General features: G+C 57.3%; 49 protein-coding genes, 1 tRNA gene and 1 pseudogene (2 of these 51 only partly in view). 44 read left to right on the plus strand and 7 right to left on the minus strand.

The window, feature by feature from the left end; genetic code table 11:
- From AXE86_RS10400 to AXE86_RS10460, 14 genes are all read left to right on the plus strand, one after another.
- Positions 1–6,467: the 3' portion of a hypothetical protein gene (locus AXE86_RS10400; protein ID WP_157064445.1), read on the plus strand. The gene continues 817 nt to the left of window position 1, outside the view; 6,467 of the gene's 7,284 nt are visible here — the last part of the coding sequence; the start codon falls outside the window, past its left edge; the stop codon is at positions 6,465–6,467.
- 178 nt (positions 6,468–6,645) lie between these two features.
- Entirely contained in the window at positions 6,646–7,092 is a 447-nt protein-coding gene (locus AXE86_RS10405; protein ID WP_061946704.1) for an Hsp20/alpha crystallin family protein, read from the plus strand.
- A 43-nt stretch (positions 7,093–7,135) separates the two neighbouring features.
- Positions 7,136–7,927, plus strand: a complete 792-nt coding sequence (locus AXE86_RS10410) for a CheR family methyltransferase (protein WP_061946705.1) — start codon at positions 7,136–7,138, stop codon at positions 7,925–7,927.
- On the plus strand, positions 7,924–8,847 hold the full coding sequence (locus tag AXE86_RS10415) for a hypothetical protein (protein WP_061946706.1): 924 nt from the start codon (positions 7,924–7,926) through the stop codon (positions 8,845–8,847). Before AXE86_RS10410 ends, AXE86_RS10415 begins: the two co-directional genes overlap by 4 nt.
- A gap of 4 nt (positions 8,848–8,851) precedes the next feature.
- Positions 8,852–9,565, plus strand: a complete 714-nt coding sequence (gene pyrF, locus AXE86_RS10420) for an orotidine-5'-phosphate decarboxylase (protein WP_061947007.1) — start codon at positions 8,852–8,854, stop codon at positions 9,563–9,565.
- The gene (gene pyrE / locus AXE86_RS10425; protein ID WP_039980835.1) at positions 9,565–10,140 is read left to right on the plus strand and encodes an orotate phosphoribosyltransferase; all 576 of its coding nucleotides are present in this window, start codon (positions 9,565–9,567) and stop codon (positions 10,138–10,140) included. The genes pyrF and pyrE overlap by 1 nt, the downstream gene beginning before the upstream one ends.
- A gap of 12 nt (positions 10,141–10,152) precedes the next feature.
- Positions 10,153–10,854, plus strand: coding sequence for a hypothetical protein (locus tag AXE86_RS10430; RefSeq protein WP_061946707.1), 702 nt, complete (start codon positions 10,153–10,155; stop codon positions 10,852–10,854).
- An 18-nt stretch (positions 10,855–10,872) separates the two neighbouring features.
- The gene (locus tag AXE86_RS10435) at positions 10,873–12,111 is read left to right on the plus strand and encodes a methionine gamma-lyase family protein (RefSeq protein WP_061946708.1); all 1,239 of its coding nucleotides are present in this window, start codon (positions 10,873–10,875) and stop codon (positions 12,109–12,111) included.
- Between the two features lie 15 nt (positions 12,112–12,126).
- The gene (locus AXE86_RS12370; protein ID WP_232294874.1) at positions 12,127–12,402 is read left to right on the plus strand and encodes a hypothetical protein; all 276 of its coding nucleotides are present in this window, start codon (positions 12,127–12,129) and stop codon (positions 12,400–12,402) included.
- Between the two features lie 171 nt (positions 12,403–12,573).
- Entirely contained in the window at positions 12,574–13,692 is a 1,119-nt protein-coding gene (locus AXE86_RS10440) for an ABC transporter ATP-binding protein (RefSeq protein ID WP_061946709.1), read from the plus strand.
- On the plus strand, positions 13,685–15,340 hold the full coding sequence (locus AXE86_RS10445; RefSeq protein WP_061946710.1) for an ABC transporter permease: 1,656 nt from the start codon (positions 13,685–13,687) through the stop codon (positions 15,338–15,340). The genes AXE86_RS10440 and AXE86_RS10445 overlap by 8 nt, the downstream gene beginning before the upstream one ends.
- A gap of 68 nt (positions 15,341–15,408) precedes the next feature.
- Positions 15,409–16,449, plus strand: a complete 1,041-nt coding sequence (locus AXE86_RS10450; RefSeq protein WP_061946711.1) for an ABC transporter substrate-binding protein — start codon at positions 15,409–15,411, stop codon at positions 16,447–16,449.
- Between the two features lie 118 nt (positions 16,450–16,567).
- Positions 16,568–18,298, plus strand: coding sequence for a sensor histidine kinase (locus AXE86_RS10455; protein WP_061946712.1), 1,731 nt, complete (start codon positions 16,568–16,570; stop codon positions 18,296–18,298).
- Positions 18,270–19,034: a response regulator transcription factor gene (locus tag AXE86_RS10460; protein WP_009442300.1), complete on the plus strand. Its 765-nt coding sequence runs from the start codon at positions 18,270–18,272 to the stop codon at positions 19,032–19,034. Before AXE86_RS10455 ends, AXE86_RS10460 begins: the two co-directional genes overlap by 29 nt.
- A 46-nt stretch (positions 19,035–19,080) precedes the next feature.
- Here AXE86_RS10460 and AXE86_RS10465 read toward each other — a convergent pair whose 3' ends face one another.
- On the minus strand, positions 19,081–19,425 hold the full coding sequence (locus AXE86_RS10465) for a cupin domain-containing protein (RefSeq protein WP_039980832.1): 345 nt from the start codon (positions 19,423–19,425) through the stop codon (positions 19,081–19,083).
- Positions 19,426–19,630: 205 nt separating this feature from the next.
- Here AXE86_RS10465 and AXE86_RS10470 point away from each other — a divergent pair, with 205 nt between their 5' ends.
- The 18 genes from AXE86_RS10470 to AXE86_RS10555 all read left to right on the plus strand — a co-directional run bounded on the left by AXE86_RS10470 (position 19,631) and on the right by AXE86_RS10555 (position 37,125).
- On the plus strand, positions 19,631–19,984 hold the full coding sequence (locus AXE86_RS10470; RefSeq protein WP_061946713.1) for a hypothetical protein: 354 nt from the start codon (positions 19,631–19,633) through the stop codon (positions 19,982–19,984).
- A gap of 78 nt (positions 19,985–20,062) precedes the next feature.
- On the plus strand, positions 20,063–22,477 hold the full coding sequence (priA, locus tag AXE86_RS10475) for a replication restart helicase PriA (protein WP_061946714.1): 2,415 nt from the start codon (positions 20,063–20,065) through the stop codon (positions 22,475–22,477).
- 105 nt (positions 22,478–22,582) lie between these two features.
- Entirely contained in the window at positions 22,583–23,458 is an 876-nt protein-coding gene (gene ispE, locus AXE86_RS10480) for a 4-(cytidine 5'-diphospho)-2-C-methyl-D-erythritol kinase (protein ID WP_061946715.1), read from the plus strand.
- A gap of 2 nt (positions 23,459–23,460) precedes the next feature.
- Complete coding sequence (locus AXE86_RS10485; protein ID WP_009442294.1) at positions 23,461–24,198, plus strand: GntR family transcriptional regulator; 738 nt, start codon at positions 23,461–23,463, stop codon at positions 24,196–24,198.
- Positions 24,199–24,225: 27 nt separating this feature from the next.
- The gene (gene glmU, locus AXE86_RS10490; RefSeq protein WP_061946716.1) at positions 24,226–25,590 is read left to right on the plus strand and encodes a bifunctional UDP-N-acetylglucosamine diphosphorylase/glucosamine-1-phosphate N-acetyltransferase GlmU; all 1,365 of its coding nucleotides are present in this window, start codon (positions 24,226–24,228) and stop codon (positions 25,588–25,590) included.
- Positions 25,591–25,709: 119 nt separating this feature from the next.
- Positions 25,710–26,663, plus strand: a complete 954-nt coding sequence (locus AXE86_RS10495) for a ribose-phosphate diphosphokinase (protein ID WP_061946717.1) — start codon at positions 25,710–25,712, stop codon at positions 26,661–26,663.
- Positions 26,664–26,799: 136 nt separating this feature from the next.
- Positions 26,800–27,654 carry an NAD(P)/FAD-dependent oxidoreductase gene (locus AXE86_RS10500; RefSeq protein ID WP_061946718.1) on the plus strand — a complete coding sequence of 285 codons (855 nt, stop codon included), beginning with the start codon at positions 26,800–26,802 and terminating at the stop codon, positions 27,652–27,654.
- 38 nt (positions 27,655–27,692) lie between these two features.
- Complete coding sequence (locus tag AXE86_RS10505) at positions 27,693–28,409, plus strand: Crp/Fnr family transcriptional regulator (RefSeq protein WP_039980826.1); 717 nt, start codon at positions 27,693–27,695, stop codon at positions 28,407–28,409.
- Positions 28,403–29,104 carry a hypothetical protein gene (locus tag AXE86_RS10510; protein ID WP_009442289.1) on the plus strand — a complete coding sequence of 234 codons (702 nt, stop codon included), beginning with the start codon at positions 28,403–28,405 and terminating at the stop codon, positions 29,102–29,104. Before AXE86_RS10505 ends, AXE86_RS10510 begins: the two co-directional genes overlap by 7 nt.
- 32 nt (positions 29,105–29,136) lie before the next feature.
- Positions 29,137–29,211 (plus strand) — tRNA-Arg (locus AXE86_RS10515).
- 123 nt (positions 29,212–29,334) lie between these two features.
- Positions 29,335–31,992 carry a hypothetical protein gene (locus AXE86_RS10520; RefSeq protein WP_061946719.1) on the plus strand — a complete coding sequence of 886 codons (2,658 nt, stop codon included), beginning with the start codon at positions 29,335–29,337 and terminating at the stop codon, positions 31,990–31,992.
- Between the two features lie 25 nt (positions 31,993–32,017).
- Positions 32,018–32,311, plus strand: a complete 294-nt coding sequence (locus AXE86_RS10525) for a late competence development ComFB family protein (RefSeq protein ID WP_061946720.1) — start codon at positions 32,018–32,020, stop codon at positions 32,309–32,311.
- Between the two features lie 162 nt (positions 32,312–32,473).
- Positions 32,474–33,196 (plus strand): serine O-acetyltransferase, encoded by a 723-nt coding sequence (gene cysE / locus AXE86_RS10530; RefSeq protein ID WP_061946721.1) that lies wholly within the window; start codon positions 32,474–32,476, stop codon positions 33,194–33,196.
- 9 nt (positions 33,197–33,205) lie between these two features.
- Positions 33,206–34,636 carry a cysteine--tRNA ligase gene (cysS, locus tag AXE86_RS10535; protein WP_061946722.1) on the plus strand — a complete coding sequence of 477 codons (1,431 nt, stop codon included), beginning with the start codon at positions 33,206–33,208 and terminating at the stop codon, positions 34,634–34,636.
- 7 nt (positions 34,637–34,643) lie between these two features.
- Positions 34,644–35,174: a Mini-ribonuclease 3 gene (locus tag AXE86_RS10540; RefSeq protein WP_061947009.1), complete on the plus strand. Its 531-nt coding sequence runs from the start codon at positions 34,644–34,646 to the stop codon at positions 35,172–35,174.
- Positions 35,134–35,772 (plus strand): FAD-dependent thymidylate synthase, encoded by a 639-nt coding sequence (gene thyX / locus AXE86_RS10545; RefSeq protein WP_061946723.1) that lies wholly within the window; start codon positions 35,134–35,136, stop codon positions 35,770–35,772. Before AXE86_RS10540 ends, thyX begins: the two co-directional genes overlap by 41 nt.
- A 20-nt stretch (positions 35,773–35,792) precedes the next feature.
- A complete protein-coding gene (gene rlmB, locus AXE86_RS10550) occupies positions 35,793–36,590 on the plus strand; it encodes a 23S rRNA (guanosine(2251)-2'-O)-methyltransferase RlmB (RefSeq protein ID WP_061947011.1) in 798 nt (265 codons plus the stop codon).
- Between the two features lies 1 nt (position 36,591).
- Entirely contained in the window at positions 36,592–37,125 is a 534-nt protein-coding gene (locus AXE86_RS10555; RefSeq protein ID WP_061946724.1) for an NYN domain-containing protein, read from the plus strand.
- A 39-nt stretch (positions 37,126–37,164) separates the two neighbouring features.
- Here the strand turns inward: AXE86_RS10555 and AXE86_RS10560 are convergent, their stop codons facing one another.
- The 3 genes from AXE86_RS10560 to trkA are packed head-to-tail and all read right to left on the minus strand — an operon-like array spanning position 37,165 to position 41,408.
- Complete coding sequence (locus AXE86_RS10560; RefSeq protein ID WP_061946725.1) at positions 37,165–38,613, minus strand: TrkH family potassium uptake protein; 1,449 nt, start codon at positions 38,611–38,613, stop codon at positions 37,165–37,167.
- 6 nt (positions 38,614–38,619) lie between these two features.
- Positions 38,620–40,059: a potassium transporter TrkG gene (locus AXE86_RS10565; protein WP_061946726.1), complete on the minus strand. Its 1,440-nt coding sequence runs from the start codon at positions 40,057–40,059 to the stop codon at positions 38,620–38,622.
- Positions 40,059–41,408, minus strand: coding sequence for a Trk system potassium transporter TrkA (gene trkA / locus AXE86_RS10570; protein ID WP_061946727.1), 1,350 nt, complete (start codon positions 41,406–41,408; stop codon positions 40,059–40,061). The genes AXE86_RS10565 and trkA overlap by 1 nt, the downstream gene beginning before the upstream one ends.
- A 237-nt stretch (positions 41,409–41,645) precedes the next feature.
- Between trkA and tgt the strand changes: the two genes are divergently transcribed.
- The 7 genes from tgt (at position 41,646) to AXE86_RS10605 (ending at position 50,116) form a co-directional block, all read left to right on the plus strand.
- Positions 41,646–42,770 carry a tRNA guanosine(34) transglycosylase Tgt gene (gene tgt / locus AXE86_RS10575; RefSeq protein ID WP_061946728.1) on the plus strand — a complete coding sequence of 375 codons (1,125 nt, stop codon included), beginning with the start codon at positions 41,646–41,648 and terminating at the stop codon, positions 42,768–42,770.
- A 13-nt stretch (positions 42,771–42,783) separates the two neighbouring features.
- Positions 42,784–43,065, plus strand: a complete 282-nt coding sequence (gene yajC / locus AXE86_RS10580; RefSeq protein ID WP_006691249.1) for a preprotein translocase subunit YajC — start codon at positions 42,784–42,786, stop codon at positions 43,063–43,065.
- Positions 43,066–43,075: 10 nt separating this feature from the next.
- Positions 43,076–43,672, plus strand: a complete 597-nt coding sequence (locus tag AXE86_RS10585; protein WP_061946729.1) for a 5-formyltetrahydrofolate cyclo-ligase — start codon at positions 43,076–43,078, stop codon at positions 43,670–43,672.
- Between the two features lie 33 nt (positions 43,673–43,705).
- On the plus strand, positions 43,706–44,935 hold the full coding sequence (gene secD, locus AXE86_RS10590) for a protein translocase subunit SecD (protein WP_061946730.1): 1,230 nt from the start codon (positions 43,706–43,708) through the stop codon (positions 44,933–44,935).
- A complete protein-coding gene (secF, locus tag AXE86_RS10595) occupies positions 44,928–45,845 on the plus strand; it encodes a protein translocase subunit SecF (RefSeq protein WP_061946731.1) in 918 nt (305 codons plus the stop codon). The genes secD and secF overlap by 8 nt, the downstream gene beginning before the upstream one ends.
- A 73-nt stretch (positions 45,846–45,918) precedes the next feature.
- A complete protein-coding gene (recJ, locus tag AXE86_RS10600) occupies positions 45,919–47,907 on the plus strand; it encodes a single-stranded-DNA-specific exonuclease RecJ (protein WP_198145265.1) in 1,989 nt (662 codons plus the stop codon).
- On the plus strand, positions 47,897–50,116 hold the full coding sequence (locus AXE86_RS10605; protein ID WP_061946733.1) for a RelA/SpoT family protein: 2,220 nt from the start codon (positions 47,897–47,899) through the stop codon (positions 50,114–50,116). Before recJ ends, AXE86_RS10605 begins: the two co-directional genes overlap by 11 nt.
- A 204-nt stretch (positions 50,117–50,320) precedes the next feature.
- Here AXE86_RS10605 and AXE86_RS13420 read toward each other — a convergent pair whose 3' ends face one another.
- The gene (locus tag AXE86_RS13420; RefSeq protein WP_232294875.1) at positions 50,321–50,761 is read right to left on the minus strand and encodes a hypothetical protein; all 441 of its coding nucleotides are present in this window, start codon (positions 50,759–50,761) and stop codon (positions 50,321–50,323) included.
- Here AXE86_RS13420 and AXE86_RS10615 point away from each other — a divergent pair.
- The 3 genes and pseudogenes from AXE86_RS10615 to AXE86_RS10625 all read left to right on the plus strand — a co-directional run bounded on the left by AXE86_RS10615 (position 50,752) and on the right by AXE86_RS10625 (position 53,982).
- Entirely contained in the window at positions 50,752–51,648 is an 897-nt protein-coding gene (locus AXE86_RS10615; protein ID WP_061946735.1) for an Eco57I restriction-modification methylase domain-containing protein, read from the plus strand. The two genes, AXE86_RS13420 and AXE86_RS10615, sit on opposite strands and share 10 nt — an antisense overlap.
- 110 nt (positions 51,649–51,758) lie before the next feature.
- A pseudogene (locus AXE86_RS10620) lies at positions 51,759–52,831 on the plus strand (IS30 family transposase).
- Positions 52,832–52,944: 113 nt separating this feature from the next.
- The gene (locus AXE86_RS10625) at positions 52,945–53,982 is read left to right on the plus strand and encodes an IS30 family transposase (protein WP_061946737.1); all 1,038 of its coding nucleotides are present in this window, start codon (positions 52,945–52,947) and stop codon (positions 53,980–53,982) included.
- A gap of 216 nt (positions 53,983–54,198) precedes the next feature.
- Here AXE86_RS10625 and AXE86_RS10630 read toward each other — a convergent pair whose 3' ends face one another.
- Positions 54,199–55,437, minus strand: a complete 1,239-nt coding sequence (locus AXE86_RS10630) for an aminotransferase class I/II-fold pyridoxal phosphate-dependent enzyme (protein WP_061946738.1) — start codon at positions 55,435–55,437, stop codon at positions 54,199–54,201.
- Between the two features lie 150 nt (positions 55,438–55,587).
- Positions 55,588–56,820 carry an aspartate kinase gene (locus tag AXE86_RS10635; RefSeq protein WP_061946739.1) on the minus strand — a complete coding sequence of 411 codons (1,233 nt, stop codon included), beginning with the start codon at positions 56,818–56,820 and terminating at the stop codon, positions 55,588–55,590.
- Positions 56,821–57,091: 271 nt separating this feature from the next.
- On the opposite strand from AXE86_RS10635, the gene AXE86_RS10640 reads away from it, so the two are divergent.
- Positions 57,092–57,364, plus strand: coding sequence for a hypothetical protein (locus AXE86_RS10640; protein ID WP_009442267.1), 273 nt, complete (start codon positions 57,092–57,094; stop codon positions 57,362–57,364).
- Positions 57,354–57,671 carry the beginning of a zeta toxin family protein gene (locus AXE86_RS10645; RefSeq protein WP_061946740.1) on the plus strand. 504 nt of this gene lie beyond the right edge of the window, so 318 of the gene's 822 nt are visible here — the first part of the coding sequence; it begins with the start codon at positions 57,354–57,356; its stop codon lies off the right edge, out of view. The genes AXE86_RS10640 and AXE86_RS10645 overlap by 11 nt, the downstream gene beginning before the upstream one ends.

The raw sequence follows: 57,671 nt of genomic DNA on the forward strand, positions 1-57,671 counted from the left end.
GCACGATTCATACGGGCGATACGATGCTCACGCTGAATGACACCGCCGGGACAAGTCTGGACTGGAAGAAGTTCGACATCAGCGGCAATGCACCCGACGGTGAGACGACGCTCATGCACAATGCATCGGGCATTGCGCTCACAAGCTATGACCACAGCAGAGCCGTTTCGAGTACCGGGACGAAGGAATTTGTCATCTATACGGACACGGGAACGGGCACGGGCGTCAAGAAGATCCTCTACGGAGGCTATACCTTCAAGGGCAAGACATCCGCCTCGACAAATGCGGAGGGAGACATCTGGGCAGGACGCTCCGTCATCGGCAATACGACGTCGGGCAATACGCTCACGGTAAACAACAATACTGCGACATATCGCGATGCCTACGGCGGCTGGACGGCGGGGACGGGCACGGATGCGACGGGCGATGCTGCAAACAGCAGCACGGGCAACACGGTGAACCTCATAAGCGGCACGGTGCGCAACATCTACGGCGGCTTTACGTCGAGTGATGGCGGCAGCGCCACGGGCAACAAGGTCAATATCTCGGGCGGCACAGTCGCCCCGGCATCCGGCATCGGCGGCACGGTCTATGGCGGGTATATTTCCTCTGCCACATCGACAGGAGACGCGACGGGCAACAGTGTCACGATCACGGGCGGTACGGTCGGTGATGTCTATGCGGGCTATACGAACGGCACGGGCAAAACGACGGGAAACACCGTGAACCTCGGCACGAAAGACGATGCTGTTGCCTTAGGTACGGTCATTGGCATCATTTACGGCGGAAACAAGACGGACACGACGGGCAACACGCTGAACATCTATGACAGTGCGACGGCGAAGAATATCTGGAACTTTGACACGGTACGGTTCAAGGGCAATAGCCCACATATTGCGGCGGGCGACACGCTTCTGACCCTCACGAACGGCGCGACGAATCTGGACTGGAAGAAGATCTATGTCGACGACCTCGACAGCGTCACGGCGAGTGCGACGGGCGACCATATCTTTACGCTCCTAAAGAATACCAACACTATCAACCTCAGCAACTACAGTACGACAGGAACGCGCGGGAACATCAAATCCGACGACTACGAGGCGGATCTTGTGACTGACGGCAACAGTGCCACCCCACAGTACGTCTACCTCAAGGGGTACCGCTTCCAGAACAACAAAAATGCAGCCTATGCGGGGGGCGCAGCACCCGATGGCGCATGGGGCGGACGCTCCATCATCGGCAAGACCGTCAAGAACAACACATTGACGGTGACGGGCGGCAGTGCGACACTTACGGCGCGCGGCGGCATGGTCGAAAACACCGAGCGGAACGCGGATGGAAGCGTCAAGACATCGGGCAACGCTGAAACAAACAAACTCATCCTGAATGCGGGGGCGCAGACAGCAGATGCCTACGGCGCAGAGGTAAAGACCAAGGATGGAAGCGCCACGGGCAACGAAGTACACCTCACGGCGGGCACCGTTGGCGGCAGCGTCTACGGCGCGGCACTGACGGCGACAGGTGCGACGGGATCTGTCACGGGGAGTATCGTCGAGGTGACGGGCGGCTCCGTTACAGGCAATGTCTACGGCGGCAAGACCACGGGAACGGGTGCGGCGACGGGACACACGCTGAACCTCTACGGCGGATCTGTCACTGGTTCTGTCTACGGCGGGCACAGTGCCTCGGGGGCAACCACGGGGAACACCGTGAACCTCGGCAATGGGACGACGAACGACGTCACCACTGTCACGGGCACCATCTACGGCGGCAGCGGGACGGACACGACGGGTAACGTCCTCAACGTCAATACGAACGCCACGGTTGGTAACATTGCGAACTTTGGCATGGTGAACTTCAACTATAAAGCCACCACAACGAACGATGCCAATCCCATGCTGACCATATCGGGCGGCGCGACAATGTTCGACTGGGGAAAGTTTACCTACAAGGGTGCTATGCCAACAAGCGGCAAACTCACCCTGATGAAGAACACGGCAAACATTAACCTCGGGACGACGTACACAGGGGCAAAGGAACTCGCGGGCAGCGATACGACCGAGGCATTCATCGACACAAACACCTCGGCGGCGACGGCGACGGAGATCCTGATCAAAGGCTATACCTTTAAGGGGAATGCTCTGACCCCAACGACGGGCAGTGCGACAGAGGACGTCTGGGCGGGACGCTCCGTCATCGGCAACACGACGACGGGGAATACGCTCACCGTGAATGGAACAACGCATCGTGATGCCTACGGCGGCTGGACGGCGGGCACGGGCACGTCGAAGGCGGCGAAGAAGGACAGCACGGACAACACGGTGAACCTCATGAGCGGCACGGTGCGCAACATCTACGGCGGCTTTACGTCGAGTGATGGCGGCAGTGCCACCGGCAACAAGGTAAATATCTCGGGTGGCACGGTCGGCACCGGCGGCACGGTCTACGGCGGGTATATTTCCTCTGCCACATCGGCAGGAGGCGCAACGGGCAACCGTGTCACGATCACGGGCGGCTCGATGGGCGACGTCTACGGCGGTTTTACGACGGGGACAGGCAAGACGACGGGGAACACCGTGAACCTCGGCGATGGGGAGCATAGCCTTTCCGCAACAATCAATGGTACCATCTACGGCGGCAACGGGGCGGACACGACGGGCAACACGCTGAACGTCAAGACCAACGTTGCGGCGGCGAACATCAAAAATTTCGAGAACCTCGCGTTCTATGTCAACAGCAGCGCGCTGAACGCCGCGAGTCCCATGCTTACGCTGAACAGTGGTGCAACCAATAACCTCGACTGGCGCAAGCTCACCGTCGATGCGAGTAAGTTCAACGGAACGATCAGTACGTTTGAGCCATATAACCTCGTCCTCATGCAGAATGCAGCGGGCATCAGCTTCATGAAGGGGACGGACGACACCTATACGCTGGGCGGCGGGGTCAAGAGCACAACGAGCGGGGACTTTGAGTTCACCATTGACACGTCGAGTCATGGGGCATCCACGACGCAGGTCACGGCGGCAGGATACAAGTTTAAGAACCATACAGCGTCTTACAGCGAAACGACTCCCCACACCGAGGCGTGGGCGGGACGCACCGCCGCCGGCAACAAGGTGGAAACGAACAAGCTCACCGTCACCGCCGGCAATATCACAACGGCGGCGTACGGCGGACTTGTCATCAACAACAAGCCGAATGCGACGACAGGCGACGCTGAAAATAACATGATCGCCGTTTCGGGCGGGAATGTCCAAGCGGCATACGGCGCGAAACTTCTGACCAAGAGCGGCAGTGCTATGACAAATACCGCAGTCATCACGGGCGGAACCGTCCACGACGTCTACGGCGCATCCCTTGCGGCTGCGGGGGCGACGGGCACGATCACCAAGGGCATCGTGAACCTCTCGAACGCAGCATACGTCACGGGCAATGTCTACGGTGGACATATTGCGGACAGCGCGGCAACGGGCACGGTCACGGGCAGTGAAGTGAGCCTTGCGGGCGGCACCATCGGCGGCACGCTCTACGGCGGCTACAACGGCGGCAGCGGCGATGCCAAGAACGGCAAGATCCTGCTCACCGGAGGCACTGTCGCGGGCGACGTATACGGCGGCTATGCGGCGGGCAGCGGCAAGACCACAGGGAACGTCGTCACCATCGGCGATGGCACAAATGATGCCACCACGGTGGTCACGGGCAAAATCGCTGGCGGCAACAAGGCGGATGCGACGGGCAACACCCTTGCCGTTCAGAGTAAGGGCGCACAGGCGGGAACCCTTTCGGGCTTTGAAACGATCCGCTTTCACCTCGGCCCAAGTGTCGCCGACGGCGACAACGTCCTTACCCTGAATCAGACGACCACGCTCACCTACAGCACCATCGAGGCACCGACGGGCAGTACCGTCAGCACATGGCTTGGCAACGTCATGGAAAAGAACGTCCATCTCCTCCGCATGGGCGCAGGAAAGACACTCACCCTCACAGGCTATAACCCGGCGACGGGGAGTGAGCGTTCGGATGACGTTGAATACAGCCTCGTAACGAACAATAACCAGAGCACAACGACAGCGGGCGGCAGCCTTGATCTTTCGGCGTACAAGTGGCGGCATGCGGATGTTAAAATCAACAGCAATGCCCATGCCGATGTCTTCGGCGGAAAAACCGTCTACAAAACAAATGGGGAGACCAAGGAAAACAACCTCACCCTCCAGGCGGGCGCCACTGTTACGAACGCTGTCGCGGGGGATACACAGACGGCAAGCGGTACAGCCGAGGAGAATACGCTGACGATTGAGGCCGGCACGGCGACGAATGCCATCGGCGCAAAGACCAAGGCGGGAAGGGCATATAAGAACAAAGCCATCCTCCTTGGCGGCAGTGTCACGAACAACCTCGTGGGTGCAGAGAGCACGAACGGCGCGGCGGAGGAGAACACCGCAGCGGTGACGGGCGGCACGGTCACCACGGCCATAGGTGCCCATACCCTTGCGGGTGATGCAACGGGGAATCATGCGGTCATCTCGGGCGGCGCGGTGACGGGCAGTCTGAAGGGCGCACAGAGCGCAGGCAAGGCGGTGAATAACACCGTCGAAGTGAAGGGAGGAAACCTCAGCGGCGCGTCGGTCATGGGCGCAGAGGCAGTCGGCGATGCCGAAAAGAACAGCGTCACCATCACGGTGACGCCGACGTCGAATGCTGCGACCGTCATCACGGGCGCGCATTCCACGGGTGGCAGTGCCGTCAACAATACGGTCGACGTCAATGCCGCTGTTACGGGCAAGATCATCGGCGGGTCTACCGACAGTGCGGGGCTGGATGCCATCGACAACATCGTCAACGTGAAGGCAGACGTCACGGGTGATGTATACGGCGGACACGCAGTGCGCGCCTCACTGCGCAACATTGTGAACATCGCGGACGGCGTCACCGTCACGGGGAATGTCTACGGTGGCAGCTGCATCACCGCCGAGGGGAACATCGTCAACGTCGGGCGCGGCGCCACCGTCACGGGCAATGTTGTTGCAGGAAATGCCACGGGCAGGAACGACAACAACATCATCAATCTGACGGGCGCGAACGTCGGTGGTAACGTTATCGGCGGCGTCGGTGGGGCAAATGACCATGACAACACCCTCGCGGTCTGCTATGAGACGGCACATCCGACCTCGCACATCAACGATTTCAGCGGGATTAAGAACCTGCACTTCTACCTCGGGGAGGACATCCAAAACGAGAATCCGACCCTCCTGAAGCTCGGCGTTACGAGCAAGGACATCCGCGGCATCGCTGTCGGCGTTGGTGTCAAGGGACGGATGGCACGGAATCTCAAGGTCAATGACGTCATCAGCCTCATGAAAGTGGCAGGAAACGGCACCCTCACCACCGATGCGGACAGCGTTTCTCCGCAGGTTCTCGTCAATCATGCGGAGGCGATGCAGGGCGTCTCGCTCCTCTATGGCTTTGACATCATGAAGCGGGGAACGGATGAGCTGATTGCCACCGTCACAAAGGCGGCGATCAGCGACCAGACCAAATCCTTTGCGGAGACCAGAGCTGCCGCCACCGACTTCATCAACCGCGGCGCGAACCTCCTCGCCGGCCCCGGTATCGCTTCAGCCAAGAAAGCAGCGGGAACAGAGGATAAGGATGCGCGCGGCTACCATCTCTGGGCGGCGATGGAGCATAGCGACATCGAGACGGAGACAGGCTCTTTTGCCGACACCAAGGGCTACCATCTCAGCCTCGGCTGGGCGCGTGAGCTGAAGAAAAAGCACGCGACGCTCACCTTTACCCCGTTTGTCGAATACGGCAAGGGCAAATATGACTCCTTCCTGGACGACGGGACGCATGGCAGCGGACATGTCAGCTACCTCGGCGCAGGCATCATGGGACGCCTCGAAAAGACAAATGGCGTCTGGGCAGAGGCGGCGCTTCACGGTGGAAAGGCGCGCAGCGACTACAGCGGCTCGATCTACAGCGGCACGAACTCGCACTATGACAGCTCGAACGCGTACTACGCGGCGCATCTCGGCATCGGCAAGGAGTTCCGTGTCAACGCGAAGGATCGGCTGGATACCTACCTGCGTTACTTCTGGTCGCGCCAGTCGGGCATGCAGGCGGACATTGCCACGAGTGGGCGCGGTGCGGGCGTCGACACCTATGACTTTGGTGTCGTGAACTCAAACCGCGTGCGCATGGGCTTCCGCTACACCCATAAGGACAGCGAAAAGAGTGAAATCCTCGCGGGACTTGCGTGGGAGTATGAGCTCAGCGGGAAGGCGGGCGTATCCTTCCAGGGGTACGATGCACCAAGTCCCTCCCTGCGTGGCGGCAGCCTGATGCTTGAGCTGGCGTATCGCTTTGCCCCGAAGAACAGCCGCTTCTCGTACAACGTACACATGACGGGCTGGCAGGGCACGCATCGCGGTGTGACGGGCGGTGCACAGGTGAACTGGGCGTTCTAATTGGTTGAGTCTTCCCCGCTTTCCGGGGAAGAGGAACCTCTATAGGGTTGTTTGACGAAGCTCCTGTTCTTCGTCGAATGACCCTATTCTTATGCGTATGTGCCATATTGAAAAAAAAGCGGGTTATTGCTATAATGATACGGTAGATTGGTACGTTATAGGGTCGGAGGTGGCTGTTATGTTTCGTCCATTGCCATTTAATTTGAAGGAGAATGCCGAGAAGGGGCAGGAGATGCTGAGCAAGGCGTTGGATACGGTGATGGAACATTCCTTCAATCCGTTGGACAAGGTCGGCGGCGTGCTCTTTCCGTTTCGTGTCGATGTGATTGATACGGAGACGCAGTACGAGATCTTTGCCGAGCTGCCGGGCTTCTCCAAGGATGCAATCGAGGTGTCGTACAGTGAGGACGGCCGGCTGAAGATCAAGGCGGAGCGCAGTGCGGCCGATGTTCCGGAGACGCGGTACCTCTGCCACGAGCGCAGGACGGGGGCTTTTGAGCGCTCTTTCCTCATCGACGATGTAAACGATACGGAGGTATCCGTTTCCTATGAGGCGGGCATTCTTCATGTGATCCTGCCGAAGCTGGCGGAGAAGCAGTCGCGCCGCATCTTTACGATACAATAATTTGGACGGGAGCAGATCGAGAGAGGTAGAACGGGAGGACGTTATGTCGGAGGATCGCGATTGGGAGCTTTTCAAGCAGAAGCTCAAGACAAAGACGGAGATTGATCTGGATCTCTACAAAGAACCGCAGATGAAGCGCCGTATCAACAATCTGATCACGCGCGCCGGCTACAAGGAGTGCAGCGAGTACTTTGACCATGTGTGCGGGAACAAGGATGATTTTGCTGCGTTTATCGAGTATCTGACAATCAACGTGTCGGAGTTCTTTCGCACGCCGGAGAAATTCGGCAAACTCGAGACGGATGTCATCCCTGACCTCCTAAAACGCTCGTCGAAGCTCAATATCTGGAGCGCTGGCTGCTCCATCGGCGCAGAGCCGTACTCGCTTGCCATCATTATGAAGGAGATGACGCCCGGGACGCGTCACCGTATCCTTGCCTCTGATCTCGATATCGAGATTCTGGCGAAGGCGAAGCGCGGCGTCTATACGGCGGACGAGATCAAGAGCATGGCGCCCGAGCGTCGTCGCAAGTACTTTGATGTCGTGGACGGCGACCACTATGCCGTCAAACAGGAGATCAAGAGCATGATCGAGTTCAAGCGACACAATCTCCTGCAGGATAAGTTCGAGACGGGCTTCGATCTCATTCTCTGCCGCAATGTGGTCATCTATTTCACGGATGAGGCAAAGGAGCAGCTCTATCGCCACTTCTTTGAGGCGCTGAAACCGGGCGGCATTCTCTTTGTCGGTGCGACGGAGTCGATTCTCAACTTCCGCAAGATGGGCTATACGAGCTTTCAGCCGTTCTTCTATCAGCGGCCGCTCGAGTCATGAGCGGTGCACCGCAGCTCACGCAGGAACAGCGGCGCGCGCTGCTCCTGCGCGAGGTCAAGTGGGCAGAGGAAAAGTCAGCGGCATACCGTGGCGCGTTCGCACGTGCCGGTGTGTCCCTTGCTGACGTGAAGGATTTCGCAGATATGGTGCGGCTCCCGTTCTTGGATGCCGTGGCAGAGGAGGGGGCGAACGCCCCTTTTTTCATGCTTACGCTGCCCTTATCGGGACTTATGCGCGTGAGTGTGCTGCGGGATACCACTGGTGTTGGCGGGCAGGTGCACTGCTATACGCAGGGCGATGTGGTGCGGCAGGTGCAGGCAGCGACAGATATGCTCCGTACCTGCGGCGTGCACCGTGCGAGTACGGTGCTGCTCGTCGGGAATGCTGCGGACAGTCGCACACTCGATCTCCAATATGCGCTCGACGGACTCGGCGCGACGGTTCTCTCCTGTGCCTCGGCGGCAGATGCTGTCCGGCTCATGGACGCCGTTGTGCCCGATACGGTGATCGCATGGGAGCAGGATCTTCTTCTGCTCGAAGAGACATTGGAGAAGACTGCACTCTATCGGCTGATCTCCATCGGTGCACGCCCATGTGCGCAGGAGCGTATGCGGCGGCTGGTAAAACGCATGGGAGCGCGTCATACGCACATTTTCACGCACGCCTCGATGGGTGTGCTGATTGGATGCAGCGATGATGATGGTGCGGGCATTCATCTCGATGGACGTCTGCTTTTTGCTGAGGTTGTCGATGCAGCAGGCCAGAGCTCTGCTGCAGATGGGGCGTGTGGGGAGCTCGTTCTATCGTCACTGACGGCTGAGGCTGAACCTGTCCTGCGCTGTCGTACCGGACTGCATGTGCGCCTCTTACGAGCGCAGGATCATAGGGGATATGAGCAGGTGCGGATGGTGGAGGAGTGATATGATGGCAGATGAACGGCTGATTGCTGCACTGGATGTCCATACACGCGAGGCTGTAGAGAGACTGGTCGGACAGTTGGGAGACCGTGTTTCCTACTACAAGGTTGGCATGGAGCTCTTCTATGCGCTCGGCGGTGACGTTGTCACATGGCTGAAAGGAGAGGGAAAGAAGGTATTCTTCGATCTAAAGCTACACGATATACCTAATACTGTAGCAGGCGGGCTCTGCTCTCTGCTGTGTCTGCGCCCGGACATTCTGAATGTCCATACGGCTGGCGGCCTGCGCATGATGCGGACAGCAGCAGAGGCCCTTCACCGTGCGGCGGAGGAGGAGGGCATCCCCTGTCCGAAGCTGATCGGTGTGACGGTGCTCACGAGCATGGATGCGGAGGACTGGGCGGGGCTCGGTCATACGGGAACCGTTGCGGATGCCGTGCTGCGCCGCGCAGCGCTGGCGCAGGAGGCGGGACTGGATGGTGTTGTTGCATCCCCCGTGGAGGCGGCGGAGATTCGACGTGCCTGCGGCCGTGATTTTTGGATTGTGACTCCGGGGATTCGCCCCGCTGGTGCGGCGCATGACGATCAGCGCAGGGTAATGACCCCGGCGGCGGCACTTCGCGCCGGCTCGTCGCAGATCGTGGTGGGGCGTGCCATCTATGCGGCGGAGGATCCGCGTGTGGCCGCAGAGGCTGTTTTGAAGGAGATGGAGGAGATATGATGACGCAGGATGAGGTGCGCGCACTGCTGGTTCAGACGGGCGCAATTATGGACGGGCATTTTCTCTTGACGTCGGGGCTGCACAGTCCGCACTATGTGGAGAAGTTTAACGTGCTGCAGCACCCGCAGTATACGCAGCAGCTCTGTGAGGCAATGGCGGAGAAGTTCAAGGATGCGCGGATTGAGACGGTCGTCGGCCCCGTGACGGGCGGCATCCTGCTCGCACATGAGACGGGAAAGGCCCTCGGAACCCGCGCGATCTTCACGGAGCGAGTGGATGGCAAGATGACATTCCGCCGCGGTTTCTCTCTGCGTGAGGGCGAGCGCGTGCTGATTGTCGAGGACATCGTGACGACGGGCGGCTCGATCAAAGAGGTGATCGACGTGGTGAAGGCGGCGGGTGCTGTCCCTGTGGCGGTCTCGATGCTCGTTGACCGCAGCGGCGGCAAGGCGACATTCGGCGATGTGCCTGCGACCGCCCTCCTCACGATGGATGTGGAAACCTATACCCCCGAGCACTGCCCGCTCTGCGCCAAGGGAATCCCTATGACGAAGCGTGGTCGTACGGGAAAGTAATGGACGCGTACGATGGCGGAGGAGTTTACGAAGGAAGTAGACGAAGCGCTTGCGGCATGGACTGTGCTCGATACACTGCCGAAGGAATTGGATGGGTTTACGCTCTCTAAGATGCGACAAGAGCATGAGGGGCAGTATGATTTCTTTCACTATGACGCGCCTGCAGAGCATCGTGCGATCGTTGGCTTCTATGACGACGGTACAAAGACCTACAAGGTGCGTGTTGTGGTCGGGGTGGTGAGTTTTGCCCTGCCGTCCTTTGTCAGTGGGGATTTGGAGACGTTCGGGCGGGAGCTTACACGGAATCTGCCGCGCGTGACAGCGGAGCTTCATGCGGAGGCGCTGGCGACGCAGGAGCTTGCTCCCGTGTGCGATGCGATCCGTACGTGGGCGTATGGCGCGGCTCTTGCCGAGGAGATGGAGGGCTTTTCGCTCTTCGTTCGTCCTGCGGCTCCGGCACAGCTGACGAATGGCTCATTTCTCATCATCGACTATGTGGACTTTGCCAAGGGGAACGATGTCGGCATCTATTATAACTGCTATCGCAATGAGTTCTTCGGTGAGTACCATGTGGCAGGGATGCCCTATGTGAGCTATGACTTCGATGCGTCCGATCTGGAGGAGCTGGAGCAGCGACTGGAGCTGCATCTCGTGCGCTATCTGCATCTTGCAGCAGAGCAATGGGCGAGGGAGCAGGAGGAAAATCGCGGATGATGGAAATGGGAGGACCTTGTGCAGAGAGATGAACTGAGCAGTCTGCGGGCGGATGTACTGGCACGCACGCGTCGTGCGTTTGAGCACATGGATGCAGTCGCGGAAGAGAACACGAAGAAGGTGCTTGATGCGATGCGGGAATGCCGTGTCTCCGATGCGCATTTCAACGTGAGCGCGGGCTATGCGTACAGCGATCTTGGACGCGAGAAACTGGATGAGCTCTATGCGCGTGTCTTTGGCGCTAAGCGTGCTCTCGTGCGGACGCAGTTCGTCTCGGGGACGCACGCCCTCGCGACGGTGTTGTTCGGGATTCTCCGCCCCGGTGACCGCCTCGTATCCATCACGGGCACGCCCTACGATACGATGCAGACGGTGATCGGGTGGGCACATGAAAGCTGCGGATCGCTGAAGGAGTTCGGTGTCTCCTACGATGAACTGCCAATGCATGAGGGGCGCGTGGATCTGGACGGTATCGCACGCATCGTGACGTCCGAGACGAAGGTGGCTCTCGTTCAGCGCTCGCGCGGCTACAGTGAGCGTCAGCCGCTCAGTATCGCAGATATCCGTGCCGTCAGCGCGCGCATCAAGGCGGCGAATCCCAACTGCATTGTCTTTGTGGATAACTGCTACGGCGAGTTCGTGGAGACGGAAGAGCCGACGGCAATTGCGGATGTGGACATCATGGCGGGGTCTCTCATCAAGAACCCCGGCGGCGGACTTGCCCCGACGGGCGGCTATATCGCAGGGGGCAGTGACCTCGTTGAGATGGCGTCCTACCGTCTCACTGCACCGGGCATGGGCGATGAACTCGGTGCGAGTCTCATCTCGAATCGCCTCCTCTTTCAGGGGTTGTTTCTTGCCCCCCATGTTGTGGCACAGGCACTCAAGGGAGCGGTCTTTGCCGCTGGTATCTTTGAGGGGCTTGGCTGCCGTACGTTTCCACGCTTTGACGAGGTGCGCGGCGACATCATCCAGGCGATTGAGCTCGGGGATGCGGCGCGGATGAAGGCGTTTGCACGTGCCATTCAGGCGATGTCCCCGGTCGATGCATTTGCCGCACCGGAGCCGTGGGATATGCCGGGCTATACCGATCCGATCATCATGGCGGCAGGGACATTCGTGCAGGGGGCGTCGATCGAACTGAGTGCCGATGGCCCCATGCGCGCGCCATATTGCATCTATCTGCAGGGCGGGCTGACGTTCGAGCACGCCGCGCTCGGCGTGATGGCGGCAGCAGAAGCTATCCTGACGCAGTAGATTTCACTGGGAGGAATGAATGTGTGCGGACATTGCTCAGAGGTCGAGGAAGTGCCTCATTTCTCCTCTCCGCGCCAGTACGAGCAAACGATTGAGCAGATGAAACGATTGATCGCCGACAAGGGCTTTATCCTCGTAGAGAAAACCTGTCCTCTCGGGGAAGAGAAAAAAGATGGATGTTGGGTGGACGACATCATCGACCATGTGATTCAGTGTCCGATGTGCGGACAAGTATTCACCTGTGTTGTCAATACGTACCGTGGTGGGGGCTCATTCCGTCGAGGACGGTAGTATATTTAATGTTTTACAGCTCATTCGCAAGGATGGGCTGTTTTTGTGTGTTCAGTTTTCCGGATATTTTTGCAGTTTTAAGGATATTATTCTATCGCAAATATTTGTATAATACATACAATTAAATAAATAATAGTGTGATCGTGCGTATTTCCGATTGGAGGAGTGAAAATGAGCGTAGCGATAGAGATCGAGAATGCCGTCAAGAAATACGGTGATCTCACGATTATCCCGGGGATCACGGAGCATATCCGAAATGGAGAGTTTTTTACTCTGCTTGGTCCCTCAGGCTGCGGCAAGACGACGCTCCTGCGCATGATCGCAGGATTCAACAGCATCGAGGGCGGTGACATCTGCTTCAACGAGAAGCGAATCAATGACATTCCCGCGCATCAGCGCAACATCGGCATGGTGTTCCAGAGCTATGCGATCTTCCCGCATCTCACCGTGCGGGAGAACGTAGAATATGGGCTGAAGCTGCGTAAGGTGCCAAAGGCGGAGATGAAGGAGCGCGTCGATAAAATCCTCGACGTGGTACAGATCACGGACTATCAGGATCGCCTTCCCGAACGTCTCTCAGGCGGTCAGCAACAGCGCGTTGCACTTGCCCGCGCCATCGTCATCCATCCGAGCGTACTGCTCATGGATGAACCGCTTTCCAATCTCGATGCAAAGCTGCGCGTGGAGATGCGTTCCGCGATCCGCGCGGTACAGAAACAGGTCGGTATCACGACGGTCTATGTCACCCATGATCAGGAGGAGGCACTCTCGATCTCCGACCGCATTGCTGTCATGAACAAGGGCGAGATCCAGCAGACGGCGCGTCCGCAGACCATCTACGAGCGCCCGTGGAACATCTTTGTCTCGACTTTCATCGGGCACTCCAATCTCTTCCGCGCCACGGTGAAGAGGGCGGGGGAGAAGACAAGCGTCGTCTTCCGCAATAGCTGGGAGATGCCCATGGAGGGGATCGAGGATGCGGCAGAGGACGGCATGGAGGTCGTCGTCTCCGTGCGCCCCGAGGAACTGTCCATTCAGTCCGCAGGACTCTCGTGTGAGGTGCGCACAAAGGTGTTCCTCGGCAAGTACATCAACTACAGCCTCGGCTTTGCCGATGAGATGATCCTGCCGCATCAGGCGTCCATCGAGTTCTCACAGGATCTCGGCCATGCCGAGCAGCAGCTGGAGGTGGGGGATACGGTCTGCCTGCGCCCCAATGCAAAGCGTGTCAATGTCTTCACGGCAGATGGCTCACGCAATATTTTGAAGGATGTGGTGCACTATGAGTAAGCATGGCGTGCGCCTCGACTTCTGGACGGGCATCACGGCTTTGTCGATTGCCGTGTTCGGACTATTCCTCATCTATCCGCTCTTTTCCCTCTTCATCTCGGCGTTTCAGGATGCCATGACGGGGGAGTTCACGCTCGAGCACTTCACACACTTTTTCGAGCGAAAATATTACTATCAGTCGATGATCAATAGTTTCAGCGTGACGGCCTGTGTCACTGTGCTTGCTATCGTGATCGGAACAACACTCGCGTACTGTATGACACTTTTCCGTGTGCGCGGCAAGACGGCACTCGAGATCTGCATCATCATCTCGCTGCTCTCGCCGCCCTTCATCGGCGCGTACTCATGGATTCTCATCGGCGGGCGCAGCGGCATTCTGACACAATGGCTGCAGACAACGTTCCACTATGAGTTCCCGTCGATCTACGGCTTTTCAGGCATTCTGCTCGTACTGACGCTGAAACTCTATCCATTCATCTATCTCTATGCCGCCGGTGCGATGAAGAGCATCGATGCGGCGCTGGTTGAGGCAGCAGAGAGTCTTGGCTGCAGCGGCATCCGCAAAGTGGCGACGGTCATTGTACCGCTCATCACACCGACGATTCTCGCAGGGGCACTCATGGTGTTCATGAATGCGATGGCGGACTTCGGCACACCGATGCTGATCGGTGAGGGGTTCAACGTCATGCCCGTCATGATCTACTCGGAGTTCATCAACGAGGTCGGCGATCAGGCGAATTTCGCGGCAGCGATGGCGGCGATCATGGTCGTCATTACCTCGACGATCTTCCTGCTGCAAAAGTATGTGGTGAGCCGCAAGTCGTTTACGATGAGCTCCCTGCGCCCGATTGCAGTGAAAGAACTGCATGGTGCACGAAATGTACTGATGCACGCCGCCATCTATCTGCTCGTCGCACTGTCGCTCATCCCGCAGCTCGTTGTAGTCTACACCTCATTCCTAGAGACAAACGGTGCGGTCTTTACGGGCGGCTACTCACTTGAGAGCTATACGACGATCTTCAGCAGCCTGGGGACGGCGATCTCGAACACCTACCTTTACAGTACTGCGGCCATCCTCATCATCGTCTTCCTTGGCATGACGGTCGCCTATCTGACAACGCGGCGCAAGAGCCTGCTCACGGACATCATCGATACGCTGACGATGTTCCCGTACATCATCCCGGGCTCTGTTCTCGGTATCACGCTTCTCCTCGCGTTCAATGAAGAACCGCTGCTCCTCTCGGGGACGGCACTCATCATCATCATTTCTCTCGTGATCCGTCGCCTCCCGTATACCCTGCGCTCGAGTTCGGCGATTCTCTATCAGATCAGCCCGAGCATCGAGGAGGCGTCTATCAGTCTTGGTGCGTCCCCGCTGAAAACCTTCTTTAAGGTGACGGCGGTGATGATGCTCCCGGGGGTCATGAGCGGCGCGATCCTCTCGTGGATTACGGCGATCAATGAGCTCAGTTCCTCGGTCATCCTCTTCACGGGCGCGACCAAGACCATGTCGGTCGCCATCTACACGGAGGTCATTCGTGCCAGCTACGGTACGGCGGCAGCACTCTCGACGATCTTGACGCTCACGACGATCGCCGCGATGCTGATCTTCTTCCGCGTGTCGGGCAGTCGCGACGTTACCCTCTAATACGTTTTTTTCGGGCACGTTCCCGATGATGTTATAGGTTTGGCAGTTTTGTCAAAGGAGGTCATCTCATGCGATTCAAAAAGGTGATTGCCGCCGTCGCGGCATCCCTCGTTCTCGGCACCGCGCTCAGCGGCTGCGGCGGCGGGAGCGGTGGTGAGAAGCAGGCGGCAAAGGCGGACGACAACAGTCTCGTCATCTACTGCCCGCATCCACTTGCCTTCATCAACCCTCTTGTCGAGGAGTTTGAGAAAGAGAGCGGTGTAAAGGTGGAGGTCATCGCCGCTGGTACGGGCGAGCTCCTAAAGCGCGTCGAGTCCGAGAAGGCAAATCCTCTCGGGGATATTTTCTGGGGCGGCTCACTCAATACGATGAAGCCGAAGGCGGCGCTCTTTGAGAACTATACTTCGGTGAACGAGGATCACATTCAGCCCGCGTTCAAGAACACCGAGGGACCGATGACGCGCTTTACGGATATTCCGAGCGTTATCATGATTAATACGAACCTCATCGGCGACGTGAAGGTTGAGGGCTATGAGGATCTGCTGAACCCTGCGCTCAAGGGCAAGATCGCGTTTGCCGATCCGTCGAAGTCCTCGTCCTCCTATGAGCATCTCATCAATATGCTCTATGCGATGGGGGACGGTGATCCGGACAAGGGCTGGGACTATGTGGAGAAGCTCTGCCGCAATCTGGACGGCAAGCTCCTCTCCGGTTCGTCTGCCGTCTACAAGGGCGTTGCTGACGGTGAGTACGCTGTCGGTCTGACCTTTGAAGAGGGCGGCGCGAAATACGTTGCCGACGGCGCTCCCGTCAAGCTTGTCTACATGAAGGAAGGCGTTATCTCAAAGCCGGACGGCATCTATATCATCAAGAATGCAAAGCACATGGAGAATGCGAAGAAGTTCATCGACTTCATTACGAGCAAAGAGGCACAGAGCATTATCGCCTCGCAGCTCCATCGCCGCTCCGTGCGTGACGATGTGGATCCGCCTGTCGGCCTCCTGCCGAAGGATCAGATCAAGATCATCGATGATAATGAGCAGGTTGTCGAGAAGAATAAGAAGTCGTGGCTGGACAAGTTCAAGGACATCTTTACGAGCGTCCAGTAAACGCTGTGTGAGGATAAAGATACCGAGGCGCAACACCTCGGTATTTTTGTTTTTGCCCAAATTTGGTATAATAGAGTCGGATGTTAATAATTCTGTATGCTGTGTGAGGAGGGAGTGCGTGCGAAAATTTCAAGATGAGGTGCGTAGTGCACTCCTTCTGTATGCCATTGTACCCGTCGTGCTCATCACGGTGATCTGTCTGTTGCTGGCAGCGTTATACTGGCAACGGAATGTTGCCGCCCACACGGAGGAGGAGGTACGGGCGACAGGGGCAATCTTTACGGAGCTGACGCAGGACTATGAGGAGCGTGCCGCAGCGATCGCAGCGGGTGGACTCGATGGATTCCATGCGGACGGAAATGGGCGAAGTGCCGCGATGGAGCGCGTCTACGCACAGCTCAACCGCTATGGTTCACAGCTGCATTTCTTCCTCCTAGACGTGGAGCGGCACGTTCTCTTTTCCACAGAGCAAGAGGTTCCACCATATCTTCTGCCTCCGTCAATGCACTGGGGCGTACTCTCGCGCATGGAGCGACAGGAGGGGAGCGTAGCGGAGTTTGTCCCAAACGGCGCGCAGGATTGGGACTATGTTGTCGGGCAGGCAGTTCGCTATGCTCCTAGCACGGGGGACGCTACATCAACAATCGAAGGCTATGTCGTCTTTGTCCTGCCCGCGCGGGAACTGGGACAGCATTTGCAGACGGGAGAGAAGTTACACATCGTCATTACCGACCGCGCGGAACGTGCACCATTTGTCACAATGCCCACACTGCGGGACAGTGCGTTTCAAAAAATCGTGCCCGCATTGGACAGTAGGACGGGGCTGGTCAGCGTGGATGGGCAGCACTATTATGCGGCATCTGAGGTGTTGGACGGGGGATTTACCATCTATGCGTTTTTTCCGCTCGGCAGTCGAATCGCTCAATTTGCAACGGGGGCGGCGATTCTTCTCGGCGTCTTTTTGCTCATGCTGCCGCTGATTGTCGTCAGTGTGCGGCGTGAGACGTGCGATAAGACACAGGCGGTCAGCGAAATCGTGGATGCGTTTCGCGCGGTGCGCCACGGCGATCTGCAGAGGAGACTTGTGATCCGCTCAGATAATGAGTTTGAGGAGATTGCCGCCGCCTATAACCGCATGGCGGAGAGTCTCGTCCGCCTGATGCGTGAGAACGAGGAGGAGGCGCGCGCGGGGGTTATCTCGGAACTCCGCCAGCTTGAGTCACAGTTCAATCCGCACTTTCTCTTTAACACGCTCGAGAATATCAAGTTCATGACGAAGCTCGCCCCCGACGATGCCGTGCGTATGATTTCTGCTCTTTCGACACTCCTGCGCTACAGCATTGACAATCGTGTGCGGCAGGTGACGCTCGCCGAGGATCTCTGTCATCTGGAACGCTATATTGAGATTCAGCGGCTGCGTTTTGGGGCGCGGTTTTCCTATCGCGAGGAGATGGAGGAAGGGGCAGAGACTTGTCTCGTCCCGAAGCTGTTCCTTCAGCCCGTTGTGGAAAATGCCATCCACTATGGTGCGGATGCAGAGGGGAACATAGAGATCGTGTCGCGGATGACCATGGAGGCAGAGCAGCTGCATATTGTCATTGAGGACAGAGGGCTGGGGATGGATGCAGAAACGCTGCATCGTCTGCGGACGATGATGGCGGAGGGGGAGAACCGCTCCGTGCATACGGGGCTTTATAATATCGACCGTCGGATTCGCCTGCTCTATGGCGTGGAATACGGTGTGAAGATTTCGTGCCCACCATCGGGCGGTACGCGCGTGGAGATGGTGCTGCCGATTCGACGCAGCGGAGGTGAGGAAAATGCAGCGTGTGCTGATTGTCGAGGATGAGGAGATCATTCGCAAGGGACTGGTATGTACCATTGACTGGGCGGCGATGGACTGCGTTGTCGTCGGTGATGCCGCCGACGGTGCGGCTGGGCTGGAGCTGCTGCGCACAACGCATCCCGACATCCTCCTGACGGACATCCGTATGCCGCGCATGGATGGGATCACGATGGCAGAGCACGCACGCGATGAGGGGATTCTGCCGCAGCTCATCTTTCTCACGAGCTATGCGGAGTTCGATTATGCCAAAAAGGCGATTGAACTCCATGCCGCAGATTATTTGCTGAAACCGGTCAACGAGGAAGAACTAGCAGCGCTTCTGCATCGCCTTGCAGAGCACGGCAAAGAAAAAATAGAGCCTGCTCCACTGTCGGAGGGGCTCGATTGGGCACGATATTTTTCGGATGAGGGGCTGAACCCCTACGTCCGCCATGCGATGGAGCGGATTCGCAGCGATTATCATGAAAAACTCAGCATTGAACAGCTGGCGGAGGAAGCTGGTGTGAGTGCGAGCTATCTCAGCCGCAAGTTCAAAGAGACGACGGGTCAGACATTCCTCGAGGCGCTGACGCGGGAGCGTCTGCATAAGGCAGTAAGTCAGCTGGCATCAGGAAAATATCGCGTCTACGAGGTCGCCGAGGCGAATGGATTTGGCGACTATAAGAATTTTTGCAGTGTGTTCAAAAAGTATATGCACACGTCGCCGCGTGCCTTCATGCAGGAGCGGCAAAAAAAATAGAACTGTGTTATGGAACGCAGCTCTATTTTCGCGAATCAGTGTTTCCCTAAGCCTCGGGGAATGCGACGACGAGAAGCATCTTAAACGGCACATCTTTTGTCGCATAGACGGAATGCGGGTGGTTGGCGGGCATGACGATGCTCTCACCGGCGTGGAGTTCGTATTTCTCACCGTCGATGGTGATGATGCCCGCACCGTCGAGCGCTGTGACGAACGCGTCTCCCTTGGATTCGTGCGTGCTGATGCCCTCGCCCTTGGCGAAGGCAAAGAGTGTGATGCCGAGACCTTTATTTTGGACGAGCGTCTTGCTGACGACCTGTCCGTCTGCATAGGCAACCTGGTCCTTGAGTGACAGCACCTGTGCGTGCTCGATATTGTTTAAGATTGACATGGTAATCCCTCCTTTATGCTGATAGTATAACATCTGGTTTGTCAAAAAGTCAAAGATGTGCAGAAAAAATAATATTTATTCTCAAATAAAGATTTATAATAGTTATGTTTATTTGGCTGTTTTCTGTTGTCAAACACTGTGTCATGCCCTATAATAACAAATAGATTATGTTATCGTATCAATGACTTTGAAGGGAGATGTTGTTATGGCACTCAGTCGTGAAGAGGTGATTGCTCAAGTAAAGAAATTGGCAGAAGCACCGTCGGTCTATGCGGGACTGAAGGAGAAGGCAGAGCATTTTCTCCGCGCAGCGGGAACTGCGGAGGAGCACGCTTCCTTCCACACGCTGGTCGAGGAACTGAAGGGCGATGTGCTGACGATTGATCAGCTCATTGGGTTCACGGATTCACCGGACGGAGTCAAGGTCTTCGGTGAAAAGAAGGCGCAGGAACTGACTACTGCTGCGAAGAAGGCGAAGGAGCAGGGCGAGGATACCTGCATCTGCCCTGCCTGTCAGGCTGGCAAGGCGATTCTCGCCAATCAGGCGGTCATTGGATAATCAGACGAACGGGAGGGAAGGAGCTGCTGCACGGATGTGTTCGTGTGACGGCTTCTTTTTTGCGGAAAAGGGGAAGGCATGACGGTTGCCGATGTCTATGTCAACATTCCCGTCAAGAGTATTGCCTCAGCGTTTACCTATGTCGTGCCGGATACGCTGCCGCAGATCGATGTAGGATGGCGTGTCTTCGTCCCGTTTGGCAAGGTGCGTGTTGAGGGATTCGTCGTCGCCGTACGCCCCTACGATGCGGCACGTGATGGTGGACATCGTTTGCGCGCGATTCTTGAGCCCGTGGATGAGGAGGCGTGGTTTACGCCGCAGCTGCTTGCAGCGGCACAGGAGCTGGCAACATTTTATCTCTGTTCTGCAGCGGAGATGATGCGGCTCTTTATGCCGGGCAAGAGCGGGCTGCGTATCTTTTCCGCCTATGTGCCGGCGGAGGATGTGGATGAAGCGCATCCCATCCTGATGGATGCGGCAGCACGCGCTGTTTACGACTGCCTCTGCGCGCATGGTGAGCAGCGCGGGGCACAGCTGCGGGCGGCTCTGCCGGAGAGCGATGTGGATGGAGCATTGGAAAAGCTCCTCCGCTATGGTCTCATACGCAAGGAATACCGTGCCGATCGGCGTGACAAGGCAAAGTATGAGAAATACTATACCGCAGGTGAGATTACGGAGGAATTGCTTGCCGAATTCACGCGAAGGCCGGCGCAGCGGCGTGCATTGGAGCTCTTTCGCACGGAGCGCGAGCACACGCTCGCAGAACTGAAGCAGGCAGGGATTACGACAGCAACCATCCGACATCTGACCGATGCGCATCTCCTCACGGAGCACCTGCGCCGTCAGGTGCGTGACAGCTATGCGGCAGGGCTCCGTGAGACGTGCGGAGAGACGCTGACGGAGGCGCAGCAGCGTGCCGTCGCCGCGCTGCAGGCGGGCGCTGCCGCGGAGACATTTCACGGCTATCTCCTTCATGGGGTGACAGGGAGCGGCAAGACGCGCGTCTACATGGAGACGGCGCGTGCTGTGCGGCGCGCGGGGCGGCAGGTCATCGTACTCGTGCCGGAAATTGCGCTCACGGGTCAGCTCATCACGGCGTTTCAAGAGAGCTTTGCCGGAGATATTGTCGTCCTGCACAGCCGCCTTTCGCTTGCCGAGCGCAACGATGCCATCTTCCGCGTGCGGCGCGGCGAAGCGGGGGTCATCATCGGCGCACGGTCCGCGCTCTTTACGCCGGCGGGGAACGTCGGCTGCATCATCCTCGATGAGGAACAGGATATGTCCTATAAGCAGGATGAGTCCCCACGCTATCACGCACGCGTTGTCGCAGAGATCCTGGCACGTCGGCATGGGGCGATCCTCATCATGGGGAGCGCAACGCCCTCGCTTGAGACGTATGCACGGGCGCTCTCCGGGGAACTGACGCTCCTCCGCATGCCGGAGCGCATCGGTGCGCAGCCACTGCCGCACGTGCGTGCTGTCGATATGCGTGAAGAGCTGCGTCATGGGCGGCGCACGATCCTCTCCAACGATCTGCGTGATCTCCTGACGGAGACGCTGGCGCGCGGTGAGCAGGCGATCATCATGCTGAATCGGCGCGGCTATTCGACGTTTGTCCTTTGCCGCGCTTGTGGCTTCGTGCTCTCCTGCCATGCGTGCGGGCAGCCGATGGTCTACCATGCCAACGGTACTCTCGTCTGCCATCACTGTGATCTGCGTGCCGATGTACCTACGGTCTGCCCCAAATGCGGCAGCCGCTGCATCAAATATTTCGGGGCGGGCACGGAAAAGCTCGAGGCAGAGTTGGCACAGCTGCTCCCACAGGCTCGTGTGATCCGTATGGATCGTGATACGACGGGACGCAAACACGCCCATGAGGAGATCCTTGCGCATTTTCGTCGACGCGACTACGACATCCTCCTCGGCACACAGATGGTGGCAAAGGGGCACGACCTGCCCGGCGTTCAGACGGTCGGCATCATCAGTGCGGATGCGAGCCTCAATCTTCCGGATTTTCGTGCGGCAGAACGATGTTTCATGCTCATCACGCAGACGGCGGGACGCGCAGGGCGCCATGGTGCGCGCGGCGAGGTCATCGTCCAGACGTACAATCCGGAGCACTATGCGGTGCAATCTGCTCTGCGGCAGGATTACGAGGCGTTTTACGCACAGGAGATCGTGCTGCGGCGGGAGCTGTTCTATCCGCCGCTGAGCCGTCTCGTCAAGCTCCTCTTTCACCAGATGGATCGGCAGCGCGCATGGGATGCAGCAGCTGCGTTCGCGGATGTGTTTCAGAAAGAGTTTCATGGGCGACAGGGATATATGCTGGTTGGGCCGTCCCCGGCACTCATCGCACAGGAACGTGGGGAGTATCGTTTTGTCGTACTCATCAAGGCAGCCGACTTGGTCGATGTGCAGGACTTCCTGCGGGAACAGGGGATGCATCTGCGCGATGATGTTGCCATAGATATCGATCCAATTACTATTTTTTAATTGGAAACTATTGAATATAATTCAAAATCCTGCTAATCTGAGAGAAGAAGGAGTTTGTGACGTTATGTGGTGCAAATCCTCTGCACAATGGAAGAAGGTCTGCCGATGGTGACGGTAAATGGGTATGCGAAGATCAACTTGCTGCTCGACATTCTCGGGCAGCGTGAGGACGGCTGCCATGAAATCGCGACGGTGATGCAGTCCCTCGCACTCGCCGATACGCTGACGCTCACCAAGCAGGAGTCGGGGATCACGCTGACGGTTGACCTGCCGGGACTCGAGGCGGATGAGCGAAATCTCGCCTATCGCGCAGCGGCGCTTCTCATGCGGGAGTGTGGCGTGCGCGGCGGCGTTCACATCCGCATCGACAAGCGAATTCCCATTGCAGCGGGCCTTGCCGGCGGGAGTGCAGACGCGGCGGCTGCGCTGCGCGGCGTGAACGAGCTCTATGCGCTCGGACAATCCGATGCAGAACTTTGCCGTCTTGGAGCGCAGATCGGCTCGGACGTACCGTTCTCCCTGATGGGAGGGACGGCACTTGCCACGGGACGCGGCGAGGTGCTTGAGCATCTGCCCGCTGCATTCGATCTGCCGGTCGTCCTCGCAAAGCCGCCTGTGGCGGTCTCAACCCCGTGGGCGTACCGATCCTATGATGCAAATCCGCCGACGCAGCATCCAGATCGTTCGGCATTCCTGCGTGCGCTCCATGCAGGGGATATAGCGGCGTGCCTGCGTATGGCAGCAAACGTGCTCGAGCCCATAACGGAGGCGGCACATCCCGTCGTCGGCGACTATCGCGCGCGCCTGCGTGCGGCAGGGGCGGTCTGTGCGATGATGTCGGGCAGCGGCCCCACGGTATTCGGCATATTTACTGATGCAGATGATGCAGCGCGTGCGGCAGAAATGATGCGGCAGGAGACAGATGCTGACGTACATCTGACGCATACGATGGGGCGGTCAGCAGTAGGCAGAGGGATATAGCTATGCAAGGAAAATTATCGCCGGTTGTGGTCAACAGTTATCAGCCCCTGCGCGAGATCGTCTGTGAGGTGCTGCGCGAGGCGATTCGCGGTGGCGTCTTGAAGCCGGGGGAGTGGCTGAAGGAGAACGATCTTGCCGATGAGCTGCTCGTCAGCCGTACCCCCGTGCGCGAGGCGATTCGCAAGCTGGAGCAGGAGGGCTACGTCGTCACCGTTCCGCGGCGCGGTGCCTACGTGGCGAGCGTCTCCATCCGTGACATCAACGAGATCTTCGAGATCCGTGCCGCACTTGAGGTATTGGCCTGTGAGCTGGCGGCAGAGCGCATCACGGAGGAGGAGCAGGAGCGGCTGGAACGCCTCCTGGTCGCCATCGGACGCGCGATCGAGGAGCATGATATGGAGCGTATCGTGCAGACGGACATCGAGTTTCATGAGCTGCTCTATCAGGCAGCGCGCAACGAGCGCCTGCTCGCGATTATCGGCAATCTGCGCGAGCAGCTGACGCGGTTTCGCACAATTTCCATGTCGTATCCCGGGCGTCTCAAGGCGACACTGGAGGAGCACCGCTCTCTTGTCGATGCCATCGGTTCGGGCGATGCCCGCCGTGCGCGCAAAATGGCGGCGAAGCACATGGAGAACTCGGAGCAGACGCTGCTCTGTGCGATTGAGGAACAGGAAAAGAAGACGGGGACGCCCTTGCTCAAGCGGCGCTCCAAACGGAATGGCAGCGATGCCGAATAGGCAGCGATGGAAAAAGGGAGGCGTGTCATGTTGGATTTTATAACGGTGATACTGGCAGCAGGCAAGGGAACGCGCATGAAATCGAAGCTGCCGAAGGTGCTGCACCGCGCAGCAGGAAAACCGATGCTGCAGCATGTCATAGATGCAGCAGATGCGGCGGGCGCACGCCGCAATATTGTCGTCACGGGATTTGGCGGCGAAACAGTGCGCAGGGCGATCGGGGACAGCGTGGAGTACGTTGAGCAGAAAGAACAGCTCGGGACAGGGCATGCCGTTCTGCAGACAAAGCCGCTCCTCGGCGAGGAGCACGGGACGATCATGGTGCTTTGTGGCGATACCCCACTCCTTACGGCAGAGCTCTTGGCACGATTCCACGAGGAACATGTCCAGGCGGGGGCAAAGGCGAGTGTGCTCACAGCCATCATGCCGAACGCCAAGGGCTACGGGCGTGTCGTGCGCCGTGATAATGGCGAGGTTCTGAAGATTGTCGAGCACAAGGATGCGACGGAGGAGGAGCGTCAGATTCACGAGGTCAATGCCGGGATCTACTGCTTTGACGCACAGGCGCTTTTTTCGGCGCTGGCCAAGGTGACGAATGACAACGCACAGGGTGAGTACTATCTGCCCGATGTGCTCAGCATTCTGCGCGATGCGGGGGAGAAGATCTGGGCGGTTACGGCAGACGACTACGAGAGCACACTTGGCATCAACTCGCGCAGTCAGCTCGCCATCGCCGAGCGCATCCTGCGGAGGCGCAAGACAGAGGAATTGATGGCGGACGGGGTGACGATTATCGACCCGCATACAACCTTCGTGGATGCCGATGTCCGCGTTGGTATGGACACGGTGATCTATCCCTTTACCTTCCTTGAGGGCGACACGGTGATCGGCGAAGACTGCTGCATCGGCCCCCATGTGCGCTTTCAGAACACCGTGGTCGGCAGCGGCGTCAAGGCACACTACGCCTATGTGCACGATGCACAGATCGACGACGATGTGGATCTCGGACAGTTCAATCACATCCGCCCCGATAGTCATATTTCTGCAGACGTTAAGCTTGGCAATTTCGTCGAGGTCAAAAACTCCGACATCGGTGTGGGGACGAAGCTGCCGCATCTCTCCTACATCGGCGACTGTGATATGGGCGCGCACGTCAACATGGGCTGCGGCACGATCACAGTGAACTACGATGGGAAGAAAAAGTACCGCACGGTGGTCGGAGATCATGCCTTCGTCGGGTGTAACTCCAACCTCGTCGCACCCGTGACAGTCGGAAAGAATGCCTACGTCGCTGCGGGATCGACCATCACACACGACGTCCCGCCCGATACCCTCTCCATCGCCCGTGCACGTCAGAAGGAGGTCGAGGGCTGGCACGACAAGCGTGGCTGATAACAGAAAAATGAAAAAGCCCCTGTTAGGCTTCCCAAATGCTGGTGTGCGTGCTATACTAAGTATGAATTGTGTATTCACTGATAACCGCACGATCGGTATTTGGGAGGAACAGAGAGATGAGTTTTCCGGCCGATAATGTATGCATCCTAACGGGAAATGCCAATCCACAGCTGGCGCAAGCGATCGCAGACCGCATTGGCATCCCGCTCTGTGAGGCATTCGTCGGACAGTTCAACAACGGTGAGATTCAGGTGATGATTGAGGAGAGTATCCGCGGGAAGGATATTTTCATCATTCAGCCGACCAGCTATCCTGTGAACGACAACCTCATGGAATTGCTGATCTTGACGGATGCGTGCAAGCGGGCGTCGGCACACAGCATTACGGCGGTTGTCCCCTACTATGCCTATGCGCGGCAGGATCGCAAGACGCGCGGCCGCGAGCCAATCTCGGCAAAGCTGATTGCCGATCTGATGACGACGGCAGGGGTGACGCGCGTTGTCACCGTCGATCTGCACGCAGGACAGATTCAGGGATTCTTTGATATTCCTGTGGATCACCTCGCTGCAGCACCGGTACTAGCAAATTACTTCCGTGAGCAGAACATCGAGGATCTCGTTGTCGTCTCGCCGGATCTGGGCGGTGTGACGCGTGCGCGTATCATGGCGGACTTCCTCCGTGCGCCGATTGCCATCATCGAGAAGCGGCGTCCGTGCCCTGGCTGTGCCGAGGTCATGAACCTTATCGGTGATGTTGAGGGCAAGACGGCACTCCTGATCGACGATATTGTCGACACAGCCGGGTCGCTCTGTGAGGGGGCAAAGGCGCTTGCCGCGCGCGGTGCGAAGCGCGTACTGGCGGCATGTTCCCATGCGATCCTGACCGATCCAGCCATGGAGCGGATCAACGCGTCCGTGATCGATCAGCTGGTCATTACGGACTCGATTCCGCTCACACCGGAGAAGCAGTCGGAAAAACTCGTCGTACTCTCACTCGCACAGTCGCTCGCCGATGTGATTGTGCGCATTCAAAGTCATCGTTCAGTAAGTCTGCTCTTCAACCATCATTGAGCCGACGATACCGATGGAGGGAGGAAGGGGCGTCCCCTGAGACGTCCCTTTTTCGCATCTGTAGAAATTGCTGATAAAATAATGTATCAGGATGGTCGTGTTGAACTTATTCGTGCTTCCTATATAGGAGAGAGGTATGCATGTTGTGATTGTCGGCACCGGTCCCGCCGGTGTCTCGGCTGCGCTCTATGCGCGGCGCGGCGGTGCCGATGTGACGGTAGTCGCCAAGGACGACGGGGCACTCTCCGCCGTTGATCGGATCGAGAACTACTATGGTTTCGAGGAGCCTATCTCCGGGGCGGAGCTTCTGCGTCGCGGCAGTGAGGGTGCCCGTCGTCTGGGCGTTGTATTTGAACGCGATGAGGTGGTGGGCTTTGCACCGCCGCCTGAAGGCAACGGCTATATCGTCGTCGGACGGCAGCGCAGCTATGAAGCAGATGCCTTGATTCTGGCCGCCGGAGCACAGCGTGCGGGACTACCCGTCGCGGGTATCCGCGCGTTCGAGGGACACGGTGTCAGCAGCTGTGCGGTCTGCGATGCGTTCTTTTATCGCGGACGACATGTCGCCGTCATCGGGGCAGGGGCATACGCGCAGCATGAGGCGCAGATCCTTCTCCCGCATGCTGCACGCGTGACACTCCTGACGAACGGCACCGCACCGGAGGTTTCCTTTCCTCCTGCCGTCTCCGTCGATACGCGCCGTCTGCTTCATGTCGAGGGGGAGCGCCGCGTGGAGCGCGTTGTTTTTGCCGATGAGACGCCGCTAGACGTGGACGGAATCTTTCTTGCCGTCGGTGTGGCGGGGAGTACGGCGCTGGCACAAAAACTGGGCGTTCGGCTTGACGGCAGCAGGATCGCCGTCGATGCATACATGGCGACCAATGTCCCTCACGTCTATGCAGCAGGGGACTGCACGGGCGGTCTGCTGCAGATCGCCAAGGCTGTGTACGAGGGGGCACAGGCGGGACTGTCCGCTGTAAAAACGGCATAGCCGTGGAAAGGAAATGAAACGAAAAGGGGGGGATGATTATGTCGGAACATGTGTCAAAGGCACGTCCTTTTCAGGATTATATCGATACATTTGATCTGTGGAAGCCGCTGACGACAGAGCAGCGTGCTCTCCTAGCTGCTCATACGCACTATCGCCGCTGCACCAAAGGGGAGATCATTCATCGCGGTGCGCTTGGGCATCTCGGAACACTGCACATCGTATCCGGCACACTGCGCGTCTACGTCGTCACGGATGAGGGGCGCGAGTTGACCCTCTGCTTCATGCGCGTCGGCGAAGTCGCCCTCCTTTCGAGCGCAGCATTTCTCGGCAGCGTTTCCTGCGAGGTCACGATTACGGCGGCGGAAGATACGGAGCTATTCAGCTCGGAGATGGGCGTCTGCCATAAGATTCTCGAGGAGAACATCCACGCGCGGCTGCTGGCGTATGAGGGTGCCGTTCACCGTCTCTCAGAGATGCTGTGGCGGTTTCAGCAGATGCTCTTTACTCCCGCCGACCAGCGTTTGGCAAAATTCCTGCTGGCAGAGACCGAACGCACGGCGGGCAGTGAGATTCGCCTGACCCATGAACAGACGGCACAGGCGCTCGGTACGGCACGTGAGGTCGTCAGCCGTCTGATTGGTGAGTTTGCGCAGGAGGGCATGGTACGTGCCTCGCGCGGCTGTATTCACATTCTTGACCGTGCGGCACTCCGCCGCCGTGCTGATGAAGGCGTGGGGGATCGTAAGCGATGCTGATCTATGCTCTTGTCGTCCTTGTCCTGCTGCTGCTCATATTGCTGTTTCGCTATCTGCCGCATCGGATCTTTATTGTCTTTGTCGCGCTTGCTGCAGTACTCTGTGCCATCGTTGTCCACATGCAGCTGCCGGAGCGTGCTCCTGCTCCGCTGACGCAGGAGCAGCGCGCCGCGATTGCGCGGGATCAGGACTACTTCATGCCGTGGTGGGCGGCGTATCAGAAGCAGGTCGCAGAGCTCGACCGCGGCTGGACGCGCTATCATCAGATCCTCTCCGATGCCAAGGCGGGGAATGTACGCCTGTCGGTGACGCGCGAGCGGCTTTCGTCACTCGAACAGGACATGCAGGAACAGCGCAGCCGCATCGAGAAAAATGCACCTCCGCTGGAACTGTCGGATGATGTCTACGACCATCTCGCGTCCATTCTCAGCAAGACCGATGATTATGCGGCGGCGCAGCAGAAGGCAGTGACGCTGACGCGTGCAGCCGCCGAGTCTGCCGCGATGAAGGAGAAGGATGCTGCGGCGCAGGCACGCCTTTTGGAGCTCGTCATGCTGCGTGAATCGCCCGTGGCACTCTTCATCGAGGACGATATCATTGCGGTTCGCGACTATTTTGCACCCATCTCGGCAGCACATCGTGCCGATGAGGAGGATGGCGCACGTGCGGAGCAAGAAAAAAATATCGACAAATAGATACTTTTGCGTTATAATGCACCATGTGCTTTGCGCTCGTAGTCCAGTGGATAGGACGTTAGCCTCCGGAGCTGAAAGCGTGGGTTCGACTCCCGCCGAGCGCACCATGATGATCCATCAACCTCGCGAAACATCGCGGGGTTTTTTCATGCAGAGAAGAAAAGGATTTTTCTGAAATACGAAGAATATTTATATTAAAGGAATTTTGTTTTTCGTTAGGAGATGAATCAATGACGCGAAAAGAGGTGCAGGCGACGGCGCGTCCGGTGCTCATGCGCAGCTTACATCTGAAAAAGAACGCATTTCGGCAATTCTTTTACGAGAGTACGCTTCGTTTTGGAAAGCAAATCGGCAGCGATATTGCTGCGCTCAAAGATGAGACAGCCTCCATTGTCAATAAGAAGTATATGTTCTCCCTTGGGATGGAGACGAGCGGCGCACAGAGCTTCCTGAAATGGATTTCGGATGAGTTCAACGCCGAGGATGTTTCGCACGAGCAGGAGGAGCGTCTGCGCCGTCTGGTAGCAGAGTACCCGAAGATTCGTGCCTACATCCGCATCGAGGAGGATCAGCTCATCTTTGACCATGAGCGTTTTGCCGAGGACGTGGTGGCAGGGCGGTTCAAGGAGACGATCTTCGGCACGACCTTTGACATCCAGAGCGTTATTGAGACGGCGATCAATACGGGCTCGGTCGCCCTCGATTTTTCTATCGAGCCGTTCAAGAAATCTCTCCTGTATACCGACCATGTGCGAGCCAATATCCAGCCCTACGCGGAGCGCATCCTGACGGATATGAGCCTTGGGCATTGGGATCTCTATGAGGAACTGACGGATGAGGGGCGTGAGGACAGCGTCTGCCTGCGTCTGCCGCCGACAGATTTCCTCGTGGCACGTCCGCCGCAGATGGACGTCATCATGAACGGAACCTGCGCGATCGATTTCGGCACGCGCAGTACGGTCGTCGTCTGCCGTGACCGCGAGGCACGTCTCCTGCGCATCGGCAAGGGCGACTACTCCAATGAGCCGACGATTCAGGACTATGAGAACCCGACGGCGATTGAGCTGATCGATATTGAAAAGTTCAAACAGATCTACCGTGCACGCGAGGGACGCCCCTATACGGAGTGGGCGCAGGTGACCGCATCGCATCAGGCGGCGGATGCGATCTTTAAGCGTCAGTCGACGGAGGGGATCGCTGTCTACTACTCCGTGTTCAGCGAGCTGAAACGCTGGACGCGCGATACGGCGAACTCCCCGATCCTGAAGGATCGGCACGGCTACATTCAGGAGGTCAAGCCGTATGCGGAGACGCAGCCGCTCGATGCAGGCGGCTTCGATCCCATCGAGATCTATGCCTACTATCTCGGACTCTACATCAACAATATGCATCGCAGCATCTATCTCGACTATATCCTCTCCTTCCCCGTGGGTTATGAGAAGAGCGTACGCGAGCACATCCGCAAGAGCTTTGAGCGCGGTCTCAGAAAGACGCTGCCGAAGGCTCTCCTCGACGATGCGGATATGATGCGTCGTTTCCGCGTGTACGATGGGGCAAATGAGCCCGCTGCGTACGCGATCAGTGCCCTTGAGGCGTATGGGCTTGAGCCGAAGCGCGCGGGCGAGGAGGTCGCCTACGGTGTGTTTGACTTCGGCGGCGGCACGACGGACTTTGACTTCGGCGTGGAGTCCGTACCGGAGAATGGGCGGCGCAAGTTCATCATCGAGCAGTTTGGCTTCGGCAGCGATATGTATCTCGGCGGAGAGAACATCCTCGAGCTGCTTGCCTACGAGGTATTCAAGGACAATCTGCCCGAGATGCGCCAGCATAAGATCACATTTGCGCTCCCGCCCGAGAGTGAGACATTTGCAGGGGCGGAGGCACTCGTGCGCGAGACGCGCGATGCGGCGTCGCATCTCAACAACAAGATCCTCGCCGAGCGGCTGCGTCCCTTCTGGGAACATGGCGCAGGCTATGAGGAGTTCGCGGCTGGGGATGCGTTCGATACGGAGATGACACTGTTCTCCTCGGAAAAAACGGGGAATGCAGGCAACCGCGCGAATGTTCGTCTGCACATCGACGTGAAAAAGCTCGAGCGCACACTTGAGAACCGCATACGGCGCGGCGTGGATAACTTCTTCCAGGCGATGGCGGCGGCCTTCAAGGGGCGTGATGTACGGCAGGTACACATCTTCCTCGCAGGCAACTCCTGTAAGGCACCCATCGTACGCAAGCTGTTCGATGAGTACATTGATCGTCAGATTGGAGCCATAACGCCCGCAATGAAGACAGCGGGCGAGAAAACGGACGGAAAGAAGCAGGAGCATACAAAGTCTACGATGCAGCGCAAGGATGCTCCCTTCATCCTCTATCTTCCACTCGGCATGGAGCATGAGGAGAAGGAGATGGGCAAAAAGCTCCTCGATGGCTTTGATCGTCTGCGCACGGGAAAGACGGGCGTGGCCTTTGGTCTGCTTCGCTGCCGTAAGGGCGGGAAGGATGTCAAGATCATCAACAAGAATGTCGATGCGCATGACGAGCTGCTGTTCCCGTATTTTCTCGGCAGCCTAAACGAGCATGGCTGCTTCCATGTGGACATCGACGCACGCGTCGACTACGGCGTATGGACCTACTTTACGTATGCGGATGAGGATGAGTTCGAGCTGTACTACACGCAGGAACCGCGTGCGCTCAAGGGCCACATGAAGGCGGCTGAGGTGCGCATGGTGCGGTGTATGATCGACGACAGCGATGTGAGCGACGACGACGATGTCGGTGTCTATATCCGCAAGAAGTCTCCGAATACGATTGAGTACACGGTTGCTGCGGAAAAGGCGCTCATGGCGAAGAACTACAAGGGAACCATCTATACCGTTCGTCTGGGCTGAACCCACGGTGGGGAGGAATGATGCGATGAATCATCTGCCATTTAAGAACTACATGGAGGGTGCCGTCGATCACATGCTGAAGCGTCTTGCGCCGCAGTACCCCGACATCTGTATGTGTGATCGCTGCAGAACGGATATGATGATGATTGCCCTCAACAATCTGCCCCCGCGCTACGTATCGACACATAAGGGCGATGTCCTGAACCGCGCTGAGGGCATGGAGCTCCAATACGAGGTGGAGGTGCTCACAGAGACGGTGCGCGCAATGCAGATCGTCGATGGACAGCCGCATCATGGCCGTGATGAGGAGGGGCTCTGAGCGTGCCGACAGCTGCAAGAAAACACTCGCGGGGCGTGGCTCTGCGGGTGTTTTCTTGCAGTTGCGCGGCGGCTCTTTTTTTGATAGAATAAAAAGACACGGCAAAAACCTTCGACGTTATCCGTGTTGTTTTTTGTGTTTCATCGCAGAGAGGATTCTTTCATGTTCGCACAGATCAGGCGCGATATTCGCGTCGTTTTTGAGCGTGACCCGGCGGCGCAGAGCGTGATCGAGGTGGTGCTCTGTTACGGCGGGCTGCATGCCATCTGGCTGCACCGTATGGCCCACGCACTTTTTGTGCGCGGCTGGGTGCTGATCCCGCGCCTGATCTCGAACTTCGGGCGCTTCCTGACGGGGATTGAGATCCATCCGGGAGCGACCATCGGCGAGGGACTCTTTATCGACCACGGGACAGGCATTGTCATCGGGGAGACGGCAGAGATCGGGCGGAATGTTACCCTCTATCAGGGTGTGACCCTCGGCGGAACGGGCAAAGAAAAGGGAAAGCGTCATCCGACGCTCGGCAATAACGTCGTCGTGGCATCGGGGGCAAAGGTGCTCGGCTCCTTTACGGTGGGCGATCACGCGAAGATCGGCGCGGGATCCGTTGTCCTGCGCCCTGTTCCCGCGCATGCCACCGTGGTCGGCATCCCGGGGCGCATTGTCGTGATGAAGGGACAGCGCGTCCGTACAGAGGCAGAGCTGCTGAGGGCACGCGCCTACTCCATGGACTGTGAGGAGAGTGCCGAGGAGATCGCGAGTGAGCTGGATGTCGACCTCGATCATGACATGCTGCCCGATCCCGAGGCTGAGATGATCGAACAGATGAGTCAGGAGATCGCCGCCCTGAAGGCGCGGCTGGATGTTCTTGAAAAGCGTGAATAAGGAGATACGATGATTACTGTTTACAATACAATGACCCGTAAAAAGGAAGAGTTTCACCCGCTGCGTGAGGGCGAGGTCAGCATTTACTGCTGCGGTGTAACTCCCTATAATGACCCGCACATCGGAAATGCGCGCCCCTTTGTGACATGGGATGTTATACGCCGCTATCTCGCGCACAAGGGCTATCGCGTGCGCTACATCCAGAACTTTACCGACGTGGATGATAAGATCATCAATGCGGCGAATCGCGAGGGCGTGACGTGGAAGGAGATCTCTGACCGCTATATCGCTGCCTACTTCACGGCGATGGATGCGCTGAATGTGCATCGTGCCGATGTATTCCCGCGCGTCTCCGAGACGATGGACGACATCATCCGCATGATCGAGACGCTGATCGAGCGCGGCTATGCCTATGTTACAGAGGCGGGCGACGTCTACTACAGCGTCGAGGCATTTGCTCCGTACGGATGCCTCAGCGGACGCAGTCTTGACGACATGGAGGCAGGTGCGCGCGTCGAGGTCAACGAGACGAAGCATCATCCGATGGACTTTGCTCTGTGGAAGGCGGCAAAGCCGGGCGAGCCCTCGTGGGACAGCCCATGGGGGAAAGGACGCCCGGGCTGGCACATCGAGTGCTCGGCAATGTCCGTGAAGTATCTCGGTGAGGCGTTTGACTTCCACGGCGGCGGCAGCGATCTGATCTTCCCCCATCATGAGAATGAGATCGCACAGGCAGATCCGTGCATCGACGCTGACGTGAAATTTGCACGCTATTGGCTGCACAATGGCTTTATCACCATCGACAACGAGAAAATGTCGAAGTCAAAGAATAATTTCTTTACAGTCAAGGACATTCTGAAGGAATATCCGGGCGAGGTGATTCGCTTCTTCATCCTCCAGACCCATTACCGCAGCCCGCTCGATTTCGGCGACGAGCGTCTGCAGGAGGCGCAGACAGCTCTCGCGCGTCTGAAAGGCGCGAATGACGTGATCGACGAACTCCTGAAACGGGAGGGGACAGCGGACACTGCGGTGGATCTTGCCGCGCAGGCGGAGGCATTTCTGCGCGAATTTGATGCGGCGATGGACGACGATTTCAACACGGCACTGGCGATCAGCCAGATGTTTGGGCTCGCGAAGGAGATCAATCGCTATCATCAGGAGGTCGAGCACGGCGCGGCGTTTGACATGGCGCATTTTCGCATGGCAGCCAAGGCATATCGAAAAATGGCGGGGATCATCGGCATCTTCGAGCAGAATGAGGCGGCTCCCACAGACGATGGCCTGACCAATGCCGTCATGGATTTTGTTATCTCCCTGCGGCAGGAAGCACGCGCGGAGAAGAACTGGGTGCTTGCGGATAAGATTCGCGACGGGCTGAAGGAGGCGGGCGTTCTGATCGAGGACACGCCGACCGGTGTGCGCTGGAAGCGGGCGTAACAAGCGTATGAAGTTTGAACGCTTTCAGCAGCTTGTCCATACGATGTTCCTGCCGGATGACAACGGGAATCCAGCCGTGCGCTATGATCATGTGGATGCCGCACAGGTGCATCCGCTCGTGCTTGCCTACGTTGGCGACGCATATTTTCATCTCTATGTGCGCATGCGCCTCCTTTCGTACGAACAGACGCAGGTGCAGGGGCTGCATGCATTCAGCGCTCAGATCGTCTCGGCGGTCTGGCAGGCACGCGCCTACCGCGGTATTGCCGATATGCTGACCGAGGAGGAGCAGACGATCTACCGCCGTGCACGGAATACGAAGAGCCATGCGCCGCGCAGTGCTTCTGTGGCAGATTATCATGCCAGTACGGGATTTGAGGCGCTCCTCGGCAGCCTCTACATTCGCCATGAGACAGAGCGACTCAAGGAGATTACGGAAACGGCATTTCAGATCATTGCCAAGGCGATGATGGAACAGATGCAGGGAGAAAAAAAGCATGGAAATCAAACTGATATCGAAGACGCCCAATTACCTTAAAACCTGCTGGACAGCGGCACGCACCTGCTACAGCGCAGACTCGCCCATCGAACTGTTCACCGAGGAAAAGACGGAGGAGGAGATGCTGCGCCTTCTCACGCGCATTATGACGAGCAAGCACCTCTCTGTCGTCGAGCACTGCTCCATGACGTTTGCCGTTAAGGATGTGTCGCGCACGCTCCTCGCCCAATACAGCCGTCATCGCATCGGCGTTTCACTGAGCGTGCAGAGTCAGCGCTATGTCTCGGAGCAGTCCGAAAAGCAGACGGACGGGCTCTTTGGGCATGTCGTCCCGCAGACCGTGGCGGAAAACGCGGAGGCGTATGCACGTTATATGGCTTGTATGAAGGAGATCCAAAAGACATACGACGAGCTTCTTGCGCTCGGTGTCGCGAAGCAGGATGCGCGCTTTGTCCTGCCGGGCGGAGCGTGCACGAATTTCGTCACGACGCTCAATCTGCGCTCTTTTATGGACGTCTATGAAAAGCGCGTCACAACTCCTGGGGCGCAGTGGGAAATCAAAGAGATGATGCTGCGGATGCGCGATCTCATCGTCGCAGAGGAGCCGTGGCTTGAGCAATTTGTCCCGCGCAGCTGATGATGCAGAAGGTGGATCCGATGAAAGAAAAGCATGCACAGCGCAATGCTGTGCCGCAGGAAGAAAAGACACCACCCATCTTGGCGGGACGGCATGCCATCATCGAGGCGATCAAGGCGGGGCGCGGCATCAACCGCATTCTGCTCGCCGACGGCGTGCGCGGCAGCGGCATCAACGAACTGCGGGATCTCGCACGCGAGCACGGCATCATGGTGGACACGGTCGGCCGCAGCAAACTCGATGCTCTCGTGCCGCAGAATGTACGGCATCAGGGGGCAGTCGCCTATGTCGCACCCGTCGCCTACGTCGCTGTGGAGGCGATCATCGCAGGGGCACGGGCGCGCGGGGAGGATCCGATCCTCCTGCTCCTCGACGGCATCGAGGATCCGCAGAATCTCGGCGCCCTGCTCCGCACGGCAGATGCGGCCGGCGTCCACGGGATTCTTCTCCCGCGCCGTCACAGCGTCCCCCTGACGGAGACCGTCGCGCGCGTTTCGGCGGGGGCACTCGAATACGTGCCCGTTGCGCGGATCGGCAATATCGCACAGACCATGCGTGCGCTGAAGGAACAGGGCTTTTGGATTGCGGGTGCGGATATGAGCGGCGAGGAAACCTATGACCGTGCCAATCTCACGGGGGCTCTCGTTCTCGTCATCGGCAGTGAGGGACGCGGTATGAGCCGTCTCACGCGTGACCTTTGTGACTTTACTGTACGTCTGCCCATGGTGGGGAAGATCAACTCTCTCAATGCCTCCGTCGCGGGGGCGATCCTCATGTACGAGGCACAGCGGCAGCGCAGGGCAAAGGCTGTGGTGTGACATGGCAATGCAGCGAGAGCCCGCGTACTACCTCATCGACGGCTACAATGTCATCAACGCGTGGCCGGAGCTCATCCGTCTGCGCAGTAACCTCGACGAGGCGCGTGATGTCCTCATCCACATTTTGACGGAGTACGGTGCATTTGAGAACTACGAGATGACCGTCGTCTTTGATGCGTTTGCTACGGACGAAGAGGAGCATGCGCTGGAGATCAGCAGCCGTATGCGTGTCATCTATACGGCGACGGGTGAGACGGCGGACAGTTGCATTGAGCGGCTCGCCTACACTGCGGTGCGCATGGGGCGTGAGGTGCATGTCGCCACGTCGGATGGCGCGGAGCAGAGCCTCATCCTTGGGGCAGGCGCGTATCGTATTACCTCACCCGAGCTGCAGCGTTCGGTAAAAAAAGCAAAAAAATTGATGCGTGCGGAGTACATCAGCACGCATACAAAGCCGCTCGGCCGCATCGAGGTGCACGAACGGATCGACCAAGTGACACTGGCGCGGCTCGAAGAACTGCGGCGTAAAAAATAGGGACTGTCAGCGTAGCTGTTTCGCTGGACAGTCCCTTTTCTACCACCGATATGTCCTGCGCCAGAACGACGGCTGCAGGAGAATGAGCAGGGTGAAGATCTCAAGGCGGCCGAGAAGCATCGTGAGGCAGAGAATTGCCTTTGAGAAGTCGGAGAGCGGTGCATAGGTAGAGGTCGCACTCACGATCCCGAATGCTGGGCCGATGTTGCCGATGGTTGTGATGGCGACGGCGACAGCGTCAAATGGGAGGAGGCCGTCCATCGCGAGCAGGAATGCCGTGACGAAGATGACGGCGAGGTAGAGAAAGAAAAATGTCCCGACGCGCAGCAGCATTGCGCCGTCCACATGTGCGCCTGTGAGCGTAATGTCCACCACGCGGTTCGGATTCAGCTTTTGGAGGACGACAACACGTGCGTTGCGCACGAGGAGGATGAGGCGAGCCACCTTGATGCCGCTTGCTGTCGAGCCTGCGCAGCCGCCGATCACCATGAGGAGGAGCAGTACCATCTTGGAGAAGGTCGGCCACGTCTCAAAGTCCGCCGACACGAATCCCGTCGTCGACAGCGAGGTCACCTGAAATACGGCGACACGTGCCGCCATGTCGCCGTTCATCCCCATCGAAAGGATGAGGTTGAGCGCGATGAGGAGCATCGCCACGAGCACGATGCCGAGATAGGTGCGAAACTCTGTGTTGCGCAGAATGACCGCAGGTCCCTTGACATAAGCACGGTAGTAGAGTGAGAAGCTGCCGCCTGCGAGGAACATAAAGAGCGCCGTCCACAGCTCGAATGGGAGATTGTGAAAGTGCATCGTCCCGTCGTCGTAGGTGGAGAATCCACAGGTTCCAATGGTGGACATTGCATGGGCAAGAGCAATACTAAAATCGACGCCGCACAGCATAAAAGCAGCCGTTGTTATGACGGTGAAGATCAGATAGATCTTGAAGAGCGCGACGGTCATCTCATGCAGGCGCGGCATGACGCGGTCGAGCGTCGGACCGCTGCCCTCGGCACTGTACATATAGATCGTGCTTGCTCCGGACTGCGGGAGCAGCGCGATAAAGATCACGATGATGCCGAGTCCGCCGATCCACGCCGTCATCATCCGCCAGAAGAGGATACTGTACGGCAGCCCGTCAAGCGTGACAAAGACCGTCCCGCCCGTACCGGTAAAGCCTGAGATGCTCTCAAAGAGCGCGTCGAGAAAACCGAGATAGTGTCCGAGCAGGTAGGGGAGCATCCCGAGAAAAGTCCCCGTAAACCAACCAAACGCCGTAATAGCGATCCCCTCGCGCGGGGTCAGATCATCGGAGCGTTCCCCGTAGTGACGAAAGGCGATGCCGAAAAAAATGCTGACGAAGACGGACAGCATGAACGCCTCGCGGCTTGCCTCTTCGCCGACAATGGCGAGGACGAGGGGGATCGCGAGTGCCGCCGCCATCGCAAAAGAAAGGCGTGACAGAATATAGTTGACCGTATAGATATTCATAGCGTCCTACCAGTTATGCCCTGTGTCCTTGAACAGCGCACCGACGAAGAGGAAAAAGGCAAAGATCTCGATGCGTCCGAGGATCATGAGAAAGGCACAGATGATCTTTGTCCATGCCGGAAGTGCCGCTGCTGTGTCCATGTGTACCAGCCCCGCGACACCGCCCGTCGTTGTGAGACAGGAGACCGTCAGAGCAATCGTCTCGATGGGGGCGAGGTTTGTCAGAGAGATGAGGAGACTGCTGACTGAAAAGACTGCGGCGAAGAAAAAAGAGAGAACGAGCACCCGTCCGACCGAGTGGATGGGGATCGGCATTCCCCCCTGCCGCACGGCGAATACCATGCGCGGGTGAAGGGTGCGCCGTAGTTCCGTCCATGAAAGCGAGAGCAGTACGAGCAGGCGCGAAATGCGGAAACCGCCTGCTGCCGAGCCCATGCAGCCGCCGATGATGGCGAGAAGTGTCAAGAGCAGTACGGCACCGCCGTGGTCAGGGATCGCTCCTGCGAGCAGCAGCCCATTCGTGGAGAGAAAGGAAATGGCGTAGAAAAATCCGTGGGCAATGGCATCGATGGGGGAGGATGTGCTGCACAGAAGAGCTGGAATGGTGAGCACCAGCCCGGCGGAGAGAAAGAGCAGGCAAAAGGCCTGCAGCTCTGTGTGGCGCAGTACGTCCACCTCGCCGCGTCGATGCAGGAGCTGTCGGATCGTGAGGAGCGGCAGTGCTGAGAGCAGAGCGCTGAGACCGCCGGCGAGCATCAGAGATGGTGTTGGCGGGAGGTCGCCCGCCATCGGCCCTGCCCCCGAGGCAATCGTATAGAGGGCGAGCAGCAGTGCTGAGAAGACCGTGTCGCCCGCCGCAAGATAGAGGAGAGCCGCAGCAATTGTGATGGCAATGTAGAGCAGCGTCATCTCGTGCATGGGGCGCGTCATGCGGTTCCAGAGAGGGCTGAAGAGCCGCTCCTGCCGCACCGAAAAATCCACGCCGAAGCAGCTGCTGACAACGGGCTGCACCGTCACAAGAATGACGACAAAGAGCAGTCCGCCGAACCAGCTCATGAGTCCGCGCCAGAGGAGGAGTGCGGGCGGCAGATCCTCAGGCAGTGCCGTCAGACCCGTCGTCGTAAGTGCTGAGATACATTCAAAGAAGGTATTGATCGGCGAGAGATGCAGCCCTGCCAGATGAAAGGGCAGCATGCCGAGCAGCGCGAGGAAAAACCACACGACGAGCAGAAAGAGCGTCCCTTCCTGCACGGATAACTGGCGCATGTGACTGCGCCCCATATTGCCGAACACCATGCCGAGGATAAAGGTCAGTACACTGAGAACGAGAAAAAATCCGGTCGAGGCATCGCCGACGATTATCCCATAGGCAAAGGGAATAAGATAGAGCGGAGCGAAGACGTACGCCGTGCGCCCCATGAGCACCCAAAAGAGATCAAAACGCATCAGTCGTCTCCAAAGTAGGTGAGAGCCTTATTGGCAAAACTCTTCAGGACGAAGAGAATGACACGGTCGCCCGGCTGCAGCTCCGTCGTGCCGTTCGGGATTGCCGCTTTCTCTCCGCGCACATAGGCACAGACGAGACATTCGCGCGGGAGCCGTGCATCCATCAGTTTTTTTCCTGCGACGGGAGCACCGGGGCGGACGATCACCTCGAGCGCCTCTGCACGTGCGCCCTCGAGCAGGGTGACACGCGCCACATCGCCGCCTCGCGCAAAGGCGAGCACCTCGCTTGCGGAGAGCAGACGCGCCGAGAGCGCGATGGTTACGCCGACCTTCTCCATGAGATCGATATACTCATTGCGGTTGACGCGTACCAATGACTTGATGCTGCTGTTTGAGAGATGGCGTGCGAGGAGGGCAAGCATCAGATTCAGCTTGTCGTCCTCCGTCAGGCAGACGATGGCATCCGCCTCGGCGATTCCCTCCTGCATCAGGAGATCCATATCCGTACCGTCGCCGCAGATTGCAAGGCCTGTTGACATCATTCCTGCGAGCAGCTCGCAGCGCTCGCGGCTGCGGTCGATCACCTTTACCTGTACCCCTTGACGCTCGAGCATGAGCGCGAGCGCACGTCCCGTTCGGCCCGCACCGATGATGGCGACGCGTGCGAGCTTCTTCGTGTCGCTGGGCACGAGGCTCTGGCTGAACTCCTCGATCCGCTCCTGCAGGCCGATGAAGTAGGCATTGTCACCTGGGAGAAACATATCATCACCGTGGGGGATAATCATTCGATGGTCACGAAAGATCAGCCCTGCCAGGACACCTTGCGGCAGGGTTAAGTCCTTGAGCGGAATGCGGGCGATCGGCGCATGACGGCGGATGCGCGTCTCGAAGAGCTGCACCTTGCCCTGTGCAAAATCCTCCACGTTGAGTGCGGCAGGGGTCATGAGGATGCGGTTGATTTCATTCGCCGTGATGAGCTCGGGGTTCAGCACGAGATCAATGTCAAAATTTTCCTTGAGATACTTGCCTGCCTCCACCGTGACCTTCATATCGCGAATGCGGGCAATCGTATGACGAATGCCGTGTTTCTTCGCGAGGACACAGGCGACGATGTTCACCTCATCGCTCTCCGTCACCGCGATGAGAATGTCCGCACTATTGATGTCTGGATCGTTCATCGTTATGGGGCTCGCGATATTTGCCTCGACCGTGAGCACATCGAGCGTCGTCTTTGCCGCCTCCAGCTGCTTTGACACGCCGTCCACCACGACGACGTCGATGCCCTCCTCCGAGAGCAGCGAGGCAATGCTGTATCCGAGCTGTCCCGCGCCTGCTACTACAATTCGCACATTCCTACCTCCTGCACACGATAAATCATGGCAAGTATACCACACTGCATGGCATGATGCCATATTTTGACCGATTTCGCTCTATGATAAATGTTATGGAATGTAAAATTTGGATTTGCTCATTGAATTGTCGCGAATCGGCTTGACAATGTCGGGCGTGATACATAATATAGTAGTGTTGTGAGTGGGAAGAGTTTGCGCCAATAGAGAGAATTTGGCAGGCGTGGAGGTGGATGATTGGCAGCGATTACCTATGAGCTGATTCGGAAAGATCCTGCGACGGGAGCGCGTGCCGGTGTCATTCATACCCCCCATGGGAGCTTTCCAACACCGATCTTTATGCCGGTAGGGACGCAGGCGTCCGTCAAGGGCGTTTCACCCGATGAGCTGCGTGATCTCGGTGCGGGGATCATCCTCAGCAATACCTACCATCTCTTCCTGCGTCCCGGAATGGAGCTTGTGCGTGAGGCGGGCGGACTGCATCGCTTCATGCACTGGGACGGTGCGATCCTCACGGACAGCGGAGGATTTCAGGTGTTCAGCCTCGGCGACCTGCGCAAGATCACCGAGGAGGGGGCGACGTTCCGCTCGCATATTGACGGGGCGAAGAAATTCCTCTCGCCCGAGGTATCGATGGAGGTGCAGCGCGCGCTCGGCGCGGATATCGTCATGGCGTTTGACGAGTGCATTCCGTATCCTGCCGACCATGACTATGCGAAGGCCTCGACGGAGCGCACACAGCGCTGGCTCATCCGCTGCCGCAATGCGATGGCGGGCGCAGAGGAGCAGGGGCTTTTCGGCATCGTGCAGGGCGGGATGTACCGCGACCTGCGCGCATGGCACGCCGCCGCTGCAACGGAGCTCGATCTGCCGGGCTATGCCATCGGCGGGCTGAGCGTCGGCGAACCGCATGCACTGATGGAGGAGATCCTCTCCTATACGACAGAGCTTCTGCCCGAGGAGAAACCGCGCTACCTCATGGGTGTCGGGACCCCCGACTACCTCCTCACGGGGGTACGGCACGGCATCGACATGTTTGACTGCGTATTCCCGACGCGCGTGGCGCGCAACGGCATGGCAATGACATGGACGGGGCGGCTCGTGATGAAGAACGCGGCGTATGCGCATGACCATACCGTCATGGAGGACGGCTGCGGCTGCTATGCCTGCCGCAATGGGTACACGCGTGCGTACATCCGTCATCTCGTACGGGCGCAGGAGATCTTTGGACTGCGGCTGCTCTCCCTGCACAACCTCTACTTCCTGCAGGAGTTCATGCGGCGGATACGTGCGTCAATTTTGGATGGGACGTTTTTATCGTTTTATCAGGACTTTATGAGTCACTATCATAGAAATAAGTGAAGGAGTTGTCTTTATGGATGCAGAAATGATGGCACAGCTGAGTTCGTGGGGCCCGATTGTTATACTGGTGCTCTTCTTTTACTTCCTCCTCTACCGCCCGCAGAAGCAGGCACAGAAGAAGCGTGAGGAAATGCTCAGCCGTCTGAAGGTCGGCGATGCGGTCATTACGCTCGGCGGGATGCATGGCAGGATTACTGCGATTGATGAGAAAACCGTTACCCTCAGTGCTGCCGAGAACGTCAGCATCGTCTTTGAGCGCTCTGCGATCAGCGGCGTGAGTGAGGGACAGGAGTAAATCCGCTGTGATGGCAGAGGATATACGTGCTGAGAAAAAGGCTCTGCGACGGGAGATGCTGAGCCGCCGCCGTGCAGTTTCACCGGAGCAGCGGACGCACGCGGGCGGCATCATTACGGCGCAGGTCCTGCCGGAGCTGAAGCGGGCAGGAACAGTCATGCTCTATGCATCCATGCCGGAGGAGATTGATCTCTTTCCGCTGATGGAGAAGCTGATCTCTGCGGGGAAACGCATCGCTTTGCCCGAGATCACGGGGCGCGGCACAATGGAGGTACGGGAACTGGCTGCCATGGATGCTCTGATCGATGGTGCATTTGATATACCGACACCTGATCCTGCACGTGGGGCGCAGATTCCGCCCGAGGAGATCGATGTCGTCATCGTCCCCGGTGCGGCGTTTGATGCAGACGGCGGACGGCTGGGACTGGGCGGCGGATATTATGACCGCTTCCTGCCGCGTGCGGTGCATGCGGAACGTCTCGTTCTGGCATTTGATTTTCAGATCGTTCCTGCCGTTCCCATGGCGGCGTGGGATGCACGCGTCGATCGGATTCTGACCGAGCGGCGCAGCATGGACTGCCGAAACGGCAGAGTGAAAGAGGGGTAAAGGCTGTTGAGACAACATAGTCTGTTAAAGCTGGTGATTACGGTCGCCGTCATCATCGCAGCTTTTTTTGTGTGCGTTCGGCCGCTTGCGAGCTCCATACGACAGGGGCTTGACCTGCAGGGCGGTACACACGTCGTCCTGGAGGCGGTCGATACGGAACAGGCACAGGTCAACGAGGATGCGATGAACCGCGTGGTGGCGATCATGGAGAAGCGCGTCAATGCACTTGGCCTCACCGAGCCGATCATCCAGCGCGAGGGTGATCGGCGCGTCATCATCGAGCTGCCGGGCGTCAAGGATCCCGATGCAGCGATCAAGACCATTGGCAAGACGGCGATGCTCGAGTTCCGTGATGAGGAAGGAAATACCGTCCTGACCGGTACCGATCTGAAGGATGCACAGGCATCGACGAATCCGCAGACGGGGCAGAACGTCGTCAACCTCGAGTTCTCAGATGAGGGTGCACAGAAATTCGCCGACCTGACGATGAAGAACGTCGGGCGTACGATTGCGATCCTGCTTGACGGTGAGGTACTCACTGCGCCGAACGTACGCGAGCCGATTCTCGGCGGACGTGCGGAGATCACGGGACAGAAGACGCTCGAAGAGGCACAGAATCTCGCCGTCGTCCTGCGCAGCGGCGCACTGCCCGTGAAGGTCGAGATCATCGAGACGCGCACGGTCGGCCCGACGCTCGGACAGGACTCGAAGGACAAGTCCCAGTTCGCCTTTGCGGTCGGCCTTGGTGCGGTCGTCGTCTTCATGATTTTCTTCTATCATTTCTCGGGGTTCATTGCCGACGTGGCACTGATGGCATATACGATCATGCTGCTCGGTATCCTCTACCTGATGGATGCAACCCTGACTCTCCCGGGCGTTGCGGGCATCATCCTCTCCATCGGCATGGCGGTGGATGCGAACGTGCTCATCTTTGAACACTTCAAAGAGGAGTATCAGATCAATGGGAAGTCCCTGCGCCTTGCCATGGACGCGGGGTTCAAGCGTGCATTTACAACGATCTTTGACTCGAATGTCACGACGCTGATCGCGGCGGGTGTGCTCTTCTTCCTCGGGACGGGGACGATACGCGGCTTTGCCATCACGCTTGGCGTCGGCACGATTCTCTCCATGTTTACGGCGATCACGCTGACGCAGTTCATGCTCAAGCTGATGATCAACTCGAAGCTGTCAGAGAATCCGCGCCTCTATGGTGCGACGGGCTTTATGCTCGGGGGAAAGAAGGGGGCTGAGAAGAATGCCTAAGTTCGATATCGCAGGACATCGCAAAATATGGTTTCTGATCTCCCTGCTCGTCATTATCCCGGGGATTATCTGCATGGGCGTGCGCGGATTCAACTTCGGCATCGACTTCACGGGCGGCACGATCATGGATCTGCGCTTTGAGCAGCCTGTGACCCTGCAGGGGGTGCGCAGCAGCCTCGCGAAGTATGATCTGGACGGCAGCACGATCCAGTTTGCAGGTGCAGAGGCGGGGATTGATGCGTCTGAGAACGTGATGATCCGCACGATCGACCTTGAGGAGAACCAGCGCAAGGAAGTCATGGCGTCACTCACGCAGGATGTCGGTCCCTACACAGTGCTGCGCGAGGAAAAGGTCGGTGCGACCATCGGCGGCGAGCTGATTACGAACGCCGTGCTTGCTCTCGTGATCTCATGGGCACTCATTATCCTCTATGTCGCGTATCGCTTTGAGTGGCGTTTTGGGGTGTCGGCCGTGCTCGCGCTCATCCATGATATCATCATCGTCATGGCAGTCTTTTCGTTCACGCAGCGGCAGATTGACTCTTCGTTTATCGCCGCTCTGCTGACGATTGTAGGATACTCCATCAACGATACCATCGTTATCTTTGACCGTATCCGTGAGAATCTGAAACTGCATTTCCGCCGCGGCGGGGATGTGAACGAGCTGGTCAACCGTTCCATCTATCAGACGCTGACCCGCTCGCTCTATACGGTGTTCACCGTGCTGTTCACGACGTTCGCCCTGTATTGGTTCGGCGGTGAGACGACGAAGGACTTTGCCTTTGCACTGCTCATCGGCTTTGCGGTCGGCTGCTATTCCTCCATCTTCATTGCGAGCCAGCTCTGGATTGAACTGCGCAATCGGACGGAGCATCGCCGCCCCGCGGTAAAACCTGCAGCGGCGGAGTGATTTCATAGGGAAAGAGCCTGCTTGGGTCGCTGAGCAGGCTCTTTTGATGAGGTGGGAAGAGGAGGAGAAAAACGTGCTGAAAGAATGGATCGTCGCACAGCATACGGACGAGGGGGACGCGCTCGCCGCAGAGATCGGCGTTACGCCCATCATCGGACAGCTCCTCTGGCAGCGCGGCATCCGCACGGCAGAGGAAGCGCGCGCCTTTCTCCACCCCGCGGATACGCCGTTTCATGATCCCTTTCTCATGGCGGATATGGAGCGCGGGGCAGAGCGCGTCCTGTCTGCCGTCCGCCGTGACGAGCCGATCGTGATCTACGGGGACTACGACGTGGACGGCATGACGGCAACCGCCCTCCTGATGCGGAGTATCCGCACTCTTGGCGGCAATGTCTCCTACTATATCCCGAACCGTTTCACGGAGGGCTATGGGCTGAACGCCGATGCCCTGCAGCAGATCGCGGGGGAGGGCTGTCGCCTTCTTGTGACGGTGGACTGCGGCATTGCCTCAGTGGATACTGTGGCAGAGGCGGCGGGCGGCATGGACATCGTCATCACGGATCATCATCTGCCGGGGCAGATGCTCCCGCCTGCCTATGCCGTGATGAACCCGCATCGTGCAGACTGCGCCTATCCGGAGAAGAATCTCGCAGGTGTTGGTGTCGCGTTTAAGCTCGTTCAGGCACTTTGGCAGATGGAGAGAAAGGAGTCTTTTGCAGAGTATCTGGACATCGCGGCACTCGGCACGGTCGCCGATCTTGTGCCGCTCGTCGGCGAGAACCGAAAAATTGTGCAGATGGGACTGCGGCAGATGGCAGAGCACCCTTGTGTCGGCATCCGCGCCCTCATCGAGGTCGCGGGGCTTGCGGACAAGAGCATCAATACGGGACAGGTCGGATTCCAGCTTGCCCCGCGTCTCAATGCGGCAGGCCGTCTTGAGACAGCACGTCATGGGGCAGAGCTCCTTCTAACCGAGGATACGGCGTGTGCCTCCCGCATGGCAGGAGAGCTGAATGCACTCAATACGGAGCGGCGTAATCTGGAGCAGGACATCTTGGCGGAGGCGGAGCGGCAGCTGGCGGATTTCACTCCCGATGTTCCTGCCATCGTCGTGGCAGGAGAGGAATGGAACGCAGGCGTAATCGGCATCGTGGCATCTCGCCTGGTCGAAAAATATTATCGACCGAGCATTGTCCTCACGCGTCGGGGCGATGTCTATAAGGGCTCATGCCGCAGCATCGCGGGACTGCATCTCTACGAGGCACTTTCCGCCTGTCGTGACACCCTCATCCAGTTCGGCGGACATGCTATGGCGGCAGGACTGACACTCTCCTGTGAACGTCTCTCGGACTTTCGCCGTGCCTTTTCGGAGGCGGTGCGCACCAGACTGACCGCGCAGGACTTTATCCCGAAGGTCGCCGTTTCGGCTCTTGCCGCTCCCGCGGACTGGACCGTCGAGACAGTGGAGGAGCTGGCTCTGCTGGAGCCGTATGGGATGGGAAATCCGCGCCCGATCTTCGGCGTGCGGAACGTCCGTCCGCAGAAGGCATCGTCCATCGGTGCGGAGGGAAAGCATCTGCGCATGGACGTCGGCACGCGGGAGCATCACATCACGGCACTTTACTGGAATGCGGGCGATCTCGCGACAGTGCTGACGGAGGAGGACAGCGACCTCGCCTATACGCCGAGCATCAACGAGTGGCAGGGCGAACGCTCCGTGCAGTGCATGGTGGATACGGTCACGCCCGCCGCACACGAACGCATCTTTCCGGAGCGGGAACTGCTTCGCAGGATCTATGCCTTCCTGCGTTCTCTTGCGGCGGAGGATGGGACGATACGAGGGAGTGCACCTGTGCTTACCCACCGCTTTTCATATACGATGGAACATATCTCACATTACACGATGGACTGCGCCCTGCAGATCTTTTTGGAGCTCGGCGTGCTGAATGTATCGCCTGAGGGGTGGAATTTTGTTCCGCCGCGGGGTACAATGGAGCTGATGGATGCGCCGACCTATCGTCAGCATCGGGAGAGAAAGGAGGCGACAAAAAATGTCGGATGAACTGAAACCTGTGACACTCGATATGATCCTGGAGGAAATTGCCGCATATCAGCCAAACGCGGATATCAACAAAATTATACGCGCCTACGAATTTGCGGCAAACGCTCATCGGGGACAGGAACGTGTCTCGGGTGAGCCATATATCGTCCATCCCATGCACGTCGCCTATATCCTTACAACGCTCCATCTTGACGATGAGACGATATGCGCCGCATTTCTGCACGACGTGGTGGAGGACACACAGACCACACTAGAGGAGATCGAGGCGGAATTCGGGAAAAACGTCATGACGCTCATTGACGGCGTGACGAAACTCGGGCGCATTGAGTCCATGTCCAAGGAGGATGTCAAACTCGAGAACTACCGCAAGATGTTTCTCGCCATGGCGAAGGACATCCGCGTCATCATGATTAAGCTTGCCGACCGTCTGCACAACATGCGCACGCTGAAGTATATGCGTGAGGACAAACGCCAGCGCATCGCGCGGGAGACACTCGAAGTCTATGCGCCGCTCGCCAACCGCCTCGGCATCTCCGGCATCAAGGCGGAGCTCGAGGATCTCTGCCTGCGGTACTTGGAGCCGGAGGCATACTATACTCTGGTGGAGGAGGTAAAGCAGAAGCGGCGTGAGCGGCAGGAATTTATTCAGGATGCCGTTCAAAAGATCCGTGCCCAGCTTGAGGCAGCGGGAATCGAGGCGGAGATCAAGGGGCGCGCGAAGCATTTTTACAGCATCTATCGCAAGATGAAGCGGGACAACAAGAGCATCAATGAGATCTACGACCTCTCAGCCGTGCGCGTCCTCGTCTCGACGGTCAAGGACTGCTACGGTGTGCTCGGCGTCATCCACGCGATGTGGAAGCCGATCCCGGGACGGTTCAAGGACTATATTGCCATGCCGAAGTCCAATGGCTATCAGTCCCTGCATACGACCGTCATGACGGAGGGGGATCCGCTCGAGATCCAGATCCGCACCAAGGCGATGCACCAGATCTCCGAGTTCGGTATCGCGGCGCACTGGAAGTACAAGGAGGCAGGGCGGAGCGTCGGCGCAGGTGATGAGAACGATCAAAAAATGTCGTGGCTGCGTCAGATGGTCAGCCTCCAGAAGGAATACGACGATCCGAAGGAATTCTTTGAGGCGCTGAAACTCGACGTATTCTCCGACGAAGTCTTTGTCTTTACGCCGCGCGGCGATGTCATCGACCTGCCGAGAGGCTCGAACCCCATCGACTTTGCCTATCACATCCACACGGAGATCGGGCATCACTGCGTCGGAGCAAAGGTCAATGGGAAGATTGTGCCGCTCGAATACAAGCTGAAGAATGGCGACATCGTCTCCATCGTCACGAACAAGGCGAGCGGCGGGCCGAGCCCCGACTGGCTGAACACCGTTGCCTCCTCGGCGACGCGCGGCAAGATACGCGCATGGTTCAAACGGGAGAACCGCGAGGCGAACATTGAGCGCGGCATGACCCTCATCCGCGATGAGGCAAAGCGGCTCGGCTATGCGGCAAAGGATCTCATGACGGATGGACGACTTGCCAAGGTCGCGGAAAAGCTCAATGTGCAGAGCGAGGACGATCTGCTCGCCGCACTCGGCTACGGCGGTGTCAGCCTGCGCGGAGCGATGACGAAGCTGATAGAGCTCTATCAGCAGGCAATCAAGGACAGCACACCGCCAGAGGTCTCGCAGATGCTCTCGGAGCTCAAGGCGCCGCGGCGCGGCAAGCGGAAAAAGGCAAGTCATGGCGTCCTCGTCGAAGGGGAGGGCGGCTACCTCGTGCGCCTCGCGCGCTGCTGCAACCCTGTCCCGGGCGACCCAATCACGGGCTACATCACGCGCGGACGGGGCGTCTCCGTGCACCGCTCCGACTGCCCGAACGTCCTCAACGACACCGAGTTTACGCGCATGATCGAGGTGAGCTGGGACATCGGTCTGGACAAGGAGTACACCGTCGGCATCGAGATCATCTGCAACGACCGCAACGGGATGCTCTCGGAGATCCTCGCCGTGCCGTCTGAGATGAAGATCAACATCCAGACCATCAACGCCACGCCGAACCGCCGCAATAAAACCTCCACCGTCCAGCTCGGACTCTGCGTCAGCAACATCGACCAGATCGAGCGGGTCATGACGCGTGTCCGCCAGCTCAAGGACGTCTACCGCGTCACGCGCACCCTCGGCGCAGGAAACGGAGAGGGATAACAGAAGCACCCCCGTATGTCGGAAGAGCATTCGATATATGGGGGTGCTCTTTGTTGAGAAAACAATGTGCCTACTGGAAGAAATACGTGATGTCTGATAAAATAAAAGGAAATGAACGAAAGAAAGGAGCTAGCGATCATGGACCCTGCAATTAAACAGCCACCAGATGGATCGTGAGGCGCGACATCGGCTCTATGAGAAGTATCATATCGAATAGCAGATCATACGAGAGAGAATGGGAAAAGGAGGTGTATCTTGCTCGTCGGAATACAGGATGAGATTCTGCGGCTGCACGCGAAGGGCCTCCTTGCCCCGCTTCTCGCGGATAAGACGACCAAACGGAATATCATTTGGGCGACGGACGCCTACCGTTCCCTCGGTTTTCCGTACGAGCGGACACAGGAGATCCGACCTGCCCTGATTACGGGAGAGCACTCGGATGTGATCAAGACGCGGGCGCGCAAGGAGATGGAACAGCAGTCGGAGCGCACGCGCCGTCATGCTGAGGTGTTTACCCCGCTTGCCGTCTGTCGGCAGATGATCGGTGATGTGGATGCCGCGTACTTCGGTGGGGCGGATCCATTCATGGCAGACGGTGTACCGTCCGCGCGCGTCAGTTTCCCGCGCCGAAGAAAGTGGCAGCACTATGTCGCGATGCACGGCGGCTTGAGATCACCTGCGGCGAGGCACCCTATCTCGTGCACCGCTATGATGTCGCGACGATGGAGGGCGTACCACTCGCGGAGCGGCAGGGCGTTCTTGACCGTAAACTGCGCATCGTGTGCGAGAATACCGCGGATGAAACGGAATGGATGCGGTGGACAGTGCGCGCCTATCAGGCGACGTATGGCTACGAGTTCCAAGGGGGCAATCTCCTCATCGCGCGCGTCAATCTCCTCATGACGTTCGAGAAGTATCTGCGTGCACGCTGGCGGCGAAAGCCGACAGCACAGGAGTACCGCGCCATCATCCGCACGATAGTGTGGAATCTCTGGCAGATGGACGGGATACGCGGGTCGATTCCCTATGCCGAGGAGAGTGAGCCGATGGAGCTGATGCTCTTTGATCTGCCCGAGGAGATCGAGGAACTCCGACTGTTCCCCGCGCATACGGGAGAGATGCCGCCTGTGCGCATCTATGACTGGCGGCGGAAGAGCGGACTGGAGTATCGTAGGGTGAATACGGGGGGAAGAACAATGAAGTTTGATTTTGTGATTGGAAATCCGCCGTATCAGGATGAATCTAATGGAGATTTGCGTAATTATGCTCCTCCGATTTATCATTTATTTCTTGATGAAGCATATAAAGTTGCTGATAAAGTTGAACTTATACATCCTGCAAGGTTTCTGTTTAATGCAAGGTCGACGCCGAAGGCGTGGAACGAAAAGATGTTGCAAGATCCACATTTCAAAGTGTTGGAATATGAGGAAGACAGTGACAAAGTTTTCCCAAATTTGTCCACACCAATTAAAGGCGGTATTGTAATCACTTATCGAGATGAGAAAAAGAAATATGGGTTCATTGTAAAATGAAATCGGACCGTAAGTTGTAAAATAAATTGACGCAAAAAGTTCCATTTTGCAAACGGTTCAGTTAAACTTTTAGTCACAACACAAAAAGAAACTGAAAGTGAGACTGCAAAATGGAACAGAATCATTGTACTACAAGAACAGGGAAATGGAAACAGCTGACGGAGCTGGATCGGTACAAAATCGAAGCCTATTTCCAGGCCGGGTTGAAGCCGCAGGAAATCGCCGCGTACATTGGCTGCTCCAAGCGTACGATTGAGCGGGAGCGGCGTCTTGGAATGACAGCACAGCTCTCAAACCTGCAACAAAGAATATCAAGACCTGCGGAGACCTGCAGGTGCAGTGGGGGTATCTTGCCGATGCAGCACAAAGGCGACACGAGGAAAACGCTGCTCGTAAAGGGCGGGGGCTGAAAATCGATAAAGACCACGCGCTTGCTCGACACATTGAACATAAGATCAAAACAGAAAAATGGTCTCCTGCGGCAGTTATCGGTGAGCTCTGTCAACGCGGCTGGAGCTATGATGTCCGCATTTGTGTCAAGACCCTGTATAACTATATCGATCAGCAGCTGTTTCTCGAACTCACAAACGACGACCTCCTCTACAAAAAGAATCGAGACAAACAGACAGAAAACAGCAGACGCGGCGCTGCGTGGAATAACCGGGACGGGAAAAGCATCGACGAGCGCCCTGAGCCGGTGAATCGGAGAGAGGAGTTCGGACATTGGGAGATTGACTTGGTCGTCGGTCGCAAAGGGACAAAGCCGGTAATTTTAACATTGGTCGAACGGCAGACGAGGAAATCACTCTATGTTCTGATAAAGAACAAGAGCCAAAAAGAAGTACTGCAAGCACTTCGTCGGTTGCAGCGGCGCGTCAAAGGAGACTTTACGCACGTATTCAAGAGTATCACGGCGGACAACGGGTCAGAGTTTTTGGATGGCGAAGGAATGAAGCGTGCCGCCAAATGCGGCGAGGTATATTACGCGCATCCGTACAGCAGCTGGGAGCGTGGAAGCAACGAAAACGGAAATCGGATGATGCGCAGGTTTCTTCCCAAGGGAACGGACTTCAGCAAATTGAAGCCGAAGGAACTGCAGCGGATCGAAGATTGGGTTAACAACTATCCGCGCAAGATTTTCGGATATAAGTCAGCAAATGATATGTATGCTGCGATGATATAACTCGCTAAAAGTTTAAGGTTCATTGTAAAATGAAATCGGACACATAAAAAAGTAGAACATACAGAATCAATCTGGTAAAATATCTTTGCACAAACACTACCAGGAGGTTCTGTATGTCCCACACTCATTCTACCACAAAACGCCGCACATTCAAGCACTTAAACGCCTATCAGCGCGGGCAGATCGAAGCGATGCTGCGTCTCGGTGTCCCCAAGGTGAAAATCGCCAAAGACCTTGGCATCGCCCGCTCCACCTTGTACGAGGAAATAAAGCGCGGCACGGTAGCGCAGAAGCGTTCCGATTGGACGTACTATGAGCAGTATTTTGCACAGTTCGGTCAAATGCGCTATGAGCGCAATCGTGAGAACTCCGGAAAACCGTCCAAATTTAACGCTGCACAGGACTTCATCCGGTATGTAGAAAACGCCATTCTCAAAGACAAACACTCTCCTGATGCAATCTGCGGGCGTGCCAAGCGTATGAATCTGTTCGAGGTGTCTGTCTGCACAAAGACCATCTACAACTACATTGCGATGGGGCTGCTCAAGGTCAAAAACATCGACCCGCGACAGAAGGTACGCCGTCGTAAGCGCAAAGAGAAAAAGAACCATGACGACGGCAGGACGCTCGGTGAGAGTATTGACCGCCGTGACCCTCTTGTTGACGAACGCTCCACCTTTGGAAATTGGGAACTTGACACCATCGTCGGGAAAAAGGGAACGGATCCTGTTCTGCTTGCCGCAGATGAACGTAAGAAGCGAAAGAGACACCTTATAAAGATTCGTGCAAAGACCGCAGAGGCAGTTGCCGAGGGGATTGCCAAACTAAGAGAGCTCTATGGGGCACAATTTTCACAGGTATTTCGTACGATCACCTGCGACAATGGGAGCGAGTGCGCTCGTCTGCAAGAAGCTGTTCCAGAGGCGAAGGTATACTATGCTCATCCTTACGCACCTTGGGAACGTGGAACGAACGAGAAGCAGAATGCCCTCGTTCGGTATTTCATTCCGAAGGGCATGGATATGACGAACTTGAGCGAGGAAGAAGTGCAGCGCGTAGAGGATTGGATCAATTCACTGCCACGTAAAATTCTAGGTTATGAGACGCCACAAGAGCGCTTCGATGCCGCGCTAAAAAATCTTCACCCATAATTTTTGATTCTGTTATGCTCTACTGTCCGATTTGATATTGCAATTTAGGGCTTCGATTTTGTACCGATCCCGCTCCGTCAGCTGTTTCCATTTCCCTGTTTTTGTAGTACAATGATTCTGTTCCATTTTGCAGTCTCACTTTCAGTTTCTTTTTGTGTTGTGACTAAAAGTTTAACTGAACCGTTTGCAAAATGGAACTTTTTGCGTCAATTTATTTTACAACTTACGCATAGCATGCTTTACTTTTTCTGCAACCCCGTGCATTTTCGATTTCGGCACAGAGCATGCCGCAATACGCACGCCCATTTTCAGTGGAACAGCGAAGATGAGATCCTCGTGGAGAGCGTCGCAGACCGCCTGTGGATCGCTCGAAGGAATGGCGAGGAAGAAGCCGCCCTTATAGGGGAGGGCGGGCAGACCACACGCCGCAGCCTCCTGCATGAAGATGTCGCCGCGCTCCTGTACAAGGCGGTATAGTGCGTCGCGTTCACTTTCATAGGCGGCATACGCTGCGCTGTCCTGCTGAATGCGCGTCAGAAGCGTCATCGCACCGCGGTTGATGTTCGACCACGTTGCGCGTGCAGTATACTTGCTGATCTCGCTGAACTCATCGATGACCATCTTGCTTGCAGAAAGAGCAATGAGTGCGCCGCAGCGCTGTCCGTAGAATGTATACGCCTTGGACATGGAGAACGCAAAGAGTGTCAGGATGTTTTCGGGGAGTCCTGCAAACTTCTGCATGAAGGCACGCGTCGCATACTTTTCGCCTGCAAAGTCGATGTAGGCGATATCGACGAGGAGCTGTATCTTCTTTCCGGTCTTTGCCTGTGCCTTGACCGTGTCCAGAACGTGATCCCAGTCCTCCGCAGAAAGACTGTAGCCCGTCGGGTTATGCGCAGGTGTGTTGAGGATGACGAGCAGGCTGTCCTGTTTTTTGCAAAGAGCATCGACGGCCTCTGAAAACGCCTTATGATTGAAGTTGTTGGCTTCGTCGAACAGCGTGAAGGTCGTGACGGAGGAGCCAAGTTCCTGACAGATGATGTTGTACGTTCCCCAGAACCAGTCCGAGGTGAGCACCTGATCGCCTCGCTCGACGTAGTCGTCGACGGCGGTGCGCAGAGCTCCCGTTCCACCTGCCGTTGCGACAGCGGCGAGATAGCCCGCAGGACGCTTGCCGGCGAATGTAATATCAATCGCTGCCTCGAGATACTCCGGAAGTCCAGAGATCGGCGCATAGGCGATATAGTCCTCGATGGGGAGGGAGCGGAAGACGCGCTCGACCGTCGGCAGGTGTGCCAGTTTACCGCTGTCGTCCATGACGGCACCGATTGTCGCGTTGACAACGCGCTCCTCACCGTGCTCTGCGATTGCGGCGCGGCATGCCGCATTGGCGTCGAAGATCGCGTCCTTCAGGCGGCGCGATGCCGCGTGTGATGCTGCCATTTGAATTGCCATGTTATATGCTCTCCTTTTCGATGGAAAGCACGGATCATCGTGTCCTCCGCAGGGGTAGGGCGTCGTTGATCCGTGCCGTCGTAGCGTAATATGATGATAGCGCGCGACTCTCCTTATGTCCACAAGCCGCACAGGTGTATACACGTATTCTTATGCCTCGTTCGGGAAGAACTCGTCGTGGATGCGGTTGACAGCGTCCTTGATGCTGCCGCCCTTGATGAGGCAGGAGATGCTGATCTCGGAGGTGCTGATAATCTCGAGGTTGATGCCTGCATTGGAGAGTGCCCCGAACATGCGGGAGGCAATACCGGGATTGCCGAGCATACCGGCTCCGACAATGGAGATCTTCGCGACATCATTGTCAATGGATACACCAGATGCGTGAATGTCTGCCGAAATCCCTTCGACAACGCGGCGCGCTTCCTCGGCGTCAATGGATGCAACAGTGAACACCATATCGGTTACATTGGAGTCGGCACTGCGGAGGCTCTGCACGATCATATCCACGTCGATGTTCGCATCGGCGAGGGCAGAGAATATCTTGTAGGCAACGCCCGGGACGTTGGAGACACCGAGCACTGTGATCTTAGCGACGTGCTCATCGTGTGCGACACCGCGAATGATAAAGGACTTTTCTTCCACTGTATATTCCTCCCTAATGATGGTTCCGGGTTCTGCAGTAAAGGTCGAACGAACGTGGATGGGGATGCCGTAGAGCTGTCCCATCTCCACCGAGCGCGGCTGCATGACGCCCGCGCCGAGACGCGCCATCTCGAGCATCTCGTTGTAGGTGATTTCCTTCATACGGCGTGCGCCCTTGACGATGCGCGGGTCAGCGGAGTAGATGCCGTCAACGTCCGTGTAGATCTCACAGGCATCCGCACCGATTGCACCCGCGATTGCCACAGCAGAGGTATCCGACCCGCCGCGTCCAAGTGTCACAGGGTTGCCGTCGGCATCTGTGCCCTGAAATCCGGCGATAACGACGATGTTGCCCTTTTTAAGCTCCTCGTGCACACGTTTTGGCTCGATTCCGAGAATACGCCCCTTGGTATGCGCATGATCTGTGCGCATTCCTGCCATGCCACCGGTGAGAGATATGGCGGGCTGTCCCAGAGCACGGAATGCCATCGCGAGCAGTGCGATCGAGACCTGCTCGCCCGTCGTCATGAGCATATCCATCTCGCGGGTGTACTGATAGGGGCTTTCCACCACTTCGCCAGCTAGCGCGATGAGATCATCTGTCGTATCGCCCATGGCAGATACCACCATGACAATGCGGTCATCGGGGGCTTTCTCACGCAATATGCGTTTTGCTACGTTCTTGATCTTTTCCGGGGTAGCCACCGAACTTCCGCCAAACTTCTTTACAATTAATGACATACAATATCCCCCTATGGATTGGTATAATTCCCATCATGGTGAATTCTCAACGCATTATACGCCAAAATGCGCCGTATTTCAATAACCCTTTGATGTAGAAGGGATGCGCGGCACTTGGTATACATACAATTGATGAGAATAGGGGCATCGCCAACAATCATGTGATACAGGAAGTGAGGTGCATCTATCCCACAGGCAAGTGCGGTACAGGGAAGATCGCTATGGTCAACACTGCACCATTGTGGTATCATGAAAGAGAGGAGGCGATGCTATGATTCCGTACGAAGTAATTGAAGCGAAAGAAATTTTGCATGAAGGTATAGCAGAGCTGCTTGCCGATGTGAATCGAATCAAAGAACGTATGGGCATTGATCGGTATGATACCGTTCAGCCGATTTCCCTCGTTCAACAGAATCTACGAGTGACGCTGCATAATATTCTTGGAGATTCATACAATACCATGGAGGATATACAAAGACTCCGGCAGACCTTTGAAAATGCCCGCACCTATATACGGGAACTGGAGACCAATCATGCAGGATAACTACACTCCGCAGGAACTTAATGAACAAAAAGAACGCATCAAAGACGATCTTTTGGTCAGTGCAGCACCTGATACGCATCCGCGTGCCTATTTGCTTGCAGGACAGCCTGGAGCAGGGAAAACGAAACTGGCAGATATCTGTGCACGAGCACATGGTGGAAATATCATCTTTATTTCGAGCGATGATTACCGCAGGTATCACCCTCGTTTCATTGAGCTGCAAGCACAGTACGGTGATGATGCTGTCCTCCATACACAACAGTTCGCGGGGAAGATGACGGAGTCTCTGATCGACGATCTGAGCCTG

It is taken from the genome of Selenomonas sp. oral taxon 136 (genome assembly GCF_001554015.1).
Classification (GTDB): Bacteria; Bacillota; Negativicutes; order Selenomonadales; family Selenomonadaceae; genus Centipeda; species Centipeda felix.

Excerpts from the sequence above, each read along its gene's own strand:
- AXE86_RS10405 (WP_061946704.1), top strand. The coding sequence starts at position 6,646 with ATGTTTCGTCCATTGCCATTTAATTTGAAGGAGAATGCCGAGAAGGGG.
- AXE86_RS10410 (WP_061946705.1), top strand. The coding sequence starts at position 7,136 with ATGTCGGAGGATCGCGATTGGGAGCTTTTCAAGCAGAAGCTCAAGACA.
- AXE86_RS10415 (WP_061946706.1), top strand. The coding sequence starts at position 7,924 with ATGAGCGGTGCACCGCAGCTCACGCAGGAACAGCGGCGCGCGCTGCTC.
- pyrF (WP_061947007.1), top strand. The coding sequence starts at position 8,852 with ATGGCAGATGAACGGCTGATTGCTGCACTGGATGTCCATACACGCGAG.
- pyrE (WP_039980835.1), top strand. The coding sequence starts at position 9,565 with ATGACGCAGGATGAGGTGCGCGCACTGCTGGTTCAGACGGGCGCAATT.
- AXE86_RS10430 (WP_061946707.1), top strand. The coding sequence starts at position 10,153 with ATGGCGGAGGAGTTTACGAAGGAAGTAGACGAAGCGCTTGCGGCATGG.
- AXE86_RS12370 (WP_232294874.1), top strand. The coding sequence starts at position 12,127 with ATGAATGTGTGCGGACATTGCTCAGAGGTCGAGGAAGTGCCTCATTTC.
- AXE86_RS10440 (WP_061946709.1), top strand. The coding sequence starts at position 12,574 with ATGAGCGTAGCGATAGAGATCGAGAATGCCGTCAAGAAATACGGTGAT.
- AXE86_RS10445 (WP_061946710.1), top strand. The coding sequence starts at position 13,685 with ATGAGTAAGCATGGCGTGCGCCTCGACTTCTGGACGGGCATCACGGCT.
- AXE86_RS10450 (WP_061946711.1), top strand. The coding sequence starts at position 15,409 with ATGCGATTCAAAAAGGTGATTGCCGCCGTCGCGGCATCCCTCGTTCTC.
- AXE86_RS10460 (WP_009442300.1), top strand. The coding sequence starts at position 18,270 with ATGCAGCGTGTGCTGATTGTCGAGGATGAGGAGATCATTCGCAAGGGA.
- AXE86_RS10465 (WP_039980832.1), bottom strand. The coding sequence starts at position 19,425 with ATGTCAATCTTAAACAATATCGAGCACGCACAGGTGCTGTCACTCAAG.
- AXE86_RS10470 (WP_061946713.1), top strand. The coding sequence starts at position 19,631 with ATGGCACTCAGTCGTGAAGAGGTGATTGCTCAAGTAAAGAAATTGGCA.
- priA (WP_061946714.1), top strand. The coding sequence starts at position 20,063 with ATGACGGTTGCCGATGTCTATGTCAACATTCCCGTCAAGAGTATTGCC.
- ispE (WP_061946715.1), top strand. The coding sequence starts at position 22,583 with ATGGTGACGGTAAATGGGTATGCGAAGATCAACTTGCTGCTCGACATT.
- AXE86_RS10485 (WP_009442294.1), top strand. The coding sequence starts at position 23,461 with ATGCAAGGAAAATTATCGCCGGTTGTGGTCAACAGTTATCAGCCCCTG.
- glmU (WP_061946716.1), top strand. The coding sequence starts at position 24,226 with ATGTTGGATTTTATAACGGTGATACTGGCAGCAGGCAAGGGAACGCGC.
- AXE86_RS10495 (WP_061946717.1), top strand. The coding sequence starts at position 25,710 with ATGAGTTTTCCGGCCGATAATGTATGCATCCTAACGGGAAATGCCAAT.
- AXE86_RS10500 (WP_061946718.1), top strand. The coding sequence starts at position 26,800 with ATGCATGTTGTGATTGTCGGCACCGGTCCCGCCGGTGTCTCGGCTGCG.
- AXE86_RS10505 (WP_039980826.1), top strand. The coding sequence starts at position 27,693 with ATGTCGGAACATGTGTCAAAGGCACGTCCTTTTCAGGATTATATCGAT.
- AXE86_RS10510 (WP_009442289.1), top strand. The coding sequence starts at position 28,403 with ATGCTGATCTATGCTCTTGTCGTCCTTGTCCTGCTGCTGCTCATATTG.
- AXE86_RS10520 (WP_061946719.1), top strand. The coding sequence starts at position 29,335 with ATGACGCGAAAAGAGGTGCAGGCGACGGCGCGTCCGGTGCTCATGCGC.
- AXE86_RS10525 (WP_061946720.1), top strand. The coding sequence starts at position 32,018 with ATGAATCATCTGCCATTTAAGAACTACATGGAGGGTGCCGTCGATCAC.
- cysE (WP_061946721.1), top strand. The coding sequence starts at position 32,474 with ATGTTCGCACAGATCAGGCGCGATATTCGCGTCGTTTTTGAGCGTGAC.
- cysS (WP_061946722.1), top strand. The coding sequence starts at position 33,206 with ATGATTACTGTTTACAATACAATGACCCGTAAAAAGGAAGAGTTTCAC.
- AXE86_RS10540 (WP_061947009.1), top strand. The coding sequence starts at position 34,644 with ATGAAGTTTGAACGCTTTCAGCAGCTTGTCCATACGATGTTCCTGCCG.
- thyX (WP_061946723.1), top strand. The coding sequence starts at position 35,134 with ATGGAAATCAAACTGATATCGAAGACGCCCAATTACCTTAAAACCTGC.
- rlmB (WP_061947011.1), top strand. The coding sequence starts at position 35,793 with ATGAAAGAAAAGCATGCACAGCGCAATGCTGTGCCGCAGGAAGAAAAG.
- AXE86_RS10555 (WP_061946724.1), top strand. The coding sequence starts at position 36,592 with ATGGCAATGCAGCGAGAGCCCGCGTACTACCTCATCGACGGCTACAAT.
- AXE86_RS10560 (WP_061946725.1), bottom strand. The coding sequence starts at position 38,613 with ATGAATATCTATACGGTCAACTATATTCTGTCACGCCTTTCTTTTGCG.
- AXE86_RS10565 (WP_061946726.1), bottom strand. The coding sequence starts at position 40,059 with ATGCGTTTTGATCTCTTTTGGGTGCTCATGGGGCGCACGGCGTACGTC.
- yajC (WP_006691249.1), top strand. The coding sequence starts at position 42,784 with ATGGATGCAGAAATGATGGCACAGCTGAGTTCGTGGGGCCCGATTGTT.
- AXE86_RS10585 (WP_061946729.1), top strand. The coding sequence starts at position 43,076 with ATGGCAGAGGATATACGTGCTGAGAAAAAGGCTCTGCGACGGGAGATG.
- secF (WP_061946731.1), top strand. The coding sequence starts at position 44,928 with ATGCCTAAGTTCGATATCGCAGGACATCGCAAAATATGGTTTCTGATC.
- AXE86_RS10605 (WP_061946733.1), top strand. The coding sequence starts at position 47,897 with ATGTCGGATGAACTGAAACCTGTGACACTCGATATGATCCTGGAGGAA.
- AXE86_RS10625 (WP_061946737.1), top strand. The coding sequence starts at position 52,945 with ATGTCCCACACTCATTCTACCACAAAACGCCGCACATTCAAGCACTTA.
- AXE86_RS10630 (WP_061946738.1), bottom strand. The coding sequence starts at position 55,437 with ATGGCAATTCAAATGGCAGCATCACACGCGGCATCGCGCCGCCTGAAG.
- AXE86_RS10635 (WP_061946739.1), bottom strand. The coding sequence starts at position 56,820 with ATGTCATTAATTGTAAAGAAGTTTGGCGGAAGTTCGGTGGCTACCCCG.
- AXE86_RS10640 (WP_009442267.1), top strand. The coding sequence starts at position 57,092 with ATGATTCCGTACGAAGTAATTGAAGCGAAAGAAATTTTGCATGAAGGT.